Source organism: Mycobacterium sp. E3298, from assembly GCF_001666895.1.
Classification (GTDB): domain Bacteria; phylum Actinomycetota; class Actinomycetes; order Mycobacteriales; family Mycobacteriaceae; genus Mycobacterium.
Genome location: NZ_LZJB01000246.1, coordinates 1 through 53940 on the forward strand (window position 1 = coordinate 1; position 53940 = coordinate 53940).

53 protein-coding genes, 1 tRNA gene and 1 pseudogene are annotated in these 53940 nt (G+C 67.4%); 36 read left to right on the forward strand and 19 right to left on the reverse strand.

Features of this window, described 5'->3' with window-relative positions; translation table 11 throughout:
* Nucleotides 1-489: 489 nt before the first annotated feature.
* A tRNA-Phe gene (locus tag A9X05_RS31000) sits at nt 490-559 on the forward strand.
* Between the two features lie 79 nt (nt 560-638).
* On the opposite strand, the gene A9X05_RS11365 is transcribed toward A9X05_RS31000, so the two are convergent.
* The 3 genes from A9X05_RS11365 to A9X05_RS11370 form a co-directional block, all read right to left on the reverse strand.
* Complete coding sequence (locus tag A9X05_RS11365; protein ID WP_067781382.1) at nt 639-893, reverse strand: DUF2510 domain-containing protein; 255 nt, start codon at nt 891-893, stop codon at nt 639-641.
* A gap of 171 nt (nt 894-1064) precedes the next feature.
* Nucleotides 1065-1274 (reverse strand): hypothetical protein, encoded by a 210-nt coding sequence (locus tag A9X05_RS31005; protein WP_156736655.1) that lies wholly within the window; start codon nt 1272-1274, stop codon nt 1065-1067.
* Between the two features lie 296 nt (nt 1275-1570).
* Complete coding sequence (locus A9X05_RS11370) at nt 1571-3280, reverse strand: CocE/NonD family hydrolase (RefSeq protein ID WP_067781385.1); 1710 nt, start codon at nt 3278-3280, stop codon at nt 1571-1573.
* A 61-nt stretch (nt 3281-3341) separates the two neighbouring features.
* On the opposite strand from A9X05_RS11370, the gene A9X05_RS11375 reads away from it, so the two are divergent.
* The 7 genes from A9X05_RS11375 to A9X05_RS11405 all read left to right on the forward strand — a co-directional run bounded on the left by A9X05_RS11375 (nt 3342) and on the right by A9X05_RS11405 (nt 9593).
* A complete protein-coding gene (locus A9X05_RS11375) occupies nt 3342-3941 on the forward strand; it encodes a TetR family transcriptional regulator (RefSeq protein ID WP_231978331.1) in 600 nt (199 codons plus the stop codon).
* 42 nt (nt 3942-3983) lie between these two features.
* Complete coding sequence (locus A9X05_RS11380; protein WP_067751908.1) at nt 3984-4676, forward strand: M15 family metallopeptidase; 693 nt, start codon at nt 3984-3986, stop codon at nt 4674-4676.
* Between the two features lie 56 nt (nt 4677-4732).
* The gene (locus A9X05_RS11385) at nt 4733-5545 is read left to right on the forward strand and encodes a class I SAM-dependent methyltransferase (RefSeq protein WP_067781392.1); all 813 of its coding nucleotides are present in this window, start codon (nt 4733-4735) and stop codon (nt 5543-5545) included.
* Between the two features lie 73 nt (nt 5546-5618).
* Nucleotides 5619-7196: a methylmalonyl-CoA mutase family protein gene (locus A9X05_RS11390; RefSeq protein WP_067781394.1), complete on the forward strand. Its 1578-nt coding sequence runs from the start codon at nt 5619-5621 to the stop codon at nt 7194-7196.
* Nucleotides 7196-7621: a cobalamin B12-binding domain-containing protein gene (locus A9X05_RS11395; RefSeq protein ID WP_067781397.1), complete on the forward strand. Its 426-nt coding sequence runs from the start codon at nt 7196-7198 to the stop codon at nt 7619-7621. The genes A9X05_RS11390 and A9X05_RS11395 overlap by 1 nt, the downstream gene beginning before the upstream one ends.
* Nucleotides 7606-8562, forward strand: coding sequence for an LLM class F420-dependent oxidoreductase (locus tag A9X05_RS11400; protein ID WP_067781400.1), 957 nt, complete (start codon nt 7606-7608; stop codon nt 8560-8562). The genes A9X05_RS11395 and A9X05_RS11400 overlap by 16 nt, the downstream gene beginning before the upstream one ends.
* A complete protein-coding gene (locus A9X05_RS11405; RefSeq protein ID WP_067781403.1) occupies nt 8553-9593 on the forward strand; it encodes a CaiB/BaiF CoA-transferase family protein in 1041 nt (346 codons plus the stop codon). The genes A9X05_RS11400 and A9X05_RS11405 overlap by 10 nt, the downstream gene beginning before the upstream one ends.
* A gap of 41 nt (nt 9594-9634) precedes the next feature.
* Here A9X05_RS11405 and A9X05_RS11410 read toward each other — a convergent pair whose 3' ends face one another.
* Nucleotides 9635-10537: a LysR family transcriptional regulator gene (locus tag A9X05_RS11410; protein ID WP_067759826.1), complete on the reverse strand. Its 903-nt coding sequence runs from the start codon at nt 10535-10537 to the stop codon at nt 9635-9637.
* 165 nt (nt 10538-10702) lie between these two features.
* On the opposite strand from A9X05_RS11410, the gene A9X05_RS11415 reads away from it, so the two are divergent.
* On the forward strand, nt 10703-11596 hold the full coding sequence (locus tag A9X05_RS11415) for an SDR family oxidoreductase (RefSeq protein ID WP_067759819.1): 894 nt from the start codon (nt 10703-10705) through the stop codon (nt 11594-11596).
* A gap of 116 nt (nt 11597-11712) precedes the next feature.
* On the opposite strand, the gene A9X05_RS11420 is transcribed toward A9X05_RS11415, so the two are convergent.
* The 3 genes from A9X05_RS11420 to A9X05_RS11430 are packed head-to-tail and all read right to left on the reverse strand — an operon-like array spanning nt 11713 to nt 13656.
* Nucleotides 11713-12978 carry an amidohydrolase family protein gene (locus A9X05_RS11420; protein WP_067781405.1) on the reverse strand — a complete coding sequence of 422 codons (1266 nt, stop codon included), beginning with the start codon at nt 12976-12978 and terminating at the stop codon, nt 11713-11715.
* Nucleotides 12979-12983: 5 nt separating this feature from the next.
* Nucleotides 12984-13298: a DUF4286 family protein gene (locus A9X05_RS11425; protein ID WP_067781472.1), complete on the reverse strand. Its 315-nt coding sequence runs from the start codon at nt 13296-13298 to the stop codon at nt 12984-12986.
* A 22-nt stretch (nt 13299-13320) separates the two neighbouring features.
* Nucleotides 13321-13656: a 2Fe-2S iron-sulfur cluster-binding protein gene (locus A9X05_RS11430; RefSeq protein WP_067781475.1), complete on the reverse strand. Its 336-nt coding sequence runs from the start codon at nt 13654-13656 to the stop codon at nt 13321-13323.
* Nucleotides 13657-13778: 122 nt separating this feature from the next.
* Between A9X05_RS11430 and A9X05_RS11435 the strand changes: the two genes are divergently transcribed.
* The 4 genes from A9X05_RS11435 to A9X05_RS11455 all read left to right on the forward strand — a co-directional run bounded on the left by A9X05_RS11435 (nt 13779) and on the right by A9X05_RS11455 (nt 18121).
* Nucleotides 13779-15182, forward strand: coding sequence for a class I adenylate-forming enzyme family protein (locus A9X05_RS11435; protein WP_067781408.1), 1404 nt, complete (start codon nt 13779-13781; stop codon nt 15180-15182).
* Nucleotides 15160-16065 carry an acyl-CoA dehydrogenase family protein gene (locus A9X05_RS11440; RefSeq protein ID WP_067759810.1) on the forward strand — a complete coding sequence of 302 codons (906 nt, stop codon included), beginning with the start codon at nt 15160-15162 and terminating at the stop codon, nt 16063-16065. Before A9X05_RS11435 ends, A9X05_RS11440 begins: the two co-directional genes overlap by 23 nt.
* On the forward strand, nt 16052-17140 hold the full coding sequence (locus tag A9X05_RS11445; protein ID WP_067781411.1) for an acyl-CoA dehydrogenase family protein: 1089 nt from the start codon (nt 16052-16054) through the stop codon (nt 17138-17140). Before A9X05_RS11440 ends, A9X05_RS11445 begins: the two co-directional genes overlap by 14 nt.
* 219 nt (nt 17141-17359) lie before the next feature.
* On the forward strand, nt 17360-18121 hold the full coding sequence (locus A9X05_RS11455) for an enoyl-CoA hydratase/isomerase family protein (protein ID WP_067759793.1): 762 nt from the start codon (nt 17360-17362) through the stop codon (nt 18119-18121).
* A 12-nt stretch (nt 18122-18133) separates the two neighbouring features.
* Here the strand turns inward: A9X05_RS11455 and A9X05_RS11460 are convergent, their stop codons facing one another.
* The gene (locus A9X05_RS11460) at nt 18134-18988 is read right to left on the reverse strand and encodes a proline iminopeptidase-family hydrolase (protein WP_067781477.1); all 855 of its coding nucleotides are present in this window, start codon (nt 18986-18988) and stop codon (nt 18134-18136) included.
* 200 nt (nt 18989-19188) lie between these two features.
* On the opposite strand from A9X05_RS11460, the pseudogene A9X05_RS11465 reads away from it, so the two are divergent.
* The 3 genes and pseudogenes from A9X05_RS11465 to A9X05_RS11475 all read left to right on the forward strand — a co-directional run.
* Nucleotides 19189-19365, forward strand: a pseudogene (locus A9X05_RS11465) (acetyl-CoA C-acyltransferase); the annotation flags it as partial.
* Between the two features lie 39 nt (nt 19366-19404).
* Nucleotides 19405-20283, forward strand: a complete 879-nt coding sequence (gene meaB, locus A9X05_RS11470) for a methylmalonyl Co-A mutase-associated GTPase MeaB (RefSeq protein WP_067781419.1) — start codon at nt 19405-19407, stop codon at nt 20281-20283.
* A 200-nt stretch (nt 20284-20483) separates the two neighbouring features.
* Complete coding sequence (locus A9X05_RS11475; protein ID WP_067781422.1) at nt 20484-21395, forward strand: thiamine pyrophosphate-dependent enzyme; 912 nt, start codon at nt 20484-20486, stop codon at nt 21393-21395.
* Here A9X05_RS11475 and A9X05_RS11480 read toward each other — a convergent pair.
* The gene (locus A9X05_RS11480; protein ID WP_067759759.1) at nt 21388-22041 is read right to left on the reverse strand and encodes a response regulator transcription factor; all 654 of its coding nucleotides are present in this window, start codon (nt 22039-22041) and stop codon (nt 21388-21390) included. The genes A9X05_RS11475 and A9X05_RS11480 overlap by 8 nt on opposite strands.
* A gap of 107 nt (nt 22042-22148) precedes the next feature.
* On the opposite strand from A9X05_RS11480, the gene A9X05_RS11485 reads away from it, so the two are divergent.
* Nucleotides 22149-23369 (forward strand): sensor histidine kinase, encoded by a 1221-nt coding sequence (locus A9X05_RS11485; RefSeq protein WP_067781426.1) that lies wholly within the window; start codon nt 22149-22151, stop codon nt 23367-23369.
* Nucleotides 23370-23432: 63 nt separating this feature from the next.
* Entirely contained in the window at nt 23433-23807 is a 375-nt protein-coding gene (locus A9X05_RS11490) for a limonene-1,2-epoxide hydrolase family protein (protein WP_067759748.1), read from the forward strand.
* Here A9X05_RS11490 and A9X05_RS11495 read toward each other — a convergent pair.
* Nucleotides 23804-25423, reverse strand: a complete 1620-nt coding sequence (locus A9X05_RS11495) for an FAD-dependent oxidoreductase (RefSeq protein ID WP_067781429.1) — start codon at nt 25421-25423, stop codon at nt 23804-23806. The genes A9X05_RS11490 and A9X05_RS11495 overlap by 4 nt on opposite strands.
* A gap of 14 nt (nt 25424-25437) precedes the next feature.
* Entirely contained in the window at nt 25438-26115 is a 678-nt protein-coding gene (locus A9X05_RS11500) for an IclR family transcriptional regulator (protein WP_067759737.1), read from the reverse strand.
* 124 nt (nt 26116-26239) lie between these two features.
* On the opposite strand from A9X05_RS11500, the gene A9X05_RS11505 reads away from it, so the two are divergent.
* From A9X05_RS11505 to A9X05_RS11540, 8 genes are read left to right on the forward strand one after another with little or no spacing between them, the layout of a single operon-like run.
* Entirely contained in the window at nt 26240-27103 is an 864-nt protein-coding gene (locus A9X05_RS11505) for an alpha/beta fold hydrolase (protein WP_067781432.1), read from the forward strand.
* A complete protein-coding gene (locus A9X05_RS11510) occupies nt 27103-28812 on the forward strand; it encodes a bifunctional 3-(3-hydroxy-phenyl)propionate/3-hydroxycinnamic acid hydroxylase (RefSeq protein WP_067781435.1) in 1710 nt (569 codons plus the stop codon). The genes A9X05_RS11505 and A9X05_RS11510 overlap by 1 nt, the downstream gene beginning before the upstream one ends.
* Complete coding sequence (locus tag A9X05_RS11515; RefSeq protein WP_067759723.1) at nt 28760-29677, forward strand: 3-carboxyethylcatechol 2,3-dioxygenase; 918 nt, start codon at nt 28760-28762, stop codon at nt 29675-29677. Before A9X05_RS11510 ends, A9X05_RS11515 begins: the two co-directional genes overlap by 53 nt.
* Complete coding sequence (locus tag A9X05_RS11520; protein ID WP_067759718.1) at nt 29674-31410, forward strand: FAD-binding protein; 1737 nt, start codon at nt 29674-29676, stop codon at nt 31408-31410. Before A9X05_RS11515 ends, A9X05_RS11520 begins: the two co-directional genes overlap by 4 nt.
* A gap of 3 nt (nt 31411-31413) precedes the next feature.
* Nucleotides 31414-32721 carry an LLM class flavin-dependent oxidoreductase gene (locus A9X05_RS11525; RefSeq protein ID WP_067759710.1) on the forward strand — a complete coding sequence of 436 codons (1308 nt, stop codon included), beginning with the start codon at nt 31414-31416 and terminating at the stop codon, nt 32719-32721.
* Between the two features lie 31 nt (nt 32722-32752).
* Nucleotides 32753-33577 carry a coniferyl-alcohol dehydrogenase gene (locus A9X05_RS11530; RefSeq protein WP_067781438.1) on the forward strand — a complete coding sequence of 275 codons (825 nt, stop codon included), beginning with the start codon at nt 32753-32755 and terminating at the stop codon, nt 33575-33577.
* The gene (locus tag A9X05_RS11535; RefSeq protein ID WP_067759705.1) at nt 33574-34566 is read left to right on the forward strand and encodes a cyclase family protein; all 993 of its coding nucleotides are present in this window, start codon (nt 33574-33576) and stop codon (nt 34564-34566) included. The genes A9X05_RS11530 and A9X05_RS11535 overlap by 4 nt, the downstream gene beginning before the upstream one ends.
* Entirely contained in the window at nt 34566-35390 is an 825-nt protein-coding gene (locus tag A9X05_RS11540; RefSeq protein ID WP_067781441.1) for an alpha/beta fold hydrolase, read from the forward strand. Before A9X05_RS11535 ends, A9X05_RS11540 begins: the two co-directional genes overlap by 1 nt.
* Here A9X05_RS11540 and A9X05_RS11545 read toward each other — a convergent pair.
* The 4 genes from A9X05_RS11545 to A9X05_RS11560 all read right to left on the reverse strand — a co-directional run bounded on the left by A9X05_RS11545 (nt 35387) and on the right by A9X05_RS11560 (nt 39587).
* Entirely contained in the window at nt 35387-37021 is a 1635-nt protein-coding gene (locus A9X05_RS11545) for a multicopper oxidase family protein (protein ID WP_067781444.1), read from the reverse strand. The two genes, A9X05_RS11540 and A9X05_RS11545, sit on opposite strands and share 4 nt — an antisense overlap.
* Nucleotides 37022-37170: 149 nt before the next feature.
* The gene (locus A9X05_RS11550) at nt 37171-38037 is read right to left on the reverse strand and encodes an ABC transporter substrate-binding protein (protein WP_067781446.1); all 867 of its coding nucleotides are present in this window, start codon (nt 38035-38037) and stop codon (nt 37171-37173) included.
* Nucleotides 38038-38042: 5 nt separating this feature from the next.
* On the reverse strand, nt 38043-38786 hold the full coding sequence (locus A9X05_RS11555) for an SDR family NAD(P)-dependent oxidoreductase (protein WP_067781449.1): 744 nt from the start codon (nt 38784-38786) through the stop codon (nt 38043-38045).
* A 33-nt stretch (nt 38787-38819) separates the two neighbouring features.
* On the reverse strand, nt 38820-39587 hold the full coding sequence (locus A9X05_RS11560; RefSeq protein ID WP_067781451.1) for an SDR family oxidoreductase: 768 nt from the start codon (nt 39585-39587) through the stop codon (nt 38820-38822).
* A 148-nt stretch (nt 39588-39735) separates the two neighbouring features.
* On the opposite strand from A9X05_RS11560, the gene A9X05_RS11565 reads away from it, so the two are divergent.
* On the forward strand, nt 39736-40542 hold the full coding sequence (locus A9X05_RS11565) for an SDR family NAD(P)-dependent oxidoreductase (protein ID WP_067759673.1): 807 nt from the start codon (nt 39736-39738) through the stop codon (nt 40540-40542).
* Between the two features lie 10 nt (nt 40543-40552).
* On the opposite strand, the gene A9X05_RS11570 is transcribed toward A9X05_RS11565, so the two are convergent.
* Entirely contained in the window at nt 40553-41197 is a 645-nt protein-coding gene (locus A9X05_RS11570) for a PAS domain-containing protein (RefSeq protein ID WP_067781453.1), read from the reverse strand.
* Nucleotides 41198-41416: 219 nt separating this feature from the next.
* On the opposite strand from A9X05_RS11570, the gene A9X05_RS11575 reads away from it, so the two are divergent.
* The 8 genes from A9X05_RS11575 (at nt 41417) to A9X05_RS11610 (ending at nt 50594) form a co-directional block, all read left to right on the forward strand.
* Nucleotides 41417-42082 carry a TetR family transcriptional regulator gene (locus A9X05_RS11575; RefSeq protein WP_067759664.1) on the forward strand — a complete coding sequence of 222 codons (666 nt, stop codon included), beginning with the start codon at nt 41417-41419 and terminating at the stop codon, nt 42080-42082.
* An 11-nt stretch (nt 42083-42093) separates the two neighbouring features.
* The gene (locus tag A9X05_RS11580; protein WP_067759844.1) at nt 42094-42288 is read left to right on the forward strand and encodes a ferredoxin; all 195 of its coding nucleotides are present in this window, start codon (nt 42094-42096) and stop codon (nt 42286-42288) included.
* Nucleotide 42289: 1 nt separating this feature from the next.
* Nucleotides 42290-43537 (forward strand): cytochrome P450, encoded by a 1248-nt coding sequence (locus A9X05_RS11585; RefSeq protein ID WP_067781456.1) that lies wholly within the window; start codon nt 42290-42292, stop codon nt 43535-43537.
* 159 nt (nt 43538-43696) lie between these two features.
* On the forward strand, nt 43697-44758 hold the full coding sequence (locus A9X05_RS11590; RefSeq protein ID WP_197499027.1) for an amidohydrolase family protein: 1062 nt from the start codon (nt 43697-43699) through the stop codon (nt 44756-44758).
* A gap of 8 nt (nt 44759-44766) precedes the next feature.
* Nucleotides 44767-46017: a Xaa-Pro peptidase family protein gene (locus A9X05_RS11595; protein ID WP_067759648.1), complete on the forward strand. Its 1251-nt coding sequence runs from the start codon at nt 44767-44769 to the stop codon at nt 46015-46017.
* Nucleotides 46007-47125 (forward strand): Xaa-Pro peptidase family protein, encoded by a 1119-nt coding sequence (locus A9X05_RS11600; protein ID WP_067781462.1) that lies wholly within the window; start codon nt 46007-46009, stop codon nt 47123-47125. The genes A9X05_RS11595 and A9X05_RS11600 overlap by 11 nt, the downstream gene beginning before the upstream one ends.
* Nucleotides 47126-47359: 234 nt before the next feature.
* Nucleotides 47360-49777: a CaiB/BaiF CoA-transferase family protein gene (locus A9X05_RS11605; RefSeq protein ID WP_231978333.1), complete on the forward strand. Its 2418-nt coding sequence runs from the start codon at nt 47360-47362 to the stop codon at nt 49775-49777.
* Nucleotides 49778-49784: 7 nt separating this feature from the next.
* Nucleotides 49785-50594: an SDR family NAD(P)-dependent oxidoreductase gene (locus A9X05_RS11610; RefSeq protein ID WP_067781466.1), complete on the forward strand. Its 810-nt coding sequence runs from the start codon at nt 49785-49787 to the stop codon at nt 50592-50594.
* Here the strand turns inward: A9X05_RS11610 and A9X05_RS11615 are convergent.
* From A9X05_RS11615 to A9X05_RS11625, 3 genes are all read right to left on the reverse strand, one after another.
* Entirely contained in the window at nt 50591-51421 is an 831-nt protein-coding gene (locus tag A9X05_RS11615; protein WP_067759635.1) for an SDR family NAD(P)-dependent oxidoreductase, read from the reverse strand. The genes A9X05_RS11610 and A9X05_RS11615 overlap by 4 nt on opposite strands.
* An 11-nt stretch (nt 51422-51432) precedes the next feature.
* A complete protein-coding gene (locus A9X05_RS11620; RefSeq protein ID WP_067781469.1) occupies nt 51433-52281 on the reverse strand; it encodes a mycofactocin-coupled SDR family oxidoreductase in 849 nt (282 codons plus the stop codon).
* A 229-nt stretch (nt 52282-52510) separates the two neighbouring features.
* Nucleotides 52511-53161 (reverse strand): TetR/AcrR family transcriptional regulator, encoded by a 651-nt coding sequence (locus A9X05_RS11625; RefSeq protein WP_067759625.1) that lies wholly within the window; start codon nt 53159-53161, stop codon nt 52511-52513.
* A gap of 242 nt (nt 53162-53403) precedes the next feature.
* On the opposite strand from A9X05_RS11625, the gene A9X05_RS11630 reads away from it, so the two are divergent.
* Nucleotides 53404-53940, forward strand: a 537-nt coding sequence (locus A9X05_RS11630) for an acyl-CoA dehydrogenase family protein (protein WP_197499025.1), incomplete at its 3' end; no start/stop codon positions are given.

Below are 53940 nucleotides of genomic sequence, written 5' to 3' on the forward strand. Positions count from 1 at the left end.
GGGCTCGGGAACCGCAGCCCCAGGGCATCCGCAGCCGACAGCTCCGCATCAACACCGCCCTCGACGGCGTCGCGGACACTTTTGGCACATATAACAAGCCCGCTGGTCCCAGCCGGAACACGGTCTACGCCGCTCCCGTCGTCCGACCGACCGCTACCGCTCTCGCGCCCTGCGGCCTTAGCGACCTCGGGCACTCGCGGTCTACCGGCGTCCGCGGCTCCATCCGTGTTCCGGCTGGCCGTTCTGGTTGTGCCCGGCCCAAGGGTGGGTCGCTCCGCTCTCGTCGTCGTTGGACGCGCAGTCGACGCTGTGATGCTGGGCATCGGGTACCTGCTCCCCGGGAGCCCAGGCGCGCATCACTGAGGACGGGCGATGAAGGGTTCCCTGTCGGGAGTGCTGTCACCGTGTCCGGTTTATGTCCGATCGTCGGACGAGCGCCCTGCGTCAGACGCGCTCAGCGCGCCGCATTTGACGCATGAGCGCGGTCAAACCGCAGGTCGGCGGCTATTCTTCCCGCCTGAAAAGCGGAAGGTCGGCGGTTCGATCCCGCCCCTGGCCACCGTCAAAGCGTTTTAATGCGGTGTCAGTGCCCGCAACTCAACCTGTCTCGACGCAATCGGCGATCCCGAGAGATGCGGTCAAGCGCGAGGCTGAGTCTGCGCCGTCCACACTCGACCGTCGAAATAGCGCATCATTTGCATGTCTTGCTGGTCGGGGTACCAGCCAGGTGCCAAACCGCTGGTCGCAACGGGCTGTTGTTGTACCACCGGCCGCTCGACAACCGGCCGTTCCGCGCGCGGGGCCGACACTGCGCGGACTACCGTGATGATCACCGCGACAATCGCGATGAGCACCAATATCCAGACAAGGGAATTCACAGCGCCAGCGATCATGAGCCTGCACCCTCTTGTTGCGGCGGTTCCAGTGCATCCTCTAATACCCTCACCCTTTGCCACCGAAACTCGCCGCGCATGCGCTCGACAGTGGTCGCTCGGCACTCCGAGTCGCCCACCGATGTGACCGCGGCCAGCCGGGCCGGCTGGCCGGCCGAGCCGGGGGGCGAGCTATGCCGATTTACGCCGGGAATTAAAGCCGTAATCTCCAAGCCGCGAAGCGCCGCCGGTGCGCTCTAGGCGTTCATCCAGCAGAGCATCCGCCGCGTCGATCGGTGGCAACGGGCGGCCCAGTCGGCGAGCTGCATAGCGAAGAGTGGCAACTGATTGCAGCTCCGCGTCGATCGTGTCGATGTCGCGAATGGTGATGTCGCTGGGCATTGCGTCCTCCTGTCGGAGAAATCGTCGCCCCCCGGTTCCTTTCAGTTACCCAGATTCATGGGCAATATTCCTCACACGCCGGCAATGGTTCGTAACCCATCTGACCGGCACGGTGCCCATGCGGTGCTTGCGGCGGCCAACCGCGACCGGCGAGGGTTCGAGAATCCGCATCAGTTCGGCCGGACCGCAAGAACGTCCGCCGGCACGTCGCCTTCGTCCGTGGCATCGGCCTCCGCGCCGGCTTACCGAGTTGCCTGTCGAATTCACCCCGGCGGATTGACCGGCCGTCACCGGCGCTACCCGAGCACCGGCAGCAGCAACCGCGACGACGAGCGCACCGTGTTCCAGCTGGACGTGCCGACGCTGGCATGGCGGAAGTTCATGATGGCCGGCGTCGACGGGTCCTGGTCGTCACTGGTGAGCGTGAGACGGATGCGGTGGCCGGCCTTGAAGCGTCGGGCGTTGGGCACCAATGGGATTCGGTACTCGACGTCCTCGCCCAGCGGCACCGCTCGGGGGTTGCGGCAGGGCAGCGCCGGCGCGCCGGGGCGACTGGCCGCCTCGTCGACCTCGCGCAGGCTGGCGCGCAGCCAGCCCGCGGTCACGTCGATCGTTGCCCCGTCGGGTGCCACGTCGTGCAGCGTCGCGATCCACGCGGTGTCGATCGCCGTCGCCGAGGCGACCAGCCGCAGTTCGATGTCGCCCACCACGTCGACGTCCTCGGTCAACGGCGCGCCGGTCCAGGTCAGCACCGAAGGCGGATCGATCTCGCTGGGTTTGATGCGGCCCAAACCCGCGCCCAGAACCATGAATTCGCGGCTGCCCGGCTCACCTTCGTCGGCGGCCAAACCACCGTCCGCGCGCAGGGCCAGTTCACGATGCGGGGCGGGGGCCGGTGGCCAGGAGTCGGCGGTTCGCCACTCGTCGGCGCCGGGCAGGAAGTATCGAATGGGTGGCCCATCGGTGATTCCGGTGTCGCGGCCCTTCAACCATTGGTCGTACCAGGCCAGGGCCTCGGTGTGCATGCTTTCCCAGGGCCAGGTCAGACCGAACTCACCGAGCATGCCCATCCGCACGCAGGCGTTGTCCGACAATCCTTTCCATGCGGCGAAGGTCGACGGCAGGTGTAACGGCACGTTCTGCCAATCGCAGCCCAGGTAGACCGGGATGTCGATCTCCTTGAGCAGTGGCAACAGGTTTCGTTCTTCCCACCAATCGTCACGCGTCGGGTGCTTGACCACCGCCTCCTGCCACAACTCGTCCCACGGGTGGGGATTGTGCGGCAGCCTGAGCAGCTGGCGCAGCATGGTGACCGCCGCCTCGCCGTTCTTGGTCTCGAATTTCTTATGGATGCCAGGGCTGTTCAGCGCGCGCCGCGCCAGTCCCACCGGCTTGCTGCGCCACAGTTTGTCGCTACGGTCGGAGGTGAGGCCCATCATGGCGAGAAACGGTGTGATGAACGACGAACTCACCAGCCCGTGGTGGTTGGCGCCCTCGTACAGGTCGGCGGTCACGGCCAGGGGGAAGATCGCTTTGAGGTGCGGCGGACGCTCGACGGCCGCCTCGAGTTGGGTCATCGCGAAGTAGCTGATGCCGATCATGCCTACGTTGCCGTCGCACCACGGCTGCGCCGCGGTCCACTCGACGAGGTCGTACACATCCCGGCGTTCCTGCGCGTCGAAGAAGTTGAATGAGCCCTCGGAGCCGCAGGTGCCGCGGAGGTTGACGATGACGTGCGCGTAACCGCGCGGCACCCAGAAGTCCGTCCTGCCGGCCTCGACGAACCCCGCCGGGGCGCCGAGGTCCTGCATCTGCCGCGGGTACGGCGACGCCGCCAGCAGTGCCGGGAAGCGGCCGTCGGCATCGGGCCGGTGCACGTCGGCCAGAAGCGTTGTGCCGTCACGGACCGTGATCGCGGTATTGATGTCGGTGCGCGACGCGTACCGCGGCGCGCTGAGGTTTCGGTATTCGCGGCCGGTGGTCTGCGGGCCGTTGAGCGTGATCACAGTTTCACGCTATGTTGAAATTATTTTCAACGCAAGATGAAACTTCGGCTATGGTGGCATGGTGCCGGCGCGATCGACGACCCCCGGTCCGCGCGACGAGCGCGGCGTGCTGGCGGCGCGCATTCTGGCCGCCGCTCGCGACGAGTTCGCCGAACATGGCTGGGCCGGCACGGCCATCCGCGCCGTCGCTCGCACCGCCGACGTCGATCCGGCTCTGATCTACCACTACTTCGGCTCCAAGGAGGGCCTGCTCGACGCCGCCACCACGCCGCCGCAGAAGTGGCTCGACGCGGTATCCGCTACGTGGGCGACGCCCAAGGCGGACCTGGGCCGGCAGTTGATCCGCACCGTCTTGGACACCTGGACCGACGAGGAGGTCGGTCCCGTCCTGCGCGCCGTGGTGCTGACGGCCGCCCACGAGGACAAGACCCGGGAGAAGCTGCGGCTGATCGTTGAGCGGGGCCTGATCGGCGGTTCCACCCTTGGAGACGACGAGGGCGACCGACTGCGGCGCAGCGGGCTGATCGCCACCCAGCTGATCGGCTTCGCGTTGTTGCGCTTCGTCTGGAAGATCGAGCCGATCGCGTCGATGTCCGAGGAACAGGTGGTGGCCGCGGTCGCGCCGAACCTGCAGCGCTACGTCGAGGGCGACATCGCATAGGCGCTAACGCAACTCACGGCGACCAACGGCGACAATGACCGGATGCGTCTTTTGCGCCCGAACCTTGCACTCGCGGTCGCGGCGGGTCTGGTCCGTGTCGCGACCGCGCACGCCAGTCCCGACGTCCCGCCGGTGAGCGACGCGGCCCGCGCGGCCGGATTCGTCGACGTCCGCAGCGTGGTCCCCGACGCCATCATCGACCTGCGCTACGCGACCACCAACAACTTCACGCACACGCAGCTGTACCCGTCCGACGCCCGATGCCTGGTGCACCAGTCGATGGCGTCCGGACTGGCGACGGCCGCGACGGCGCTACGGCCGCAGGGACATCTCCTCGTGTTCTGGGATTGCTATCGGCCCCACGACGTGCAGGTCAAGATGTTCAACGTCGTCCCCAACCCCGCGTGGGTCGCGCGCCCCGGCCAGTATGCGCACAGCCACGAGTCGGGGCGCTCGGTCGACGTGACGTTCACGACGGCAGAGCAGCCGTGCGCATCCGGGCTACACGCGCAGGGGCTCTGCCTGGCCGACATGGGCACCGATTTCGACGACTTCTCCTCGCGCGCAAACGCTTTCGCCACCCAGGGGGTGAGCGCCGACGCCCAGGCGAACCGCGCCGCGCTGCGCGACGCGATGAAGTACGGGGGGTTGGCGCCCTACTCCGGGGAGTGGTGGCACTTCGACGGCCCGGGCGCCGCGGTCGACCGGCCGATCCTGAATGTGCCCGTGGACTGATCTCATATTTCGAGACGAATATTTCAATATATGAGTCACGCCCTTAGGCTTCGGGCATGAACGGCGAAGACGGGGCCACCTACACGCACGGGCACCACGAGTCGGTGCTGCGGAGTCACCAGCGGCGCACCGCGGAGGACTCCGCGGCCTATCTGCTGCCGCACCTGAACTCGGGGCTGTCGGTCCTGGATGTCGGGTGCGGGCCCGGAACCATCACCGCCGATCTCGCGGCCCGGGTGGCGCCGGGGCCGGTGACGGCGGTCGACCAGTCGACCGAAGTGCTCGATGTGGCCCGCGCCGAGGTCGAGCGACGCGGCCTGTCGAATGTTTCCTTCGCCACCGCCGACGTGCACCGGCTCGACTTCGCCGACGACGCCTTCGACGTCGTGCACGCGCATCAGGTGCTGCAACACGTCGCCGATCCGGTGGGGGCGCTGCGGGAGATGAGGAGAGTGTGCGCGCCCGGCGGCCTGGTGGCGGCCCGCGACGCCGACTACGCGGGATTCATCTGGTTCCCTCAACTGCCGGCGCTGGATCTGTGGCGCGACCTTTACGAGCGGGCCGCGCGGGCCAACCGCGGCGAACCCGATGCCGGGCGACGGCTGCTGTCGTGGGCGCGGCAGGCGGGCTTCGCCGACGTCACCCCGACGAGCAGCGTGTGGTGCTACGCGACGCCCGCGACGCGCGAATGGTGGGGCGGGATGTGGGCCGACCGGATCCTGCACTCGCGGATCGCGAGCGACCTGTTGGAGTTGGGTCTGGCCACCAGTGCGCAGCTGGAGGAGATCTCCGCCGCGTGGCGCGACTGGGCGGCCGCCCCCGACGGCTGGATCGCCATTCCCCACGGCGAGATCCTCTGCCGGGTGTAGTGCGCACACAGGTTTGACCAGGTCAAGCGCGTGGTATTGGCATTCTCTTTTTTTGCAAGTACGTTATTCACCGATGGATAATATGGCCCACACTCCGTCGGGTATTCCGCTGCAGCCGGTCTATGGGCCGGCGGACGTCGGCGCGGAGCCTCCGCAACCGGGGGAGTTTCCCTTCACCCGGGGCAACTTCGCGTCCGGCTACCGGGGCAAGCTGTGGACCTTCCGCCAGTACTCCGGGTTCGGCACCGCCGAGGAATCCAATCGCCGGTACCGCTACCTCCTGGAACAAGGCGGGACCGGGTTGTCGGTGGCGCTCGACCTGCCTACCCAGTGTGGCTACGACTCCGACGACCCGGAGTTCGGCGAGGAGGTCGGCCGGGTGGGCGTCGCGGTCGACACGCTGGCCGATTTCGAGGTCCTGTTCGACGGCATCCCGCTGGACAAGCTCAGCACCAGCATGACGATCAACGGAACGGCGGCGATCCTGCTGGCGTTCTACGTCGCCGCCGCCGAGAAGAAGGGGATACCGCGCGCGAAGCTCACCGGAACCATCCAGAACGACATCCTCAAGGAGTACGCCTCGCGCGGGACCTGGATCTGGCCGCCGGAGCCGTCCCTGCGGCTGATCGCCGACACGATCGAGTTCTGCGCGGCCGAGGTGCCGAGGTTCAACGCGATTTCGGTGGCCGGGGCGCACTTCCGCGACGCGGGGGCGAACGCGGTGCAAGAGATGGCGTTCACCCTGGCCGACGGGGTGACCTACTGCGACACCGTGGTTGAGCGCGGCCGCATGACGATCGATCAGTTCGCGCCGCAGATCTCGTTCTTCTTCTACACCCACGGCGATTTCTTCGAGGAGATCGCCAAATACCGTGCGGGGCGCCGACGTTGGGCCACCATAGTCAAGGAGCGGTACGGGGCGACGGCTGACAAGGCGGCGATGTTCCGCTTCGGCTGCGTCTGTGGTGGCGCCTCGCTGTACGCACCACAGGCCCACAACAACATCGTCCGGGTGGCCTACGAGGCGATGGCCGCCGTGCTGGGCGGTGTCCAGTCGATGTTCACCGCGGCCTGGGACGAGCCGTTCGCCCTGCCCACCGAGGAAACCACCACGCTGGCGCTGCGCACCCAGCAGATCCTCGCGCACGAAACCGGCGTGGCCAGCGTCGCCGACCCGTTGGGCGGCTCCTACTTCGTGGAGGCGCTGACCGACGCCACCGAGGCGCGCATCGTCGAGATCATGTCCGACCTCGAGCGGCACGGCGGCATGGTCCACGCCATCGAGGATGGCTATCTACAGGGTCTGATCGCCGACGAGGCGTTCAAGGTCCACCAGGACATCGAATCCGGCGCTCGCCCGGTCGTCGGCGTGAACCGGTTCGTGACCGAAGAGCCCGAACACGATGTCGTCACCTATGAGCTCGACGCCGAAGGGCGCGATCTCCAGCTCAAGCGGCTCGCTAAAGTGAAGGCCGAAAGGGATTCGGCCGCAGTCAAATCCAGTCTCGCAGCACTATCGCGCGCCGCCGAAGGGGACGACAATCTGATGCACAACCTCATCGAGTGCGCCAACGCATACTGCACGGTCGGTGAAATGGTCTCCGCGCTCAAGGCGGTATGGGGCGAGTTCCAGCAACCGGTGGTGTTCTAATGGCGCCCCGGATCCTCGTCGCCAAACCGGGTCTGGACGGACACGACCGGGGCGCCAAGATCGTCGCCCGCACCCTGCGCGACGCCGGCTTCGAGGTGATCTACACCGGCATCCGGCAGCGCATCGAGGACATCGCCTCGATCGCCGTCCAGGAAGACGTGGCGGTCGTGGGCTTGAGCATTCTGTCCGGTGCTCACCTCGCACTCACCGCCCGCACCATCGAGGCCCTGCGGGCCGCCGACGCTTCCGACATCGCCGTCGTGGTCGGCGGAACCATCCCGCATGCCGACGTGCCCAAGCTGCTCGCCGCCGGTGCCGCCGCCGTTTTCCCCACCGGCACATCGCTCGATGTGCTCGTGCGCGAGATACGCGCGCTGACCGGAACCCCCGAGCCCGTTGCGGAGGAACAGTGCGCGTCGGAGTGATGATCGGCGCCGAGCGTGGCGACATGGCCCGCAAGGTGCACAAGCTGGCCTCCGACATCGAGTGGGCCGAATCCGCGGGTCTGGACACCGCGTGGATGCCGCAGGTTCCCGACGATTTCGACTGCCTGACCATGGTATCGCTGATGGCCGCGCACAGCTCGCGCATCGAGCTCGGCACGGCGGTGGTGCCGCTGCAAGCCCAGCATCCGATCGCCCTTGCCCGCCAAGCGCTTTCGACTCACGCCGTGACCGGCGGGCGGTTGGCGCTGGGCGTCGGACCGTCGCACCACTGGATCATCCGGGACATGCTCGGCCTGCCCTACGAGAAGCCGGCCGCCTACACCCGCGACTACCTGCAGGTGCTGGGCGCCGCGATCGCCGGGCCGGGACCGGTCGACGTCGAGAACGATTCGTTCACGGTGCACAATCCGCTGGCGATCGGGGCCGACACCCCGATGCCGGTTTTGGTCGCCGCCCTGGGGCCGGTGATGTTGCAGATCGCCGGCGAACTCGCCGACGGCACCGTGTTGTGGATGGCCGACGAGCGCGCGATCGGCGACCACATCGCGCCGAAGATCACCAAGGCCGCCGCGGACGCCGGGCGGCCCGCGCCGCGGATCGTCGCCGGCATCCCGGTATGCCTCTGTGAGCCGGCACGAGTCGAGGAGGCCAAGGAGCGGGCCAATCGGATCCTGGGTGAGGCCGAGGTGTCGCCCAACTATCAGCGCCTGCTGGAACGCGGCGACGCCCGTGATGTCGGTGACCTCTGTGCGGCCGGTGACGAGCAGGCGATCCTGACCCGGATGCGCCGCTTTGCCGACGCCGGTGTCACGGACCTGTCCGTGCGGCTGCTGCCGATCGGTGACAACCGCGACGAGCTGATCGCCTCCAAACGCCGCACGCGCGAGATGATCGCCACGCTCGCAACGGAATTGCGGTGACGCCTACCGGGCCGCTCGCGGGGATACGCATCCTCGAGGTCGGCACCATGCTGGCGGGACCGTACGCCACCATGCTGCTGGCCGATCTGGGCGCCGAGGTCACCAAGATCGAGCCGCGCGGCGGCGAGATCTCCCGCGGCGTCGGGCCCAGCTACTTCGCCAGCCTCAACCGCAACAAGTCGAGCATCTGCCTTGACCTGAACTCCGACCCCGGACAGCAACGGCTGGGCGAGCTGGTGGCCGAATCCCATGCGCTGCTGGTGAATTTGAAGCCGTCGGCGATCCGCCGGCTGGGATTGACTTATGAGAGATTGCGGCGGCACAACGAGCGGATCGTGTGCGTCGCGATCACCGGATTCGGCCTGTACGGCGGCGACGATCCGGCCTTCGACTACGTCGTACAGGCGGGCGTCGGCACCGCCGCCCTGACCGGCGACCCGCAGGGCCCGCCGACGCTGCCCGGTTACTCGTCGGCCGACAACTCCACCGGGATGACCGCGGCGCTGGGGCTGTTGGCCAAGATCATCTCCGGAACCGGAGGGCAAGTCGACGTTTCGCTGCGCGACGTGATGCTGTCGCAGCTGAACTACCACGCGTCCGCCTACCTCAATGACGGTGTCGAGCCGCAGCGGCGTCCTTATGGCGCGCACTCGTATTACGTTCCGGCGCAGCTCTTTCCTACCGCCGAGGGGTATCTGGCGCTGTTCATCACGCACGACGGCTTCTGGAAGTCCTTCGCCACCGAGGCGGGCATCGGGGGGTTCGAGACGATGTCCGAACGGGTGTTCCGCCGCGACGAGGTGCTGGCCGTCGTCACGGCGATGCTGGCGACCGACACCGCCGCGGGGTGGGAACGCCGACTGCGTCCGCTCGGAGTGCCGGCGGCGGCCGTCAGGACCCTGCCGGAGGCGCTCGAAGCAACCCCCGAAATCATTGTCACGGCCGGCGATTTCCGGCTCGTCGGTAGCCCGATCCACGTCTCCGGCTACGACCCCGAATACCGTCCGCCGCCGGAGTTGCCCCAGGTCTAGCGCGCACCGCTCGCGAGCGCGACGGTGGTTTCACGCCGGCGTCAGGACACCGGACCCCTCAGGTGCGCCTCGGCGAGCTTACGGAAGGCCGCCACCAGCCGACTGCGGTCCCCGGCGCGCGTCGCCAACACCACGTGACAGGGCTCGACGCCTTGCAACGGGACGGTGGTGATGTCGGGCCGCAGGGCATTGCCGCGGAACCCGGCAGTGATTGCCACCGCCTGCCCGGAGGCGATGACTTCGAACTTGTCCTCGAGCGCGTCGATGAACGGTCCATCGGGCGCCCGGCGGCCATCGGGCCGGGGATCGATGCGCCAGAAGGCATTCCACGCCGGGTCGGAGTCACGGACTCGGGGCATCGGCTCGTCGGCGATGTCGTCCAGCGTGACGAAGTCCCGGCCCGCGAGGCGGTGGTCGACCGACATAGCCAGCACCCGGGGCTCGTCGTAGAGGATGGTCACGTGCAGGCCGTCTGTCGGGAACGGTAGCCGGGTCACCACGGCGTCCACTCGATGTCCGAGCAACGCGTCCAGGGCCTGGCCCCAATCCAAATGCGAGACTTGCACTTCGGCGTCGGGGTGTTCGCGGCGCATCTCGCGCACCGCGGGGGTGACGATCATCCCGGTCGTGTATCCGATCGCGATTCGGCTGGGCTGGGCGGCGGCTCGGGCCTGTGCCGCGGCTTGCGTGGCCGAGCGCAGCAGGGCCTTGGCCCGGGGCAGGAACACCTCTCCCGCCTCCGTCAGCCTGGTGCCTTGCGGCGTGCGATCCAGGAGTCGAACACCCAGTTGTTGCTCGAGCCGGCGGATCTGCCGGCTCAACGACGGCTGCGCTACGCGCAGCGCGGTCGCGGCGCGGCCGAAGTGCCGGTGTTCGGCCACCACGACGAAATATCCGACCAACCGCAGATCGAGGTCGATCACGGGCAATACGGAACGGGCCATGCGGAGAGTGTAACGGCGCCGGCAACTGACATCCGCACCGAAGGTGCCGGTGACATGCGGTGATGCCGATTCGGTATCACGCCATATGAAACAGGTCTTGGACAGTCGGTCTGCCGCGGTCATTGACTGGAAGCCGGCGAATACGGAACAGCGAAAGGGATTTCCATGCATGTCTTTGTCACTGGCGCCAGCGGGCACATCGGTTCGGCCGTCATCGACGAGCTTGTGCGTGCGGGTCATCAAGTCACCGGCCTCGCCCGCTCCGACGAGTCGGCCGCCGCGCTGACGGCGAAGGGCGTGCGGGTGCACCGCGGCGACCTCGACGACCTCGACGGGTTGCGGTCCGCCGCCGCGGCGTCCGACGGCGTCATCCACCTGGCTTTCAAACACGATTTCGACAACTTCGTGGCGGCGGCCGAGGCGGATCTGCGGGCCGTCGAGGCCATCGGGGAGGCGCTCGTCGGCTCCGACCGGCCCTTCGTCAGCACCTCGGGAACGCTGCTTCTGTCGTTGCTGGGGCATGACGGCCCCAGCACCGAACAGGACACATTGCCCGGGGGACCGCGGGTCGACTCGGAGAACGCGGTGATCGCGCTGGCCGAGCGCGGGGTGAGATCGTCGGTGATCCGGCTATCCCCGATCGTGCACAGCGATCTCGACCACCACGGCTTCACGCATCACCTCATCAACACGGCCCGCGACAGCGGGAAGTCCGCTTACATCGGCGAAGGGACCAACCGCTGGCCGGGGGTGCACACGCTAGACGCCGCCCACCTGTACCGGCTGGCGCTCGAAAATGCGCCCGCGGGTACGCGTTTGCACGGCGTGGCCGACGAAGGCGTGGCGTTCCGCGACATCGCCGCCGTAATCGGCCGCCACCTGGGTGTGCCGACGGTGAGCATTCCGGCCGAGGATGCCGGTCATTTCGGCTTCCTTGCACTCTTTGCGGCGCTGGACAATCCGACGTCGAGCGCGCTGACGCGCAAGGAACTTGACTGGAACCCCGAACGGGCCGGGCTGCTCGAGGATCTCGACGCCGGCCATTACTTCGGCGAGTGAGCGTCGCCGTGGCCGGCATCGCGGTCGAAGCTGCCAGGGAGGCGCCGGGGCGCGCTCGATGAGGCCAGCCGCCGCGCGAGTGTGAAGCAAGCCGCACATTCGGCGGCACTGCCGCGCTACGGCAGCTTGGCGAGTTGCTTCTCCCGATAGAGCCGCGCCCACTCGGCGCGCGACCGGATCGACACGTCGACGTCAAGGGCATTGGCGCGCAAGGCTTTCACGGTCGCCCGCTCCCGCGGCGTCCGCGCGAACGGATCCCAGCTGAAGAACCGGCAGGCGTTGGCCCAGGTGATCTTGTTGATGTCGGAGTCGTCGGCCCCGGCGGCGTTCAGCTCGGCCAACACCTGCTCGGGGGCGTCCGGCCAAAAGCAGTCCGAGTGCGGGTAGTCGCATTCCCAGGCGATGATGTCGATGCCGATCTCGTGGCGCAGCTTCAACGATGTCTTGTCGGTGACGTAACAGGCCAGCGAATGCTCGCGGAAGACCTCGCTGGGCAGCTTGTCCCCGAAGTCCCGGCGCAGCCACTTCTGGTTCGTGTAGTGGCGGTCGCTGCGGTCCAGGTAGAACGGGATCCACCCGATGCCGCCCTCGGAGAACGCGAACTTAAGTTCGGGGTAGTTGCGCATGGCAGGCCCCCACAGCAGATCCTGGGCGCACATCGCCGAGACCTGAGTGGCCAGGATGATCAGGTTGTCGATCGGCGCGTTGGGGGCCATGCTGATCGCCCCGAACCCGGTGCCGATGTGCAGGCACATCACCACGTTCTGCTCGCACAGCGTGCGGAACACCGGACCCCAATAGTCGTCGTCGTGGTAGCTCGGAAGCCCTTCCAAATGAGGCAATTCCGGCATCGTGACCGCCCGGCAGCCCTTGGCCGCGACCCGGCGGATCTCGGCGCACATGCCCTCGGGGGTCCAGGTCGGCAGGATGGCGATCGGGATGAAGCGCTCCGGGTAGGAGCCGGCCCACTCGTCGATGTGCCAGTCGTTGTAGGCCGACACCATCACCAGCGTGACGTCCTCACGCGTCATGTTGAGGTGCCGCGCGGAGAATCCGGTGAAGGTGGGGAAGCACATCGAGGCCAGGATGCCGTTGCGGTTCATGTCCCGCACGCGCTCGTGGACGTCGTAGACGCCCGGGCGCATTTCGGCGAAACCGGCCGGGTCGCGGCCCCATTCCTCGGCCGGCCACGACACCACCGCGTTGAGCCCGCTCACGCCCTGCGGCCTGCCCTGGTACATCCACTGGTCGACGCCGTGAGCGTCGGTCACGACGATCGGGGCCTCCTCCCTGTACTTGTCGGGCACGTGGCGCAGGAACATGTCCGGCGGCTCGACCACATGGTCGTCGATGCTCACCAGGATCAAGTCATCGACGTCCATCGGGCTCAGCGGCTCCGCTCGCTCGTCGTCTCGAGCAATCGAGGGATCGGCGCGGGATCCAATAGCAACGCATCGGACATGTGCAGCTGCCCGGCGTTGGCCATCATGTTGTCCAAGATGGCCTGCAGATCGTCGCCTTCGAGTTCGTAGATGGCGACATAGGGGCCCTGCCCGTCAAGAGGGCGCAGCCGTCGCGCCGCGACGATTCCGTCGAGCGCCAGCAGTTCGGGGATGTGCACCTCGTCGTACCAGGTGTTGTATTCCTGGTCGCGCGCAGGCGAACTGGGCCGACTTTCGACGTACATGATTCCCTTGGCCATCGCCGCCACCTCTCTTCGGGCGCTACTCGTAGCGCACCGTGACCGAATCCGTGTCCGGCACGCCCTGGCACGTCAGAATGTAGCCCTCGGCGACCTCGTCGTCGTCGAGAGCGTCGTTGACCCGCATGGTCACATGGCCTTCTTCGAGCCTGGCCATGCACGTGCCGCAATTGCCCGCCTCGCAACTGAACGGCGGCTCGAGGCCGGCCCGCCGCGCGCTCTCCAACAGCGTCTCGCCGGGAACCATCGACACCGAGACCTTCTTGCGGTCCATGTGAATGGTGACTGTGCCCGCAACGGAGCCGTTCGACGGATCTGTCACCCGTGGGGTCTCCTCGATGCTTCGGGTGACTGCCATCGTCACCACCCTCCCGTACTTGCATTCTTCACTATAGAGAATACTATTCTCACAGAGCGATAGGATCTTCTCAAGCTTGTGGGGATGTCAGGTCAGCCCGGCCTGTCAGGGAAGGACGGGACGTGACCGAGCCGGCCGCGGTCGTGTTCGAGGAACGGCGTTTCAGCCTGCCTCAGTTGGATGCATTGGCCGCCGGCTGGTCCGCAATCCTGGCCAAGAACGGTGTCGGCGCGGGTCAGCGCGTCGCGATGATGGCGTCCAATCGGCCGGAGTTCGTCGCCGTCTTGCTGGCGATCTGGCGCCTGGCGGCGACGGCCGTGCTGATCAGTCCGGCCTGGAAGGGTGACGAAGTCGACCACGCGCTCGCCTTGACCGAACCCGCTCACGCGGTCGGTGACCACCCGGTGCTGGCAGGCGCGATGCCGATGCTGCACCTGGACGAGCCGATCGCGCCCGGGGAGTCGACGCCCTCGGCGCCGTCGCCACGGTCCGACGCGGTGCTGGTGTTCAGTTCCGGCACCACCGGGCTGCCGAAGGCCGTCCGGCACACCCACGCGGCGCTGGACGAGGCCGTCCGGCATTGGCGCGGGGCGCTGCAGCTCACGGTGCGCGACCGCATTCAGGTTGCCACGCCGCCGTCGCACATCCTCGGGCTGCTCAACATCCTGACGGCGCTGCGCACCGGCGTCCGCGTGCGGCTGCACCCCCGGTTCGACGTCGACCGGATGCTGCATCACATCGAAACCGACCGCATCACAGTCGAAATGGCGGTCGCGCCCATCGCGCTGGCCATCGCCTCGCATCCCAGGCTCGAGTCCTACGACCTGTCCTCGTTGCGCTACATCATGTGGGGGGCGACGCCGGTCAGCGCCCACGTCGCCGAGGCGGTCACCCGGCGCACCGGCGTCGGTTGGGTACCGGCGTACGGAACCACGGAACTGCCTGTCATCGCCTGCAATCCGATCCAGGGAGCCCGGCTGGACGCCGTCGGTCGCCCGGTGCCGGGCGTGGACGTGCGGGTGGTCTCACTGGAGACGGGTGAGCCGGTCCGCCGCGGCGAGGTCGGTGAGATTCAGGCCCGCTCTTCATCGCTGATGGCCGGCTACCTGCCGGCCGAAGCAACCTCTGAGGTGATCCATGACGGCTGGTACCGGACCGGTGACGTCGGCTGGCTCGACGGCGAAGGCTGGTTGCGGATCACCGATCGCCTCAAGGAGATGATCAAGGTGCGCGGATTTCAGGTGGCGCCCGCCGAGATCGAGACGGTGCTACACGGCCATCCCGCCGTCAAGGACTGCGCGGTGTTCGGCGTGCCCGACGGAATCAACGGGGAGGCGGTGGTCGCCGCCGTCGCGACGTGCGCACCCGTCGATGCCGGCGAACTCACGGCCCGCGTCGATCAGCGGCTGGCTTCCTACAAACACCTGAGCCGTGTCGTGTTCGTGCCCGACATCCCTCGCCTGCCCTCGGGCAAGGTGCTGCGCCGAGTGCTGAAGGAGCGCTATGGATGTACGTCTGACGGCTGAACAACAGCAACTGCGTGACGCGGCCGCCAAGCTGGCCGACGACCTGGGGCCGTCGGCGGTGCAGGACCTCGACGACCAGAGCCGGATTACGCGTCTGGACAAGCAACTCGCGGGGACGGGGTGGCGGTCGCTGCGCTCCGACGGGGCGTCGGGTGTCGAAGTGGCCATCGTCGCCGAGGAATTCGGACGACGGCTGATCGACGCGCCGTTTCTCGGCCCGGTGCTCGCGGACGATCTCACCCGCCACGTCGGCGCCGACGCCGCGGGCGCGACCATCGCGGTCGACGGTCGCGCGATCGACGCGCGCGGCGCCCAGCGGGCCCTGAGCCTGGCCGGTGGCGAGGTCCTCGCCGCGGACGTAGGGGGCCCGACCGACGGTGCGGACCTGACCCGCGCCGACGCCAGGATCGCGGGAACTCCGGCGGCGCTGGGCGAGGTGTCCCCCGACATCGCCGCGCAATGGCGCGCGCTCGCGCTGGTCACCACGACGGCGGACCTGGTGGGGATCGCCCGCGGTGCGCACGCCGTCGCGTGCGACTACGCCAAGATCCGCGAACAGTACGGCAAGCAGATCGGGTCCTACCAAGCGATCGCCCACCTGCTGGCCGAAAGCCGTGCGCTGATTGAGGGTTCGATCAGCGTGTCGCGGCATGCCGCGTGGGCTGTCGACGAGCTGCCGCCCGCCGACGCCATCCGCGCCGCCCAGGTCGCGAAGGTCTACTGCGCGCGAGCCGCCCGAACCGTCTGTGAGACGGCCATCCAGGTACACGGCGGCATCGGTAACACCTGGGACTGCGTGGTGCACGTCTACCTGCGGCGCGCCCTGCTATCGACGGAACTGTGGCCCGTCGCGTTGAAGGAGATCGATCTTGGACTTTCGTGACTCACCAGAGGAGGCAGCGTTCCGGGAGCGGCTGCGGTCCTGGCTTTCCGTGCACGCGGGAGAGTTCTCCGGGTCGGGCGACGAATACTGGGCCCGTCAGGCCGAATGGCACCAGGCCCTGTATCGAGAGGGATTCTTCGGGCTGTCGTTCCCCCGCGAGTACGGCGGGCGGGAGCTGCCGCCCGTCTACGACGTCATCGTCGACGAGGAACTCGCCCGGGCCGGCGCCCCGCCGCGTCCCAGCGTCGGCTACCTGATCTACGGAATCGGCCGGCACGCCAATGACGCAGTGCGCCAACGCTTCCTGCCCGGCATCATCGACGGCACCGAGCGATGGTGCCAAGGTTTCAGCGAACCCGGCGCCGGCTCCGACCTGGCCTCGTTGACCACCACCGCTCGCCTCGAGGGCGACGCCTACGTGGTGAACGGGCACAAGATCTGGACCAGCTACTCCGACGTTGCGGACTGGTGCCTGTTGCTGGCGCGCACCGACCCGCAGGCCAAACGCCACCGTGGCCTGTCGGCGTTCGTGCTGGAAATGAAACAGCCTGGTGTGCAACAACGTCCGTTGCGCATGATCAACGGTGTGACCAACGAATTCGGCCAGGTGTTCTTCGACGACGCGAAGGTTCCGGCCGACAGGATGGTCGGCGCCCCGGGTGATGGCTGGGCGGTGGCCATGACCGTCGTCGGCCATGAGCGCGAACCGTCCACGCTCGGCTACGCGGCCCGCTACGGCAAACTCGTGCGAAGCCTGTACGCGCGCACCGAAGGACCGGTGTCCGAGGAGCTGGCGTGGGCGGCGGTCCAGTCGGAGATGCTGACGCATCATGTGCGGCGGCGGCTGTCCGAACAGCTCGACGGTGTCTCGCACGGGCCCGAGGGATCGCTGGACAAGCTGCTGATGACCTGGGTCGAGCAGTCCGTCGGACACGCTGCGCTGGCGGTCAGCGGGACGCGAGATCCGGACCTGCTCAGCGCCTACCTGTACAGCCGCGCGCAGAGTGTGATGGGCGGGACATCGCAGATACAAAAGAACATCATCGCTTCACGCATCTTGGGATTGTCCGAGTGATCGCGAGCGCGGGCGGAGCCCGGGTGAAGCGGGTCACGACTATAGACGGAGTGATCGCGAGCGCGGGCGGAGCCCGGGTGAAGCGGGTGACGACCATAGACGGAGTGATCGCGAGCGCGGGCGGAGCCCGGGTGAAGCGGGTCACGACCATAGACGGAGTGATCGCGAGCGCGGGCGGAGCCCGGGTGAAGCGGGTCACGACCATAAAAGGAGTCTGACGTGTACGACATGCCTGCCGAAATCGACGTCCAAGCCGACGGCCCGCTGCGGATCATCACCTTGAACCGGCCGGAGTCGCTCAATTCGGTCAACGACGATCTGCACGTCGGACTCGCGCGACTGTGGCAGCGACTGACCGATGACCCGACGGCCCGCGCGGCGGTCATCACCGGGGCCGGCAGGGCGTTCTCGGCGGGCGGGGATTTCTCCTACCTCAAGGAGCTGTCGACCGATGCCGACTTGCGCGCCAAAACCATTCGGGACGGCCGCGAGATCGTTTTGGGTATGGCGCGGTGCCGAATTCCGGTGGTCGCCGCGGTCAACGGCCCGGCCGTAGGGCTGGGCTGCAGCCTGGTAGCCCTGAGCGACATCGTCTACATCGCCGAAGAGGCCTACCTCGCGGATCCGCACGTGCAGGTGGGATTGGTGGCCGCCGACGGCGGTCCGCTGACCTGGCCGCTGCATATCAGCCTGCTGCTGGCCAAGGAGTTCGCCTTGACGGGCACCCGCATCAGTGCCCAGCGCGCCGTCGAGCTGGGGTTGGCCAACCACGTGTCCGCCGACCCCGTCGCGGACGCAACCGCTTGTGCGAAAAAGATTTTGGAGCTGCCTCAGCAGGCGGTCGAAAGCACCAAACGGGTGCTCAACATTCATCTGGAGCGCGCGGTCCTCGCCAGTCTGGACTATGCCCTGTCGGCCGAGCACCAGTCCTTCACGACCGACGACTTCCGCTCGATCGTCACCAAGCTGGCGAAGAACTGATGTGACAGCCGCTCACGCGGAATCGTGATGCCGCAGAAAGTCTCGCATCACCCGATCGAACTTCGCCGGCTCCTCGATGAAGGGCATGTGAGCGCTCGACTCGAACAGTTCGTAGCGCGAGCCAGCGATGCGCCGGTGCATCTCCCACATGTGTTCGGGCACGCATTCGTCGAACCTGCCGGCAAGGACGAGGGTCGGCAAGGTGATTTCCGGCAATCGGTCGAACACGTCCCAGTCGCGGATCGTCCCGACGATGTGGAAGTCGCTCGGCCCGAACATCGTCTCGAAGATGTCGGTTCCCATGTTGGCGAAGGCCGCCAAAAGCTCTGGGGGCCAGGGCCGCACGCGGCAAAGGTAGGTTTCGTTCCAGGTGCGGATGGCGTCCTGATATTCGGCCGTGTACGTCGTCCCCGCGGCTTCGTGGCGGTCGATCGCGGACTGCGTCGCCGGATCGAGCTCGGTCTTCAACCGGGCCACCATCTGGGAGAACTGCGGTATGGAGGCAATGCTGTTCGAGATGGTGAGGCTGACGGCGCCCGACGGGACGTCGAGCGCGTACTGCTGCGCCATCATCCCGCCCCACGAGTTGCCGAAGAGGTGAAAACTCTTGAGGCCGAGTCCTCTTACCACAGCATCCATTTCGGCCACCGACCGCGACATGGTCCACAGATCCGGGTTCGACGGGCGGTCGGAGTTGCCGCAACCGAGCTGATCCCAATAGACGACTTCGCGCTCGTCGGCCAACCGCTCCAGCGAACGCAGGTAGGTATGCGGCAATCCGGGCCCGCCGTGCACGACGAGCAGGGGAAGGCCCGGTCCGCCACCGATGCGCTCGAACCACACGTTGCCGCCCGGGACCGCGATCATTCCGTCCATTGCCGACAATGCCTCCTGATTTGCGAGCAGACGCAGAATCGCACCCAGCGATGCTGGTATATGCGATTTTGCGACTGGTCGCGAGCCGATCTCTCCTTGCAACGCCGACTCGCAATGAGAGAATAGTGTTCTCACAATCTTGCGGGGGCTCTCGGGCACTCGCGACGCGCTCGTCGAACTGGAGAAGACCCGTGCCTGACGCCGTCATCATGTCCGCCCTGCGCACACCCATCGGCACCGCCCGAAAGGGCACGCTGCGCGACACCAGCGCCTTCGACCTCGGGCACCACGTCGTCGCCCAGGCGGCGAAGTATTGGGACCCCGCGCAAGTCGACGACGTGATCCTGGGGGAGGGGCTATACGGCGGCATCGGGTCCGCCACCGTCATCGAGGTCCCCGCCCCCTAAATGGAGATCACCGACCTGATCATCAGCGCGCGCAACGGATCTCCGCGCGCGGCCGGTCGGCTCCTTTCGCTGGTCGAGGGCGAGCGCCGTGACGAGGTGCTGGCCAGCCTCGAACCGTCATCGGTGAACGTCGTTGGCATCACCGGGCCCCCGGGCGCGGGCAAGTCCACGACGATCGCCGCCCTGGTCGGCGGCTACCGGGAGCGGGGGTCCCGGGTGGCGGTGCTGGCCGTGGACCCGTCGTCGCCGTTCAGTGGTGGTGCACTGCTGGGCGATCGAATACGGATGGCCGCGCATATCAACGACTCCGACGTGTTGATCAGGTCGGTGGCGACCCGTGGTCACCTCGGGGGATTGGCCGCCGCGGTACCGGCGGCCATTCGGCTGCTCGGAGCGATCGGTTACCACGTCGTGCTGCTGGAGACCGTGGGGGTGGGGCAGTCCGAAATCGAGATCGCCGCGGTCGCCGACCCCACCGTCGTCATCCTCAATCCCGGTGCGGGCGACGCGATTCAGGCGGCCAAGGCAGGGGTGCTCGAAGTCGCCGACATCGTGGTCGTCAACAAGGCCGACCGGGACGGCGCCGAACAGACCGTGCGGGACCTGCGGGCCGAGACCGACGCACCCATCGTCAGCCTCGTCGCCGCGCGCGGCGAGGGCATCGCGGAATTGATGGCGGTCATTGAGGATCACCACCGCACCGACACTCGCGCCCGCCGGCTGGCCCGCGCCCGCGCCCAGATCCTGTCGCTGGCGCAGACCCGGCTGCGAGGTCGGCCGGACCTCGACCGGCTCGCCGAGACGGTCGTCGACGGCGACCGGGACCCCTACTCGGCGGCTGAGCAGTTGCTGTCACCGACCCCTCGCGACCAGGACTGAGCCGCCGCGCTGTCCCCCGATTGGGGGAACGGAGATTCATCCCCTTTGCGGACCGATCGGCGGAGTTCCGGCCCGCCCTGCCGCCCTACGTTGATCGTGTGTACAACGGCAGTCACCTCAGCCACCGACCGGACCCCCGTCCGTCGCAGTGCTCCGGCCGACGCCGCCACGATCCCGCGACGAGTTAGGAGACCCGGCACATGGCTCGCACACCCGAACTGTCGGCCGCACGCGTTGAAGAGCAGCTGGAGCTGTACCGCCAATTGTGGGTACTGCGCCTCCTTGACATGGCGTTGGAAGAGCGGCGCATCGACGGGCTGCTCAACGGGCCCATGGAGGCCGCCTTCGGCCAGGAGGCCGTGGCCGTCGGCACCATCGCGGCGCTTCGGCCGGGCGACATCCTGAACACCGCGATCCGCCACTTCCAGCACGCCCAGGAGGTCGGCCTCGCCCGACCGTTAGGTCCGGCCATCGCCGAGATGACCGCCCCGACGAGGCCTGCGGCCGGCGGTGCGAAGGAAAGCGTCTTCGCCGCCGAATGGAAGCAGATCTTCGGCACGTCGAGCCCGGTCAGGCAATCCATTCTGTTCGCGATCGGCGACGCCTACGGGCAGCAGGTGGCGGGCGCAGGCGGGGTCACCGTGTGCGTCATCGGGGACGACGCCGCCAAGTCCGCCGAGTTCCAATCGGCCGCGCGGATCGCGGTGTCGTGGCGGCTTCCGCTCGTGTTCGTCATCGAGAGCATCCGCGACGGGTCCGGTGTGCGCCGCGGGCCACGCGACTGCTACGGGTTACCCGTCTCGTCGGTCGACGGCAAAGACGTTGCGGCAGTGCGTGCTTCGGTCGGCGAAGCGGTGCAGCGAGCCGGCGCCGGCGGAGGTCCCGCCATGGTCGAGGCGGTTACCTACCGAACCAACCATCCCGCAGGAGTCGATCCGTTGGTCTACGCCCGCCGACGGCTGACCAACATCGGAGTCGGCGCCGGCCACCTCTACGAGGTGGAACGGCGGGCCCGCCACCTGGTGGGCGAGGCCGCCGCGGTCGCGAACTCACTTCTGCGGGCGGACGGTCCGACGATCAGCGAATCGGACCACTGGCCGGCCACTAGCTGAGCAGGCCTTGCCGCATCGCCTCGGCAACGGCGGCCGCACGATCGCTGACGCCAAGTTTCTCGTACAGGCGCTGCACGTGCGTCTTGACCGTCGACGGGGCCACGAACAGCTCGGCGGCGATCACGGGAATGCTTTGGCCACGCGCAATTCGGTTGAGCACCTCGCGCTCTCGCGCGCTGAGCACGGGTCCTGTCGGTTGCGCCCGATGACGGATCTCCGCGGTAAGGCCCCCGACGAGCGACGGCGCCACCACGTCGCGGCCCTGCGCGCAGTCGAGCACGGCCTTGACGATGTCGCTGCGCGTCGAGTCCTTGAGCACGAACCCCGCGGCGCCCTGCTGCAATGCCTGGTACACGATGGCCGGCTCGTCGTGCGCCGAAATCAGCAGCACGCGGGTCGGCAATTCCTGACTCCGCACCGCCGCGGCGACCTGCCCGCCATCCATGCCGGGCATGCGGAAGTCGAGCAGGGCGACGTCGGGCCGATGTTCTTTGATCAGTTCCAGTGCCGCCGAACCGTCGTCGGCCTCGCCGACCACGTTCACCGAACCGCTCGACGACAGGGCGCGCACGACGCCCTCACGAAACAGGGGGTGATCGTCGCCGACAACCACCCGCACCTTGTCGGGCGCTGCTGGGCCGGCCATGGCGATGAGTCTAGCCCGCAAAGCGTCCGCGGCAATCAGCGAAAACTCTGATGCACGCCTGGGCGCTTTGCCCCGAGAGAGCCGCCACGGATGAGTACTGTGTTCGCGTGGCGGTCGCGAGCGACGCGGAACTGGGTCGGGTGCGCAGGCTTCATCAGCTGCGTTCGTATCGGCTTGCGTCGGTCCTCCGGGTCGGCGTGGTGGGCTTGATGATCGCTGCGATGCTCAGCGGCACCCGCCGGTCCGAGTGGACCCAGCAAACCGTGCTGATCGTGGTGTACGGCGTGGTGGCGCTCTTTGCTCTGACGCTGGCTTTCTCGCCGAGCCGGCGATGGCTCACCCGGGGGCGGCTGGCCCGCGTCGGCCGCCAGGAACCGTTTGCGTTCACGGTCATCGATGTGGTCCTGCTGACCGTCTTCCAGGTGTTGTCGACCAACGGGCTCCATCCGCTGCTCATCATGACGGCGCTGCCGGTCCTGATCGGGCTCGACGTCTCGTCTCGGCGGGCGGCCGTGGTGCTGCTCTTCTCGATGGTGGGGTTCGCGATCGCGGTGCTCGAGGACCCGGAAATGGTCGGATCGATCGGCGTGACCGAAGCCACGTTCCGGTTCCTGCTCTACGGATTCCTTTGTGTCACGGCGTTTGTCGCCGTCCGGGTGGAAGAACGGCACACCCGCTCGGTGGCCGGGCTCAGCACCCTGCGCGAGGAGCTGCTCGCCCAGACGATGACCGCTTCCGACGTCGAGCAGCGACGGATCTCGGAATCCATCCACGACGGACCGCTGCAGGACATCTTGGCGGTGCGCCAAGAGCTGGTCGAATTGGACTCGGCGCTACCGGGCGATGACCGGGTGGCGCGCGCGATGGCCGGTCTGCAGATGGCATCGGAGCGATTGCGGCAGGCCACGTTCGAGCTGCACCCCGCCGTCCTCGAGCAGGTCGGGTTGGCCGCGGCGGTCCAGCAGTTGGCGACGTTGACCACCCAGCGATCGAACATCGACATCTCGACCGACATCGATTACCCGATCCGCACTGAGATCGACGCGATAGTGTTCGGCGTGGTACGCGAGTTGCTGTCCAACATCGTGCAGCATTCGCGGGCCCGTAGCGCTTCGGTGTCGCTCGGCTTCACGGACGGAACGTGCGTGTTGCACGTGGTCGACGACGGCGTGGGGTTCGACGACCAGACGGTGGCGCGCCGGCTCGGCGAGGGGCACATCGGATTGGCGTCGCACCGCGCCCGCGTGGAGGCCGCCGGGGGAACGTTCGTCTTCCTCGACACTCCGGTGGGCACCCACATCTGCGTCGAGGTGCCGGTGCCAGACTGAACCGCGAGCCGCTCAGCGTCTTCGGTCTTGATTTGCTCCGCGGCGATGTGTTGCATGAGGGGCATGACACGTTCTGCCGATGAATTGGTGACGGAATTCTGCGAGCGTTGGGCATCGCCGGACCCGGACGAGATTGCCGCGTATTTCACCGAAGACGCGGTCTACCACAACATCCCGATGGATCCTGTGCATGGCCGCGAGGCGATACGCGAATTCATCGCGGGATTCCTGGCCGCGTTCGACGGAATCGACTTCAACGTGCACCGGCAGGTCGCCGACGGGTCGTTGGTGATGAACGAGCGCACCGATGTCATGCGCCGCAAGGACGGTGGATCGATCCCGTTGCCGGTGATGGGCGTTTTCGAAGTGCACGACGACCGGATAGCCGCGTGGCGCGACTATTTCGACATGGCAGCCATCACGAACGCTTTCAGTTAGCGCGACTCGAGGTCGACGGACTTCCCGGTAGCGGCCGCGTGACCGGCGCGGTATCCGAAAACCATTGCCGGGCCCAATGTCCCGCCGGCGCCACCGTAGGCGCGTCCCGTGACCCCACCCATCGCATTCCCGGCGGCGAACAGGCCCGGGATCGGCTCGCCGGCGACATGCAGCACCCGCCCGTCGCGGTCGGTGCGCGGACCGCCCTTCGTGCCCATCGCGCCGATGCACACCGGCACCGCATAGAACGGGGCGGTGTCGATCGGGCCGAGGGTCTTGCCCGCGGCTGTGGTCGCGCTGTCGTCGCCCCAGTAGCCGTCGTAGGCGCTGGAGCCGCGCCCGAAGTCGGGGTCGGCCCCCGCGGCCACGTGGCGGTTCCAGTCGTCGATGGTGCGGATCAAGCCGTCCGCGTCGATGCCGGTCTTCGCGGCCAGCTCGGTGAGGTCTGCGGACTCGCAAAACCAGTCCGGGACGGGCTGTCCCGGCTCGACGCCCAGGAATCCATAGCGCTGCAAATGAATTGAATCGAACACCATCCATCCGCGGTCGTTGACGTACCCGCCGCGGGGATCGAGGTAGTGAAAGGCGCCGGCCATGGAGTTGTAGTCGCACGCCTCGTTGACGAAGCGCCGCCCCGCCGAGTTGACGATGATGCTCCGCGGCCGAGTCCGCTCCAGGCGCACGCTGCGGCTGCGTTGCCTGCCGTCGATCGTGTCGCCCGGGATCTGGACGATCGGCACCCACCAGGCCTCGGCCATGTTGGCCAGGTCGGCGCCGTGCGCCATCGCCATGCGCAGGCCGTCCCCGGTGTTATGGGGCGGGGACACCGCGCCGTGCATCGGGCCGCGCAGGAATGCCCGCACCAAACCCGGATCCCATTCGAAGCCTCCGACGCCCAGGACGACTCCGCGGCGCGCGCGCACCCGAATGGTTCGCCCGGGCAACGCGATGCGCGCCCCGACGATTTCGCCGTCCTCGGCGATGAGCTCCTCGGCCCGGGCGTCGGTCCGGGGCGTGACCCCGGCGTCCAGCAATCCCTTGAGCAGACCCGCAATCAACGCCGTGCCTGCGACGCACAGGTCGCTGCATTCGCCGACCGTCACGTGCAGGCGGGCCCTCGTTTCGGCATCGATACCGACGTTGGACCAGTCGGCGGGGAAGGCGGTGATCCGGTCGCCCCACTCGCCGAGCCGGTTCAGATCGAAGGGCCCCGCGCTCAGCGACCGCCCGCCGCCGGGACGGCCCCCCGGCAGCTCGGGCCGGTAGTCCGGGAAGCCGGTGGCGACCTCGAAGCGCAGGCCGCTGTGCGCCTCGATGAAGTCGAGCATCGCGGCACCGGTGTGCACGAAAGTCTCGACCAGCTCGTCGTCCATCGAACCCAGGGACTGCGCGCGCAGGTATCGCAGCGCGTCGACCGGGGTCAATTCGCCTTCGGGAGAACGGTTGTGGGCGGGGATCCACACCACACCGCCCGACACGGCGGTCGTTCCGCCGACCGTCGACGCCTTTTCGAAAACCTCCACCGACGCGCCGGACGCGGCGGCGGTGAGTGCGGCGGTGAGCCCGGCGCCCCCGCTGCCGAGCACGACGACATCGACTTGCATGTCCCACGGCATGTATCGCTACCCCTTCAGCTCAGCAGGTCCGACAACTGTTGCGCGGCTTTGACGACCGCGTCCTTACCGCGCATCACGACGTCTTCCCGGTGCGAGATGAGGTTGATGCAGGTTGGCGGGGACGGCGGCGGGCGGCGCACCGCGACGGCGAGGCCATAAGTGTTGGGCTCGATCTCCCCGTACGTGCTCACCCAGCCGCGCTCACGCGCGCGGGTCACCAGGTCGCGCTCTCCCGGACGCGGCGGCATGCTCGCGAGCAACGCGATCCCGGCGGCGCCGCGGTCCAGCGGATATCGGCTGCCCTCGTGGAAGGACAGCTGATAGGCCACGTGGCTCGGCACGATTACCGCGATGGCCACCTGCTGGTCGCCTTCCGCGATGAGCAACGAGACCGTGGTGCCGAGCTCGTCGGCCAGGGCCCGCAGCGTCGGAAGGCTGACTTGGCGAACGTTGCGGTCGAACGCGGCGCCGAGTACTGCGAGGCCGGCTGCGGGACGGTAGCGGCCGTCCTCGCCCTTGGCCACCAACCGAAAGTCCGCCAGCGTCGTCAGCAATCGATAGGCGATGGTGCGGTGCACCCCGACCTGGTCGGCGAGCTGTTGCACGGTGAGGCCGCCGGGGGAATCCGCCACCAGTTGCAGCGCGGTCAGTCCCCTGGCCAGCGTCTGCGAACCCGTTCCCGAACCCGTCACAGCCTTGACAGACCCAGACGGGAGAGCGAAGCTCTATATATAACGCACATTAGTGTGCGATATTAGCACACGCGATACGCCGAAAACGAGAACGAGATTCCCACTCATCGGCCAGAGAGGAACCGTGGCGGAGTTCGAGAGCATCTGGAGCGATCTGCAGGGCGTCGCGTTTGAGCAGGGCTACCTCGACGCCGGCGGAGTGCGGACGCGCTACCTGCGCGCCGGCGACCCCGGCAAGCCGGTGCTGGTGTTGTTACACGGATCGGGCGGCCACGCCGAGGCATACGTCCGCAACCTCGCAGCGCACGCCGAGCACTTCTGGACCTGGTCGATCGACATGCTGGGGCACGGCTACACGGATAAGCCGGGCCACCCGCTGGAGGTCCGCCACTACGTCGAACACCTGATGGCCGTCCTGCGCACGGTCGGCGTCGATCGCGCCTGCATCAGCGGTGAATCGCTGGGCGGCTGGGTGGCCGCCCGCGCCGCCATCGACCATCCGGACGTGGTGGACCGGCTCGTCCTGAACACCGCGGGCGGCTCGCAGGCCGACCCGGTCGTGATGAAGCGGATCATCACGCTGTCCATGGCCGCCGCCGAAGACCCGACCTGGGAGACGGTGCAGGCGCGGATCAAGTGGCTGATGGCCGACAAATCCAAGGACTACGACGACCTGGTCGCCAGCCGCCAACGCGTCTACCGTCAGCCGGGATTCGTCGACGCCATGCGCGACATCATGGCATTGCAGGACCCCGAGATTCGGGCGCGCAACATCATCGGCCCGGACGAATACGGTGCGATCACCGCGCCGACCCTGGTGTTGTGGACCAGTGACGACCCGACCGCCGACGTGACCGAGGGCCGCCGGATTGCGTCGATGATCCCCAACGCACGCTTCGAGGTGATGCCCGGCTGCGGTCACTGGCCGCAGTACGAGGACGCCAAGACCTTCAACCGTTTGCACCTCGACTTCCTGCTGGGGCGGTGATGAGCGGCGACGGGCAGCAACCCGACTTCGACGTCGTGGTCGTCGGCGCCGGACCGGTCGGCCTGACGCTGGCCAACATCCTTGGCCTGCAAGGCATCCGAACGGTGCTGGTCGAAGAACGCGACACGCTGATCGACTATCCGCGCGGAGTGGGGCTCGACGACGAGGCGTTGCGGACGTTTCAGTCGATCGGGCTGGCCGACCGGGTCGTGCCCCACACGGTGCCCAACCAGATCCTACGTTTCGTCGACGCGAAACGGCGCGTGCTCGCCGAAATGGCCCCGCCCGACGCGCGTTTCGGGTGGCCGAAGCGCAACGGCTTCGTGCAACCCCTCGTCGACGCCGAATTGCTCACCGGCCTGGACCGGTTCGAGCACGTCGAGGTGTGGTGGGGGCGACCGATGACGGGGTGCCGTGAAGACGCCGGCGGGGTGACCGTCGAGCTCAGCGGCGGGCACGACCACGAAACGTCCAGCCTGCGAGCGCGTTACGTCGTCGGTTGCGACGGGGGCCGAAGCATGACTCGCCGCATGATGGACGTGTCGTTCGACGGGACGACATCGTCGACGCGCTGGCTGGTGGTCGACATCGCCAACGACCCGCTCGGGCACCCCAACAGCGAGGTCGGCGCCGATCCCGAACGGCCGTACGCGTCGATCTCGATCGCACACGGAATCCGGCGGTTCGAGTTCATGATCCACGCCCACGAGACCGACGAGCAGGCCGAAGATCCGGCGTTCCTGACGCAGATGCTGGCCCGGATGGTGCCGCACCCGGAGCGGGTCGACGTGATCCGGCGGCACGTCTACACCCATCACTCGCGGATCGCCGGGGCCTTCCGCAAGGGTCGGCTGCTGCTGGCCGGCGACGCCGCGCACCTGATGCCGGTCTGGCAGGGTCAGGGCTACAACAGCGGAATCCGCGACGCGGCCAACCTGGGTTGGAAGCTGGCGGCGGTGGTGAGCGGTCGGGCCGGTGACAAGCTGCTGGACACCTATGACGTGGAGCGCCGCAAGCACGCGCGGGCGATGATCGACCTGTCCACGATGGTGGGTCGAGTGATCTCGCCGACCAACCGGCGCGTGGCCGGTGCGCGAGACCTGCTGGTGCGGTCGGCGTCGATCGTGCCGTCGCTCAAGCGATATGTGCTGGAGATGCGGTTCAAGCCGATGCCGCGCTACGAACAAGGAGCCGTCGTACACGCCGCCCCGGGGCGGGCGGATTCGCCGGTGGGCACGCTGTTCATCCAGCCGCGGGTCGATACCCGCGAGAACGACAACGTGCTGTTGGACGACGTCATCGGTGACTGGTTCGCCGTGCTGTGCTGGAACAACGACCCCCGCCAGATCCTCGGCGACGTCGCCTTCGCGAACTGGAAAGCGCTGGGCGCGAGGTTCATTGCGCTGCGGCCCGTGACCCAGCTGCACTGGACCGGTCACGACCATCCCGACGTGGTGGTCGTTGGGGACCCCACCGGTGCCGTCAAGTCCTGGTTCGACACCCACCAGGAGTCGGTGCTGTTCCTGCGTCCGGACCGCTGTATCGCCGGCGCCTGCATCGCCCAGCGCGCCCCCGACCTGAGCGCCGCACTCCTCGCCGCGCTCACCCTCACGCCACGAGGGGGTGATCCGCAAAGTGGCACTGGCTCTGTGCTGTATGTCGCACAGCCCGCTCCTGAATCTTCCGGGGCCGTCGCAGGACCTGCTTGACGACATCGAGGGAGCGATCGCCGACGCGCGCCGCTTCGTCGACGACTACGATCCCGAACTCGTCGTCAGCTTCTCCCCGGACCACTACAACGGGTTCTTCTACAAGATGATGCCGCCCTTCTGCATCGGCACGGGCGCCAACGGGATTGGGGACTACGGCACCCATGCCGGTCCGCTCGACGTTCCCGAGAAGCTCGCGACCGACTGCGCGAAAGCCGTGCTCGACGCCGGGGTCGACGTCGCGGTCTCGGCCTGCATGGACGTGGACCACGGCACCGTCCAGCCGCTGGAAAAGCTGTTCGGCGCGGCGACCGCGCGCCCGGTGATACCCATCTTCATCAATGCGATCGGCGTGCCGCTGGGGCCGTTACATCGTTGCCGGGCACTCGGTACCGCCGTCGGCAGCTACCTGGCCACGCTGGACAAGCGGGTATTGGTGCTGGGGTCGGGTGGGCTCTCGCACAGCCCGCCGGTGCCCACGCTGGCGACCGCGCCGGCACCCGTGCGGGAGCGCATCGTGCACGGTCGGCCGATGACACCCGAACAGCGCCAGGCCCGGCAGTCTGCCGTGATCGATGCGGCCAAGAGTTTCGCCGCCGGCGACAGCGACCTGCAACCGCTGAACCCGATGTGGGATCAGCGGTTCCTCGAGATCATCGACGGCGGATGGCTCACCGAACTCGACCAGTGGTCCAATTCGTTCGTGACCCACGAGGGCGGCAGCTCCGCCCAGGAGATCAGAACGTGGGTCGCCGCATTCGGGGCGCTGGCGAGCGCGGGCCCCTACGAAACCGTCGGGCGCTACTACAAGCCCGCCCCCGAACTGATCGCCGGATTCGCCATCAGGACGGCGGTACCGAAATGACGGCCACGACAGACGGTTTCGACCATGTCGTCGACGTTCTCGTCGTCGGGTCGGGTGGCGGCGGCATGACGGCCGCGCTCACCGCCCAGGCCGCGGGTCTGGACGCGCTGGTGGTGGAGAAGTCACCGTGCTTCGGCGGCTCCACCGCCCTGTCCGGGGGTGGCATCTGGGTGCCGGGGGCGCCCGCGCAGCGCAGGGAGGGCTACGTCCCGGAACCCGATCGCGTCATCGAATACCTGCGGCTGATCACCGAAGGACTGGTGAGCGAGTCGCGAATCCGGCAGTACGTCGAGTCCGCACCGAAAATGCTCGGGTTCCTGGAGCGGCTCTCCGGATGGTGCGAGTTCGTCTGGAAGCCGGGCTACGCCGACTACTATCCGGAGCTGCCCGGCGGATCGGACCTCGGCAGCACCATCAACGTCCCGCCCATAGACCTGCGGGAGCTGGGGCCCGACGAACAACTGCTGCTGAAGCCGCTGGCATTCGCGCCCAGAGGAATCTGGCTGGGGCCCAAGGAGCTTCGGACCTTTTACCGCATCCGGCAATCGTGGGCCGGCAAGGGCGTGTTGCTGAAGCTGATCGGGCGGATGGTCCGGGCACGGGTGTTCGGTGAGCGGATGGCGGCGATCGGGCAGTCCTTGGCCGCTCGGCTCAGATTGACCATGCGGGAGCGCGGCATCCCGCTGTGGCTCGACTCGCCGATGACCGAGCTGCTCGCCGACGCCGACGGATCGGTGACCGGTGTGGTGGTGGAAAGGGACGGCGAAGCGCGGCGCATCGGCGCGCGTCTCGGCGTCATCCTGGCCTCCGGTGGCTTCGACCATGACCTGGCCTGGCGCAAGGAACTGCTACCCGTGGTGGATCAGGACTGGAGCTTCGGCAACCCCGCCGCCATGGGCGACGGCATCCGCGCGGCCCAGAAGCTGGGTGCCGCAGTCGAGTTGCTCGACGAGGCGTGGTGGTTTCCCGCCATCCAATGGCCGGACGGCCGGATGCAGTTCATGCTCAACGAGCGCATGATGCCGGCGCAGTTCATCGTCAACGGCGACGGCAAGCGCTTCGTCAACGAGGCGGCGCCCTACATGGACTTCGGCCACGCCATGATCGACGGACAAAGGACCGGGGTCACCCACATCCCCTGTTGGCTGATCACCGACCACAGGTCGTGGAATCGCTACGTCATCGGAGGCCACCTCCCGATACCCAAGATCCCGGGTGCACCGGTGCCCACCGGCCGCAAGGTCCCCGCGGCGTGGCTGGAATCGGGCGTGGTCAAGGCCGCGATGAGCTGGGACGAGATGGCGGACCGCATCGGCGTGCCTGTCGACCATCTTTCCCAAACCGCCCGCCGTTTCAACGAACTCGCCCGCAATGGTCACGACGACGATTTCCACCGCGGCGACAGCGTCTACGACAACTACTATGGCGATCCCACACTGCCCAATCCCAACCTCCATCCGCTGGGCGACCCGCCGTATTACGCGTTCCGGATCGTCCTCGGTGACCTCGGGACGTCCGGGGGCCTGAGCACCGACGAATACGCGCGGGTGCTGCGGGACGACGCCTCGGTGGTGCCGGGACTGTACGCGGTGGGTAACACCTCCGCGCCGGTGATGGGCCGTAGCTACGCCGGCGCGGGGGCGACCATCGGCCCCGCCATGACGTTCGGCTTCGTCGCAGCGAATCACATTGCCGCACATGCCGCCAAAACCCTTAATTCTCATAGGAGGTAACAAATGAAGGTCTCGCTGTTCTACGAGTTCGCCCTGCCACGGCCCTGGGCACCCGACGACGAACACGTCATGATGCAGGAGTGCCTCGACGAGGTCGAGGCGGCCGACAAGGCCGGCTTCTCCACCGTCTGGCTCACCGAGCACCACTTCCTCGAGGAGTACTGCCACTCGACGGCGCCGGAGATCTTCCTGGCCGCGGCCAGCCAGCGGACCAAGAGCATCCGGCTCGGATTCGGCATCATGCACCTGCCGCCGGTGGTCAATCACCCTGCCCGGGTCGCCGAACGCATCGCCACCCTCGACCTGCTCTCCAACGGCCGAGTCGAGTTCGGCACCGGGGAATCGTCCTCCGTGGGCGAACTCGGCGGGTTCAACATCGATCCCGCCGACAAGCGGGCCCAGTGGGAAGAGGCCCTCGAGGTCTCGATCCGCTGCATGATCGAGGAGCCGTTCTCCGGCTTCGACGGCGAGCACGTCCAGATGCCGGCGCGCAACGTCGTTCCCAAGCCGCTGCAAAAGCCCCACCCGCCGGTCTGGGTGGCCTGCACGCGGCCGGCGAGCGTGCAAATGGCAGCCCAAAAGGCAATCGGCGCCTTGAGTTTCGCCTACACCGGTCCCGGCCCGCTGACCGAGCGGGTGAACGGGTACTACAAGGAGTTCGAAGAGAACGGCGTGCCCGTCACGCCGCGCATCAATCCGAACATCCTGGCCATCGGGGGCGACCTGTCGATGATGGTCGCCAAGACCGACGAGCAGGCGCTGCAACGGCTGGGACAGGGCGGCGGCTTCTTCTCGTTCGGCATCATGCACTACTACATGACGGGCGTTCACACCCCCGGGCGGACCGGGGTATGGAAGCGGTACCTGGAAGAGGTCGAGAAGGATCCGACGCTGGCCTATGGCCCCGGGCGTGGCGCGATCGGATCGCCCGCCACCGTGCGTGAATTCCTGCGCGGCTACGAGGAAAGCGGTGTCGACGAGATCATCCTGCTGCTCAACCCGCGCAGCCACGAGGGCACGATGGAATCCATCGAGTTGATGGGCTCCGACGTGCTGCCCGAATTCATCGAGCGCGACGCCAAGGCGGTAATCGAGAAGGCCAAGCGGTTGGAGCCCGTCATCGAGAAGGTGGAGGCGCGGCGGCCGCAATCCAGCGCGCCGCAGTTCGACGAGAAGTACTCATTCGGTGGGCTGCCCACCGGCCGGGGCGGTAAGTTCACCGCCAGCGAAATCCCCGAAGCGATGGCGGAGATCAACGAGGGCCGGGTGCAGGCGGCCCAGCGGTTGAAGGAACAACAGCAGAACAAGTGACTCCGGGAGGTCGCTGAAACAGGAGACGGCCTTGGGATCGATCGACGAGCTCTGGCGCTACGACGGCCGCCGTGCGGTGGTGACCGGGTGCGCCTCGGGCATCGGGGGGCAGCTGGTTCGCCAACTCACCGAACTCGGTGCCGACGTCGTCGGGCTGGACAGGCTGCGACCGGACGTGCAGCTCAACGACTTTCGTGAGGTGGACCTGGCTGTCCAGGGTTCGATCGATGACGCCGTCGCCTCGATCGGCGGGCCGGTCGACGCGCTTTTCAACGTCGCCGGCGTCTCGTCCGGGATCGGCGACCCCGCCCTCGTTGCCACGGTGAACTTCCTGGGCCTGCGCCATTTCACCGAGGCGCTGGTTCCCAAGATGGTCGCGGGATCGTCGATCGTGAGCGTGTCCTCGCTCGCGGCGGCCGCCTATCGCGAACACGTGGCGCTGGTCGCGCCCCTGCTGAACACCGCGACGATGCGGGAGGGCATCGAGTGGTGCCACGCCAATCCCGAGGGCCTCGGCAACGGCTACCAACTGTCCAAAGAGGCGATCATCTTCTACACCATGCGAAGCGCTACACCGCTGGGTGCCAGGGGCATTCGCATCAACTGCACCGGCCCCGGGGTCACCGAGACCCCGATCCTCGACCAGCTCCGGACGGCGTACGGGCAGGGATTCCTCGACGACATCCCCAAGCCGTTGGGCCGGGTCTCCGACCCCGAAGAGCAGGCCGCGGTATTGCTCTTCTTGAATAGTGGTGCAGCCAGCTACATCACGGGCCAGGTCATCTGGGTCGACGGCGGAAACGTGGGCGCCGCGATTGCGCGTGACCTCTTACCAAGGCAGGAAGGAGCCCGGTGACCGACTTGACCGACTTCCGTCGGGCCGCGCGCGACGTCTCCAACTGGGGACGGTGGGGCGACGACGACGAGCTAGGCACCCTCAACTTCATCACCGCGGACAAGGTAGCCCAGGCCGCGAGTCTGGTGCGGCACGGCAAGGTGTTCCCGCTCGGCGTGGACTTCGGCGCCTCGGGTCCGCAGGGCGCGTTCGAGTTCCGGCACAACCCGGTCCACATCATGACCGTCGACGGCGGCGACGTGCACACGCTGGCCAAGTATGGGCCGAACTGGCCGCGTAACCCGTTGGCCCACCAGCTGAGTGGCTACATGACGGCCGACAACCCGTTCCGGTTCAACGACGACATCATCATCATGCCGTTGCAGGCGGCGAGCCAGTGGGATGCGCTGTCCCACGTCTACTACGACGACCACCTCTACAACGGTTTCGCGGCGGATTCGGTGACCAGCATGGGCGCCTACCACTGCGGTATCGACAAGGTCGACGTCAAGGGCATCACCTCCCGCGGCGTGCTGCTGGACCTGGTTCGCCACCGCGGGGCGGAGGTCTTCCTCGAAGCCGGGAATCCGATCTCGCCGGAGGAACTCGACGACGTGGTTCGCGCCCAGGGCGTGACCATCGGCCGGGGCGACATCGTGCTCATCCGGACCGGCTGGTGGACAAGGTTTCTCATGACCGGAAACAAGACGGAAGGCTACTCCGGGCTCGACTGGCGGTGCGCCCACTGGCTGCACGATCACGAGATCGCGGCCGTCGCCGCCGACAACCTTCAGGTTGAAGACCTGGTGTCCGGCATCGACGGAATCACCTTCCCCCTGCACCTGCTCTGCCTGCGCGACATGGGGATGATCTTCGGCGAATACTGGGACCTCACCGCGCTCGCCGAGGACTGCGCCGCCGACGGCGTGTACGAGTTCCAGCTCGTCGCGCCGCCCCTGCGGGTGGTCGGGGCGGTCGGCTCTCCGGTCAACCCGATCGCGATCAAGTGATGGCCTTCGCGCGCAAGAGCATGCTGGTGGACGGCCTGACGACCGGCTACCTTGAGGCGGGCGACGGCGAGCCGGTGGTGCTGCTGCACGGGGGTGAATTCGGTGCGAGCGCCGAGCTGGGCTGGGAACGCAACATCGCGGCGCTGGCCGGCCGATACCGGGTGCTCGCACCGGACCAGCTGGGCTTCGGGGCCTCGGCGAAGGTCATCGATTTCGTCGACGGGCGCGGGATGCGGATCCGGCACGTGGCGAGGTTCTGTGAACTGCTCGGCGTCGACTCGGCGCACTTCGTCGGCAACTCGATGGGCGCCATCAACCTGCTCACCGACGCCACGGCGGACACGTCGCTGCTACCGGTCCGCAGCCTGGCGATCATCTGCGGGGGCGGAGACATCCAGCAGAACAAACACTTTGCGGCGCTGCAGGAGTACGACGCGACGCTCCCGGCCATGCGGCGCATCGTCGAAGCCCTGTTCCACGACCCCGGCTATCCGGACGACGAGCAATACGTGGGACGCCGCTACGAGTCGAGTACCGCGCCGGGTGCGTGGGAGGCGGTGGCGGCGGCGCGTTTTCGCCGCCCGGGCTCGTCACGTCCCCCCACCCCGTCGAGCGCGCGGGTCTACCAGCGCATCAGCGTGCCGACGTTGGTCGTCGAAGGGGGAGAGGACAAGCTGCTGCCGGCCGGCTGGTCCGCCGAGATCGCCAAGCAGATCGACGGTGCCCGCTCCGTCGTGGTCGACAGGGCCGGCCACTGCCCACAGATCGAGCAGTCGGCAGCGGTGAACGGTCTGCTGCTCGATTTCCTCGCCGCGAACGTTTAGAACACGTAGTCCAGCCGGGTCTGCATGCCTGCCTCTTGGTGATAGGTGTTGTGGCAGTGCAACATCCACAAACCCGGATTGTCGGCCACCAGCACGGCGAGCAGTTTCTGGTTGGGCAGCACCATCAGGGTGTCCTTGCGGGGTCCGGGGCTTCCGTCGGCCTTGATCAGTTGGAACGTGTGGCCGTGCAGGTGAATCGGGTGATACATCATCGTGGTGTTGTCGAACGTGATCGTGGGGCGTTCACCCTGCCGGACGTGCAACGGTTCGGTGTCGCTGTAGGGCTTTCCATTGATAGTCCAGTTGTACTGGACCATGTTGCCGCCCAACACCACCGGGAGGTTCAGGCCCGGCTGCGGCCGGCCCAGGTTCACCGGCGTTGTGGCCGTGAACATCTCGACCGTGCCCACCCGTCGATTGAGCTCCGGCGGTTGGAATCCGGGGTCGGGCGGGCTGCCCGCGCCGGTGGACAGCAGCGCGCGGGCCAGAGCGTTCTTTCCCTCCGCGAGTGCGACCAAGGGGAATACGCCGTCGGCGGCGGTCACGATGACGTCGTAGCGCTCGGCCATCCCGATCAGCAGCGCGTCGACCTGGGTGGGGACCACGGGGTAACCGTCGGTGTGGGTGACCGTCATCGAATGACCGGCCAGCGCGACGCGGAACGTGGTGTCGGAGCCGGTGTTGATGAAGCGGATCCGGATGCGCTGCCCCGGCTTGGCGCTGAAGCTCATGGGAGCGGCGGGGATTCGGCCGTTGATCAGGTAGTAGGGGTAAGCGATGTCGCCGGCGTCGCCGCCGAGCAGATCGCTTCTGCCCACGCTGCCGCCAGAGGTCGCGGCCGTCGGGGGCGGCGGGCTTGTCGAGCTGGTCGGGCTGGTCGACGTTGCCGAGGTCTCACTCGTCGACGTCGTCGTGGGCGTCTCACTCGTGGTGGAAGTGGTGGTCGTCGTCGGGGGCGCGCTTGGCGGGGCGGGCTTGTTCGGGCTGGTCAGTTCGGTGTAGAGCTGCTGAGGCGACTTTCCGATGCCGTCGGTCCAGTCATCAAGTACCACAATCCATTCGGCATCGTAATTGCCCTCCGTCGGGTCGTCGACGATGACCGGCAGGTAGAGACCCGTGTCGGCGTCCAGGCCGCCGGTATGCGGATGGGCCCAGTAGGTGCCCGCATTCGGGACGGAGAAGCGGTAGGTGAAGTCCTGGCCGGCCGGGATGTTCGGGCTGGCGGGCGCGGCGCCGTCCATGTCGTTGCGCAGCGCGATGCCGTGCCAGTGCACCGACGTCGGGTGGTCGAGCCGGTTCGACACGTTCACCACCAGCTCGTCGCCGATTCGCGCCCGAATCGGCGCTCCGGGGATCGAGTTCCCGTAGGCCAGCGTGCGGACAACGGGACCGCCGAGGTCGATCTGGACCGATTGAGCGGTCAGGCTGGCGGTGACGGTGCGGCCGCTGTGCGGCCGGGCGGCCTCGGCGGCGTCAATGGCGGCTGCCATCTGGGCGTCGCCCGACAGCGCGGGCTTGGATTGACTGCACGCCGTCAGCGCGAACCCCCCGGCGATGCCGGCGGCGATGAATCCTCGCCTGGTGAGGAGCGTTTGCTCGAAGGGGGCACCACTTGCGGGTTGCACACGCATCGATCGCTCCTCGTTTGCTCGACTCGTCCCCCTGTCTTATACCGCGTCCGGGCGGCCCGCGGAGCGCAACGGGCAGCACCGATCGTGGGCGGCGAGCAGCGCCGCGCGGCCGAAGCGAACATGAACCGACCTCGTTTTTCAGTGCCCGGCTAGACGGCAGGCTGGTAGATCCGCTGGGCCGGCAGCGGCGTGACGCCGAGTTCGGCGGCGACCGCGTCGAGCGCGCGCTGGGCGGTATCGAGGTCCACCCGGCCGTCGGCGGTGAAGTACGGACCGATGTAGCGCTCGTAGTGGCGTTGCAGTTCGGCGACCGTCAGCCGGTTCAAGAATGACGCCATGTGGCCGATCGCCAAATCGGGCCGTTCCGCCATGGTCTTCAGGGCACGTCGGTTGGCCCGCACCACCGCTTGGACAGCCGGGCTGTCGATCGGAAGCCGGGTCGGATCCACAGCGACTCCGACGGTGGGAATCTGGAAGTGATCTCCCACCCAGGCCAGCGCGTGGAAGCCTTCCTCCTCGGCGACCTGCTCGGGATCAAGAGTGCTCCCGACATACGCGGCGTCGATCGACTTATCCCGCAGCTTCCTCAAATCCATCTGGTAGTCACCGGGCGCGCGCACCACACACTCGAGGTCGTGATCGGGATCAAGGCCGTGCCGACGCAGCACGATTCGGGCGAAGCAGCCCGGCGCGGTGTGCGGTGCGTGCACCGCAAGCCGGCGCCCGCGAAGATCCGCCATGGATCTCACCCCGGCGCCGCCCAGGAACCAGAACAGCGGACGGTGCGTGTTGACGCTCAGGACCGTCCATTCGATGCCGTGCGTCAGTCGCGACAACACGGCACGTCCGAGGCCGATCGTCGCGCAGGAGCGCAGACGCTCTGTGTCCCAGCCTATTCCGTCCCGCACCGCCACGTGCACCCCCTCATCGTGGAAGTAACCCTCCTGATCGGCCACATACGCGACCAGTTCTTCGTGAATGCCGCGCCCGACGTAGGCCAAATCGATGGTGTGCACGGTGTTCAGTCCATCGCCAGGCCGCCGTTGACCGGCAGATAGTGCCCGGTGGTGAAACCCGAGTCCGCACTGGCCAAGAACGCGATCGTGTGGGCGACCTCCTCGGGGGTGACGAGCCTACCCATCGGCGCGGCCTCTCCGAGCTGACGCACCCGCTCGGAGGAGAGCTGCCCGGTCACCGTCGTGCCGCCTACGGTGGCGGGCGCGACGAGATTCGCGGTGATCCCGTGCGGCGCCAGCTCGAGTGCGACGTATCGGACGAACTGGTCCAGCGCCGCCTTCGCCGTGCCCAGCGCGATCATCCCTTCGCGCGGACGACGCGAAAGTCCGGTGCTCAGATAGATCAACCGGCCATATTCGCGGGAAATCATGTGCGGTACAACAGATTTGGTCAACAGGTATGCGGCGTGCAGCTCGGTGTTCACCTTGCCACCCAGTTGTTCCCAGGTCAGGTCGGCGAACGAGGTGACGACGAACGGGATCAGCGCATTGTGGACCAGCACGTCGGCCCCGCCCCAGCGCTGCGCGATTTCGTCGACCATCGCCGACACGTCGCCGGGCACGGTGACATCGGCTTGAATCGCGATGGCTTCGCCGCCGGCCGCGGTGATGCCGGCCACCACCTCCTCCGCTTCCGGCGCGCTCGCGCGGTGGTTGACCACCACCCGCATGCCCGCCTCGGCCAGGACCCGCGCGGTCGCCGCCCCGATTCCCCGGCTTGCTCCGGTGATCAATGCGACTCGTGGCATCGGTCTCACCCCCCGGTGGCTTTCCGCGGCCGGCTAGCGCGCACCGCTGGGAGTTTGACTGGCCTTCCAGTCGCTGTAGCGGGTGGAGTAGATCGTCGGGTCTTCCCCGTCGATGGGAACGATGCTGTGGTCATCGAGTTCGGCGCCGTAGTAGCGCGCCGTCGGATCGGTCACGACCTGGCGTGCATCGCCGTCCGCGGCCAGGCTGGCGCGGGCGAAGTCGTCCATGCCCAGCTTTTCGGGACCCGCGATGTTGGTGACCCCATTGGTCGGTTCACCGGCCGCTGCGCGGCTTACGGCCGCGGCGACGTCCTTGGCGGCGATGGGCTGGAACGCCGCATGCGGCAGGCGAACAGTGTCGCCGTCGGTCGCCGAATCGGCGATGCCGCTGACGAATTCGAAGAACTGCGTCGCCCGCACGATCGAGTACGGCTGTCCCGATTCCTTGATCAGCTTCTCCTGGGCGACCTTGGCCCGCATGTAGCCGCTCTCCTGGGTGCGATCGGCGCCCACGATCGAGAGGGCTACATGGTGCTGCACGCCGGCGGCCCGCTCCGCCTCCAGCAGGTTGCGGGTGGAGGCGGTGAAGAAGTTCAGCACATCGTCGTCGGCCCACGACGGCGAATTCGACACGTCTACCACCGTGTGCACGCCCGCCACGGCCTCGGCGAGACCTTCGCCGGTCACGGAGTCGACCCCCGACCGCGGCGAGGCTGACACCGCCTCGTGCCCCAACTCCGTCAGATTGGCGATGACCTGCGACCCGATGAGTCCGCTGCCCCCGATGACCAATACCTTCATGTCGAGCCCTCCCGAGTTTCCCGATGAACTGGTCCCCTCAGCATGGCCGGTGCGCGGGACAAGGGGAACCCTCGGGCCGTACCCTCTCCCTCCGACCGCTTAAATCAACTGCTTGACTTAACCTGGTCGACGCGGATTAACTCGTCGGGTGGTCAACGAACTGGCTGGCAAGGTTGCCATCGTTACCGGCGGCGCGTCGGGAATCGGTCGCGGGATAGCGGAACGGTTCGTTGCCGAGGGGTCGCGGGTGGTCATCGCCGACGTCGAGGCGGACCGGGGCGAGGAGCTGTCCGCCACGTTGGGCGCCGGGGCGTTGTTCCGGCGCACGGACGTCTCCGATCCCGAACAGGTCGGGGCTTTGGTCGCCACCACCGTCGAGAGATTCGGCGGCCTGCACGTGATGGTGAACAACGCCGGGATTTCCAGCCCCCTGCGCCGGCTGCTCGACGACGATCTCGCCGACTTCCACCGGGTGATGGGGGTCAACGTCCTGGGGGTGATGGCCGGCACCCGGGATGCCGCTCGCCACATGGCCGAAAACGGCGGCGGATCGATCATCAACCTGACGTCGATCGGCGGAATCCAGGCGGGCGGCGGGGTGATGATCTACCGTGCTTCGAAGGCCGCGGTCGTCCAGTTCACCAAGTCGGCGGCAATCGAGTTGGCGCGCCATGAGATTCGGGTCAACGCGATTGCCCCCGGCAGCATCCCCACCCCTATCCTGGCGTCGTCGGCGGTCGACGTGGATCCGGATGAGCTGGCGCGGTTCGAGGCGAAAATTCGGCAGGGGATGCGCGACGACCGGCCACTGAAGCGGGAGGGCACGCCCGAGGACGTCGCCGAGGCGGCGTTGTACTTCGCCACCGACCGGTCGCGCTATGTCACCGGTACGGTGCTGCCGGTAGACGGGGGGACGTCCGCCGGCAAGGTGATCCGCCCCCGCAAGGGCGAGTGAGGGCGCCGCGTCAGGGCTCTTGCGCTGGATGTCCGGCGTGGGTTTCCAGCCGTAGCTTCGCGAGTGCCTGCGCGCGCTCAAGGTCCTCGGCGCCAGCGCTTTCCGTGATCACGCTGTGCGAGTGCGTCAGCACGCCGAGCACCGCTTCGCTGGGGAGATCGGGAAATTGGCGCCCGAGCACCTCGGCCGCGCGCCTCAACTCGAAAAGTTTCGGATACGCGCGCTCCTCCGGCGTCGGGGGTACGACGCGGGTGACGTCCTGGGCGTGCTGCAGGACGGCGACGGTCTTCTTGCCGTCCTTGATCGGGTCGTTCATCGGTGTCCAGACCCGGTAGACGAACGCGCCCGGGTTCCGCCGGTCGGGAAGGTCGTAGCGCTGGACCCCCATCCAGTGCCGAACCCCACGGCGGAAGACCCACTCCAGCGACGCGGAGACGTTGGCCACCCCGTCCGCTTCGGGATCAGCCGGGTTGTCCGGAAAGACGTCGAACAGCTGGTGGCCCAGCAGCTCTTCGCGCGGATGCCCCGACACGCGTTCGCAGGCGGAATTCACTGCGCGGATGCGCAAGTCGGCGTCGGCCAACAGGTACGGCGACCACTTCGATTGGAACCACGCGGATTCCTCGATCGCCGCTACCCGGCTGGCTGACAACATGCCTACCCCCGCAATGGTTCACCGTCCTGACACCGCCACGTCGCCGCCGCGCAAGAAGCCATCGTGACCCAGTGGGGCCGACCCGGGCGAGGGACCTTTGTCACCCGCTGTCCGCCATGTGGCACCGAAGCGACGCCGTCGCACGGCGAACGGCGAATGGCGAATGGCGAATTAAATCAATCGCTTGACTTAATCGCGCGGCCGCGGTTGACTGTCCGGGTGACCACCATCGGCCGGACCGTGCGAACCGAGCGGGCCAGTTCCACGCAGGAAGCGATCTTGGTCGCGGCCGAGCGGTTGTACGCCGAGCACGGCATGTTCGCGGTGTCGAACCGTCAGGTGAGCGAGGCCGCCGGCCAGGGCAATAACGCCGCGGTGGGCTACCACTTCGGCACCAAGGCCGATCTGGTCCGGGCGATCGAACACAAGCACCGCCGGCCGGTCGAGCAGTTGCGCGAGCAGATGGTGGCCGAGTTGCTCGACTCGAAGAAATCCCCGGGGATGAGGGATTGGGTCGCCTGCCTGGTGCGCCCGCTGACCGATCACCTGGAGGAGCTCGGCAATCCCACTTGGTATGCGCGGTTCGCGGCGCAGGCGATGACCGATCCCGCGTACTACAACATCATCGTCAAGGGCGCGCTGAGCTCACCGTCGCTGGTCCAGGTCGTCGACGGCATCAACCGCTGCCTGCCCGACCTGCCGGCCGAAGTGCACTTCGAACGAAACATCATGGCCCGCAACCTGTTGATGCACACGTGCGCCGATCGGGAACGAGCGCTGGCCGCGGGTGCTTCACCGTCCCAGCGGTCCTGGCGGGCCGCGGCATCGGGCCTCATCGACGCCATCGTGGGCTTGTGGCTTGCGCCCGTCACGCCGTACGAGTGAAAGGTCTGCGGATGAAAGTGGCTGTCGACCAAGACGTCTGCGCGTCATCGGGGAACTGCGTGTTGAACGCGCCCGAGGTGTTCGACCAGCGCGACGATGACGGCGTCGTGGTTCTGCTCAACCCCAGTCCATCGCCCGAACAGGCCGACGGCGCCCGGCGGGCAGCCGCGGCCTGCCCCGCGCTCGCCATCCACATCGAGGAATGACATGTCGGAAACGCTGACCAACACTTCCGCGGCCGAGGCGGCATCCGGGATCCCGGATTATCCGATGCCGAGGCAGGTGGGCTGCCCGTTCGCGCCGCCGCCTGGTGTGATGGCGCTGGCCAAGATGCGACCGCTGTCCCGGGTCCGGATCTGGGACGGCAGCACACCGTGGCTCATCACCGGGTACGAGCAGGTGCGGGAGCTGTTCTCGGATTCCCGGGTCAGCGTCGACGACCGGCTGGCCGGTTTTCCGCACTGGAACGCGGGCATGTTGTCCACGGTGCACAAGCGGCCGCGTTCGGTCTTCACCGCCGACGGGGAAGAGCACACCCGGTTTCGGCGCATGCTGTCGAAACCCTTCACGTTCAAGCGCGTTGAGGGTCTGCGCCCGGCCATCCAGCAGATCACCGACGATCACATCGATGCGATGCTGGCCGGCCCGCGGCCCGCCGACGTGATCACCGCGCTGGCGTTGCCGGTTCCGTCGTTGGTGATCAGCCAGTTGCTCGGGGTCCCGTACGAGGACGCCGACATGTTCCAGCACCACGCGAATGTCGGGCTCGCGCGGTACGCGACGGGCGAAGACACCGTCAAGGGCGCCATGAGCCTGAACAGGTATCTCGCGCAGCTCGTCGAGGCCAAGATGGAGGATCCGGGCGAGGATGCGGTGTCCGATCTCGCCGAGCGGGTGAAGGCCGGCGAGCTGAGCGTGAAAGAGGCGGCGCAGCTGGGTACCGGGTTGCTGATCGCCGGGCACGAGACCACCTCGAACATGATCGGCCTCGGGGTGCTCGCGCTGCTGATGAACCCGGACCAGTTGGTGGTGTTGCGCGACGCCGAGGACCCCAAGGTCGTTGCCAGCGCGGTCGAGGAATTGTTGCGCTACCTCAGCATCATTCAGAACGGTCAGCGTCGCGTCGCGCTCGAAGACATCCACATCGCCGGCGAGACGATCCGCGCCGGCGAAGGGATCATCATCGACCTGGCCCCGGCCAACTGGGATCCGCACGCATTCCCCGAGCCCGACCGGTTGTACCTGCACCGCTCGGGGGCCGACCGCAACGTCGCTTTCGGCTACGGCCGGCATCAGTGCGTGGGACAGCAGCTCGCCCGCGCCGAGCTGCAAATCGTGTACCGCACCCTGCTCCGCCGCATCCCGACGCTCGAACTGGCCGTCCCGGTCGAGGACGTGCCCCTCAAAGACGACCGACTCGCCTACGGCGTCTATGAACTTCCGGTGACCTGGTAGTCCCCGGGTCGCTACGCTCACAACGCCGATCCGAATGGAGGGTCAACGATGACGACTCAAACAAGCACCGTTTCGCTCTATCCGCCCGGCGGCTTCGGCGCCCCCAAGGATCGCCGCGGCCACGCCTCGGGCGCGGACGTCGGCCTGCCGCCGGGAACCGTGGTGTTCTCCGCGGACAACCACATCTCGCTGGCGGATGACATTTTCTACCAACGCTTTCCCGACGACCTCAAGGACAAAGCGCCGCGGATCTGGTACGAGGACGGCGCCTACCAAGTCGGCCGCAAGGGTCAGTCGTTCCTGCCGGGTGACTTCAGTGCGGTGCTGATGCAATACGACGACCTTCCGGGCGCGGCAAGCACCAACATCGAGGCGCGCATCCAGGAGCTGCACGACGACGGCGTCGAAAAGGAACTGGCGTTCCCCAACGCGATCCTGGCGCTGTTCCATTACCCGGACAAGAAACTTCGCGAACTGGCCTTCCGCATCTACAACGAGTACATCGCCGAGCTCCAGGAACGCTCGGATGGCCACTTCTACGGCGCCGGCCTGATCAACTGGTGGGACCCCCTAGGAACCCGACGGACGCTGGACGAGCTGAAGTCATTGGGGCTCAAGACTTTTTTGATGCCACTGAACCCGGGCAAGGATGACGACGGCAACCCGATCGACTACTCCAGCACGTCGATGAGCCCGGTGTGGGATGAGATCGAAGCCGCCGGCCTTCCGGTCACCCACCACATCGGGGAGACGCCGCCGAAGAGCCCGACCGAGTTCAACAGCGTCGTGGTCGGGATGATGATCAACATCGACGGCTTCCGGGAGACGTTCGCCAAGTACATCTTTGGCGGCATCCTCGACGATCATCCCGGCCTGCGGATCGGCTGGTTCGAGGGCGGCATCGCCTGGGTTCCGTGGGCGTTGCAGGACGCCGAGCACCTGGTCGCCTCCTACCAGCACATGTTCAACCGCCCGTTGCAGCACGACGTGCGGTACTACTGGGACAACCATATGAGCGCGTCGTTCATGGTCGACCCGCTCGGCCTGCAGCTGATCGACAAGATCGGTGTGGACAAGGTGATGTGGTCCAGCGACTACCCGCACAACGAAAGCACCTACGGGTATTCCGAGAAGTCGCTGGCCGCCGTCGTGGACGCGGTCGGCCCCGCCGACGCCGCGAAGATCGTGAGCGGCAACGTCACCACATTTCTGGGCCTGTAGGAGACCCGATGACGACGTTCGCGCAAGCGGGCGCGGGCACCAGCAGCCTGGTGATCCCCGAGACGCCAGACCTGGGCCGCATGCGCCGCGAAACAGGGGACCGGCTCCGCTCGGCGATGGCCGAACGCGGCGTCGACGCGCTGATCCTGCTGGGCAACAGCGCGGTGGTCTATGCCACCGGGACGAGTTGGCCGCTCGGCGACGCCGGGCTGTCCTATGTGGAGCGGCCGGTCGCCGTCGTGCTCGCCGGGGACGAGTGGCCGCACCTGTTCCTGCCGTTCCGTGAGGGCGCGTCGCAGGAGTCGGACCTGCCCACCGATCATGTGCACGGCCCGGTCTATCTCGAATTCGACGAGGGCGTCCAAGAATTCGCGCGCCTGCTGGCCGGCTTGATCCCGGCCCAGGCGGTGATCGCGGTCGACGAGTGCACCGGCGCCATGTCGCGCGCCGCGAAGTCGCTGTTTCCCGGCGGTCCGCCCGTCGATGCCGCGGCCGTCGTGAGCGCCGCCAAGTCGGTGAAGACGCCGGACGAGTTGTCGTGCATGCGCACCGCCATCCGCATCACCGACGAGGCGATGGTGGAGGTGCACAAGCGACTGGCTCCGGGGATTCGCCAGATCGAGTTGTCGGCGAGCTTTTTGCGGCGGGCCTTCGAGTTGGGTGCCACCGCCAGCATGCTCGAACCGATCTGGCAGGTGATGCCGCCGAGCAAGGCCGACGGCGTATGGACCACGCACGGCGACCTGGCGTTGCCGCTGCTGACCACCGAGCGGGTGCTCGCCGAGGGCGACGTGCTGTGGACCGACGTCAGCATCACCTACCGGGGCTACTGCTCGGATTTCGGCCGCACGTGGATCGTCGGCAGGGACCCGTCGCCACGCCAGCGGGCGCAGTTCGACCGGTGGTTCGAGATCATGACCGCCGTTCTCGGTGTCGCCAAAGCCGGCGTCACGGCGGCCGATCTGGGCCGGGCCGCCATCGAAGCCAATGGCGGGAGCAAGCCGTGGCTGCCGCACTTCTACCTGGGCCACGGGATCGGTGTGAACGCCGCCGAAATGCCCATGATCGGAACCGATCTCGGCGCCGACTTCGACGAGAGCTTCGTCCTGCGGCCCGGCATGGTGCTGGTCTTGGAGCCGGTCGTGTGGGAGGACGGCACCGGCGGTTACCGCAGCGAAGAGGTCTTGGTAATCACCGAGGAGGGCTGGATCCGCTTGACCGACTACCCCTATGACCCTTATGGCTCCCATGTCAGTTGAAGTTTGCCCCGACGACCGTGCGCTGCGCTCGGGTCGCCGCCGGCGTGTGCTGGATCAGATGGCGGCGCACGACCTCGACGTCCTGGTTCTCGGCCGCCAAGCCAACGTCCGATACGTCACCGGCGCGCCGCAGTTGTGGGTCGCCGGCACCCGGCCGTTCGGCCCGACGTGTGTGCTGGTGCGCGACACCGGCGCGATCCATCTGCTCAGCACCTGGGATGAGGGCGTCCCCGACGACATCCCGCACGAAAACCTCTACGGGATCACGTGGAACCCGATGAACACCGTGTCGGCGCTGCAGCGCATCGACGGGGCCGCCGCCGCCCGGCGCGTCGGAACCGACGCGATCTCACCTGTGTTCGCGCAGTTGTTGCCGACGGCGTTCCCCAACGCGGAACTCGTGGACGGCGAACTGGCGATGCGCGCCGCCCGGCGCATCAAGACGGCCGAGGAACTGGTCCCGTTGCGCGAGGCAATCGCGGTCGCCGAGTCGGGCTTGGCCGCTGCCGTGTCCGAATTGCGGCCCGGGGTAACCGAACAGGCGCTCGCCGGCGTCCTGCTGGAGGCCGTCGCGGCCGGCGGGGTGAGCACGCCGTCGAACCAGGATGTCGCATGGGTGACCTCGCCAGACCACCCGTGGCGGCTAGCCACCAGCGACGGCCGGGTGAAAGATGGCGACCTGGTGGCGTTCTCGGCCGGTGTGCTGGCCGGTGGCTACGTCGGCGAGGTTGGACGCACCTGGCCGGCCGGCGCGGCCCGCGGTGCGGCGGCGCTGTATCGGCGCTGGAACAGCCTGTGGGACAGGCTGCTAGCCGCATGCCAACCCGGAACCGGAGCAGGTGAGTTGTTGTCCGCCTACGAGGCCGCGGGGGAGGCCGCGCCGCCGATGCCGGTCGCCCGCGGGCTGGGCATGGGCTTTGACCCACCCGTCATCTCCAATCGCCTGCCGGCGACCGCCGCGGGGGAACGGCTCGAGGCCGGCATGGTGTTGGCCGTGACTGGCTACGTGTGGGAGCAGGGAACCGGTGCCGTCTTCGGGCGGGAGGCGGTACTCATCTCCGCCGACGGACCCGAGGTGCTGACTTGCAGCCCGTCGTGGCACGAATAGTCATGTCCGGCAACTCGGAACCCTCCGCCGAGGAGATCGTCAGGTACCACAAGGATGGCGAGACCCGCATCGCCCCATCACGTTCGATCGGCCGGATCAGCTGAATGCGCCCACGATCGCCGGGCTGGGCGGGGCGGTGAGAGACAACGACGGTAAGTTGCCACCGGAATGGCGGCCGAGCAAGAAGGGGCGCAAGGGCGCCAAGAAAGACACCGACCGAAAGCGGAAGCGGTAGTGGCGGAACCGACCCCCGAACCACCGTTGGCCGGCTATGCCGTGGTCGACCTGTCCACCGGGATAGCGGGCGCCTACTGCACCAAGTTGCTCGCCGACGGCGGGGCCGACGTCGTCAAAGTCGAGCCGCCGAAGGGCGATCCACTGCGTTCATGGTCCGCCTCCGGCACCCGCATACCACCCGGCGGTGACGGCGCGCTGTTCAGCTTTCTGGCCGGAGCAAAGCACAGCGTCGTCGCGGATCCGGGCATCGAAGACGACGTCGAGCTGGTCGACAGGCTGCTCTCGGCCGCCGATGCGGTGGTGTGGTCGGGCGGCTCGAAAGTCGCCGAACACGACGATTTTTCGCCTACGGCAATGCACCGCCGCTACCCGCATCTCACCGTCATGTCGATCACGCCCTTCGGCCTCCAGGGGCCGTGGCGTGACCGTGCGGCCACCGAATTCACGCTGCAGGCATGGTCGGGCGGCATCATCGGCCTCGGCCGTGGCGAACCGGGCCGGGCGCCGGTGTTCGTCGGCGGACAGGTCGGCGAGTACATGGCCGGCGTCCACGCGAGCGCGGCGATGCTGGCATCGCGCTACGGCCGAACCTGCGGCGGCGCCGGCGAACTCCTGGACCTGTCGATGCTGGAAACCCAGATCTTGTCGCTGACCTATTATCCCGTCACCTATTTCGAGATGCTCGGGCGGCCGTGGCGCGACACGCGGCGCCTTACCGTTCCGGGCGTCGCCCGCGCCAAGGACGGACTCGTCGACGTCGGCTGCGGGACCGCGCAACAGTGGTTCGACCTGTGCGCGATGATCGGCCGTCCGGAATGGATCGACGAACACCTCGAACTGACGATCACCGAGCGGGCCAACCTCAACGCCGACGAGATCTACGCGTGGTTCGAAGACCACACCGTGGAGGAGATCCGAGAACTCGCGACGGCGTTCCGGATACCCAACGCTCCGGTTGCCAACGGCGCCAACGTCGCATCCCTTGACCACTTCGTCGAACGCGGCTCGTTCGTGCGCAGCCCCGACGACCGGTTTGTCCAACCGGGCCATCCTTATCGACTGCATCCCCCACTGCTGTGCCGGCCCCAACCGGCGCCGCGGCTGGGGGAGCATACGGCGCATTATCGGACCGCAAACCTGACCCTCCGCCCCGGGCCGAGCCGGCCGGCAAACCCGCTGCCCCTGAACGGGGTTCGCGTGCTCGACTTGACGACGTTCTGGGCCGGCCCATGCTGCACGCATTTCCTGGCGATGCTGGGCGCCGACGTCATCCACGTCGAGTCCGTCCGCCGCCCCGACGGGACCCGGCTGATCGCCGGCGTTCCCGTCACCGAAACCCAGTGGTGGGAGCGGTCGCCGATTTTCGCGGCGCTCAACACCAACAAGAAAGACTTGACGCTGGACCTGCAGACCCCCCGCGGGCGGGAGCTACTGCGCCGGTTCATCGCGACCTGCGACGTGGTCGTCGAGAATTTCACGCCCCGCGTCCTCGAGCAGATCGGGCTGGATTTCGCTGCCGTGCAGGCCATCAAGCCCGACGCGGTGCTGGTGCGGATGCCGGGGTTCGGCCTGGACGGGCCGTGGCGCGACAACCCGGCCTTCGCCTATGTCATCGAGGCGGCGTCCGGACTGACGTGGCTGACGGGATACGCCGACCGCACGCCCTACGATCCCTACTCGATCGGTGACCCCAATGCGGGCATGCACGCCGCGAATGCGGTGCTGCTGGCGCTCTCGCACAGGCGGCGCACCGGCCGGGGCGTGTTCGTCGAAGCGGCGATGGTCGACGCCGCGCTCAGCATCGCCGCCGAGCAGCTCATTGAATACTCCGCCTACGGGGCGCTGCTGGCACGCGACGGCAACCGGGGGCCCAGGGCGGCACCGCAAAACCTCTACCGCAGCGCCGATATCGATGAGTTCGGCCGGGCCGACAGCTGGGTAGCGATCGCGGTGAACACCGACGAGCAGTGGGAGGCCCTGGGCGCGGCGATCGGGTCGCCCGCCTGGGCAACGGATCCCAAGCTGGCCACCGCAAGCGGGCGCAAGGAGCGGCACACCGACATCGACGCGCGGTTGTCGGCGTGGTGCGGGCGCCGCGGCGGTGACGAGATCGTCGCAACCCTGTGGGACGCCGGCGTTCCGGTGGCCAAGGTCATGCAACCGCACCGTCAGACCGAACTCGATCAGCTGACATTCCGCGGGTTCTTCGAGGAAGTCGACCACCCGGTCAACGGTCCGGCTAGGCTCAGCACCGTGCCGATCAGGTCGTCCGGTGGGCCCTCGACGTTCCACACCCAGCACGCGCCGCTGCTCGGGCAGCACAACCACGAATTGCTGGCCGAACTCGGATTGAGCGACGCGGAGATCGCCCAGTTGGAGGCCGACGGCGTCATCGGCCACGAACCGGCGATGTGACACGGCGATGGCGATCGATCCCTCGGACATCATGCTCACCGGCCGCGTGGCGGTGGTCACCGGCGGGGGAGCGGGCATCGGCCGTGGCGTCGCGGCCGGGCTTACCGCGTTCGGCGCGTCGGTCGCGATCTGGGAACGTGACCCGCAGACCTGCGCTGACTCCGCGGAATCCATTGGTGCCCTTGGCATCTCGATTGACGTACGGGACAGCGCCCAGGTCGACGACGCGCTGCGGCGCACGAACGCCGAGCTCGGCGTCCCTTCCATCCTGGTGAACAACGCCGGAGGGGTGTTTTCCGCACCGCTGCTGGAAACGAGTGAGAACGGCTGGGATGCGCTGTACCGGGCCAACCTGCGCCACGTGCTGCTGTGCACCCAGCGCGTCGCGAGACAGCTGGTGTCCGCGGGCCAGGGCGGCAGCATCATCTCGGTGACGTCAATCGAGGGGGTGCGCGCCGCGCCGGGCTACGCGGCCTACGCGGCGGCCAAGGCGGGGGTCATCAACTACACCCAGACCGCGGCGCTGGAACTGGCGCCACACGGCATCCGGGTCAATGCGATCGCGCCCGACATCACGCTCACCGAGGGGCTGGCACAGCTGGGCGGCGAGGCGGCCCTGGCCGGAATCGGCCACGTCGTGCCGCTGGGGCGTGCCGGCCATGTCGACGAGATCGCCAGTGTCGCAGTGTTCCTGGCCTCCGACATGTCGGCCTACCTGACCGGGCAGACCCTGCACGTCGACGGCGGCACCCACGCGGCGAGCGGCTGGTACCACGACCCGCAGACGGGGAATTACCGGCTCGGTCCGTCCGGTTAGTGGTTCCACCCTTCGGCGGCTTGGTCTTCGAAGGTGCGGTCGATGCGCTCGAACCTGCGGCGGACCGACGCGCGGGCGGCCTCGTGCGGCAGCACATACAGGCGGTTGGCCAGGATCGCGTCGGCCGTCAGTCGGGCGACGTCTTCAACGCCGACGCCCTCGTCCTGAGTTGGTAACGTCCCGTCCGCGGCCTTCGGCGAAGACGACAGCCCGTAATCCGCGCCGCGGATCCGTTCGGAGTTGGAGACCAGCTTCGTCTCCACGACCATCGGGCAGAGCACCGATACGCCGATGCCACTGTCTTTTACTTCGCGGGCGAGCGTCTCGGCCAGGCCGACCACCCCGTATTTGGCGACGCCGTACGCCCCGAGGCCGGCGTTGGGAACCAGGCCGGCGAAGGATGCGGTGAAGGCGATGTGTCCGCCCGTGCCCTGTTCGAGCAGCCTCGGCAAGAACGCCTCGACGGCGTGGATGTTGCCCCACAGGTCGATGTCGATGACCCATCGCCAGTCGTCGTGGGTCATCTGCGCGATCGGACCGGCAACCACGATGCCGGCGTTGCTGAAGACGACGTCGACGCGGCCGAGCAGTCGGAAAGATTCTTTCGCGAGGTGAACCATCTCATGGAGATGCCGGACGTCGCACACCACGCCGTGCGCGTCGAATCCCTGGGCGCGCAGGTGGTTTACCGCCTGCTCCAGGCCTGGTTTATCGACATCGGAGAGCACCACGCGGGCGCCCCGGCGGGCGAATTCGGTGGCGGTGGCCAAGCCGATACCACTCGCCCCGCCGGTGACGACCGTTCCGCGACCTTCAAACCCGTCCATGGGACGGAACTCTATTTCAAGCAGCTACCCGCATCGATGGGCAGGGTCACGCCGGTGATGTACCGGGATTCGTCGGAGGCGAAGAACAGCACCGCATTGCTGACGTCGACCGGCTCCACCCACGGAATCGGCAGGATGTGGAACATCTGGCAGATCGGCGCCATGTCGTCGGGACCGGGGTTCTCCAGGTCCGGGCGGAACATCTTGAAGGTGCCATCGTTGTGCAACATCGGCGTCTTGACGTGGGTCGGGTGCACCGAGTTGACCCGAATCATGTGTTGCCCCAACTCGACTCCGAAGGCACGCATCAACCCGACGACACCGTGCTTGGCGGCGACGTAGTGGCCGGTATGAGGGTAGGCCTTCAGCCCGCCGACCGAGCTGGTCAGGATGATCGAACCACCTCTGCCGCCCGACAATAGATGCGGCACACCGGCTTTCACGGTCTTCCACACGCCGGCCAAGTTGATGTCGATCATCTCGGTCCAGTCTTCTTCGCTGGTCTTGTCCAAAGTGTCGCCACCGTTACCGATTCCGGCGTTGGCCACGATGATGTCCAGCCGGCCGAGTTGTTCCACACCGCTGTCCACCGCTGCTTTCAGCGCGCCGAAGTCACGGACGTCGACTTCGGCGGTGAAAATCCTGCGGTTGTGTCCCTTGACCAGGTCCGCCGTCTCTGCGAGGTCCTCGGGCGTCGAGGCCGGGATCGCGGTGTCCGTCACGCCCTCGCGGATGGGCTTACAGATGTCGATGGCGATGATGTCGGCACCCTCTTGCGCCAACCGCACCGCGTGGCTGCGGCCCTGACCGCGTGCCGCTCCAGTGACGAAAGCGACCTTGCCCTCAACACGTCCGGTCATGGCTATCTCAACTCCTGACTATTGATCGCACGCCTCGGCGCAGAGCAACCGGGACCGCGTCCCCCGGGCTCGCGGGTCTCGCCGCCTTTTGCACTCTGTCACCACCGGTCATAGGTGTCAACGCCGAATCCGTTTTGGCTATTTGTGGTTCTAAATATTAGAGAATCCGATTCTCGAAGCAAATGAGGTGCGGTATTTGATCAGTTCTCGCGGGAAGGCGGGGCCGCTGCTAGCCGACGAAGCCGCGCGAGCAGAAATCCCATACCTCTTCGCTGGTGATGGGGTGGATGGTCGCGTCGTCGGAGCCCCCGCTGGATTGCGCGATGAACATGACCGTTTGCATGGTCATAGCGGCCATGCGCTTCGCGTTCACGCCCGCCCGCAGCTCTCCGGCGTCGTAGGCCGCTTCCATCAGCTCGGTCAGCAAAGCCAGCAGGGGGGCATGGGCCACCTTCACCTCGGCCGGATGTGTGACCAGCAACCGCGGAGCAAAATCGGTGAACAGCGGCCGCTTGGCCGTCGGATCCGGGCGAGAGGCCTCGTAGAGGAGTTGGACGGCGACCTTGAGTCGTTCCAGGGGATCGGCCTGGCTCTCGGTGGCGGCGCGAATCTGGTCGGCGGACCGACTCAAGGCGTCTTCGAACAGCGCCAGCAGCAGTTCATGCTTGCCATCGAACTGCAGGTAGAAGCTGCGCAACGACTGGCGGGACCGGTCGACGACCTCCTGCACGGTAAAGTCCGTGGAGCCCTTTTCGATGATGATCGCCTGCGCCGCGTCCAGGAAGCGCTGAACGCGTTGCGCGGCACGCAGTTTGGCCGTCTTGATCGACCTCTCGACGGCGCGCTGCTTCCAGGCCGGCTCTTCGCTCGGACTGGTCACGGCCGGCTCAGCTGATTGCCGCGAGGGGAGAACATGATTGGACTCTACCGGAGAACGCCGTGACATCGCTGCGCTCGACCCCCTCACGGATCATGTGTCGGAGATTGTAACTTTCTCGTCACGAGAATACTATTCTCTTAGACGTGTGTATGGAAGCGTAATCATAAGAGCGAACCGCGCCGTCGGCGGAAATCGTGATCTACCGACGCGGGGGAGTGCTCACGACCGTTGCGGGGAGTCGCGTGCAGCTCACCTTTGACTCGGACGTGGAGGCGTTCCGCTCCGAATTCATCGCCTTCCTGGACGCGCATCTGCCCTCCGACGCCGAGGCGTTCGAACGGCCACGCTCCAGCTCGCACGTGCCGGACTGGGCCCGCCGCTGGCAGCGGCTGCTGTTCGACAGCGGGTGGCTGCTCCCCGGAAATCCGCCCGAGTTCGGCGGACGCAACGCCACGCTGCTGCAGCAATACGTGTACTTGGAGGAACTCGGGCGGCGACGCATCTATCAAAGCTTCAACCCGCAGGGCGTGGGCATCATCGCGGCCTCGCTGTTGACCTTCGGCACGCCCGAACAGCAGCACAGGTGGGCGGCGCCGATATTGCGGGCCGAGATCACCGCGTCGCTGGGAATGAGCGAACCGGGGGCGGGCTCGGACCTCGCGTCGCTGAAAACGCGCGCGGTGCTTGACGGCGACCACTTCGTCGTCAACGGGCAGAAGGTGTGGACTTCTGGCGCCCACGACGCCGACGTGTTGCTGACCTTCGTGCGAACCGACCCA

What these genes read in the sequence shown, in the direction of transcription:
- A9X05_RS11365 (WP_067781382.1), bottom strand. Translation starts at nt 893, where the DNA reads ATGATCGCTGGCGCTGTGAATTCCCTTGTCTGGATATTGGTGCTCATC.
- A9X05_RS31005 (WP_156736655.1), bottom strand. Translation starts at nt 1,274, where the DNA reads ATGCCCAGCGACATCACCATTCGCGACATCGACACGATCGACGCGGAG.
- A9X05_RS11380 (WP_067751908.1), top strand. Translation starts at nt 3,984, where the DNA reads ATGCGTCTTTTGCGCCCGAACCTTGCACTCGCGGTCGCGGCGGGTCTG.
- A9X05_RS11385 (WP_067781392.1), top strand. Translation starts at nt 4,733, where the DNA reads ATGAACGGCGAAGACGGGGCCACCTACACGCACGGGCACCACGAGTCG.
- A9X05_RS11390 (WP_067781394.1), top strand. Translation starts at nt 5,619, where the DNA reads ATGGATAATATGGCCCACACTCCGTCGGGTATTCCGCTGCAGCCGGTC.
- A9X05_RS11395 (WP_067781397.1), top strand. Translation starts at nt 7,196, where the DNA reads ATGGCGCCCCGGATCCTCGTCGCCAAACCGGGTCTGGACGGACACGAC.
- A9X05_RS11410 (WP_067759826.1), bottom strand. Translation starts at nt 10,537, where the DNA reads ATGGCCCGTTCCGTATTGCCCGTGATCGACCTCGATCTGCGGTTGGTC.
- A9X05_RS11415 (WP_067759819.1), top strand. Translation starts at nt 10,703, where the DNA reads ATGCATGTCTTTGTCACTGGCGCCAGCGGGCACATCGGTTCGGCCGTC.
- A9X05_RS11420 (WP_067781405.1), bottom strand. Translation starts at nt 12,978, where the DNA reads ATGGACGTCGATGACTTGATCCTGGTGAGCATCGACGACCATGTGGTC.
- A9X05_RS11425 (WP_067781472.1), bottom strand. Translation starts at nt 13,298, where the DNA reads ATGGCCAAGGGAATCATGTACGTCGAAAGTCGGCCCAGTTCGCCTGCG.
- A9X05_RS11430 (WP_067781475.1), bottom strand. Translation starts at nt 13,656, where the DNA reads ATGGCAGTCACCCGAAGCATCGAGGAGACCCCACGGGTGACAGATCCG.
- A9X05_RS11440 (WP_067759810.1), top strand. Translation starts at nt 15,160, where the DNA reads ATGGATGTACGTCTGACGGCTGAACAACAGCAACTGCGTGACGCGGCC.
- A9X05_RS11460 (WP_067781477.1), bottom strand. Translation starts at nt 18,988, where the DNA reads ATGATCGCGGTCCCGGGCGGCAACGTGTGGTTCGAGCGCATCGGTGGC.
- meaB (WP_067781419.1), top strand. Translation starts at nt 19,405, where the DNA reads ATGGAGATCACCGACCTGATCATCAGCGCGCGCAACGGATCTCCGCGC.
- A9X05_RS11475 (WP_067781422.1), top strand. Translation starts at nt 20,484, where the DNA reads ATGGCTCGCACACCCGAACTGTCGGCCGCACGCGTTGAAGAGCAGCTG.
- A9X05_RS11480 (WP_067759759.1), bottom strand. Translation starts at nt 22,041, where the DNA reads ATGGCCGGCCCAGCAGCGCCCGACAAGGTGCGGGTGGTTGTCGGCGAC.
- A9X05_RS11490 (WP_067759748.1), top strand. Translation starts at nt 23,433, where the DNA reads ATGACACGTTCTGCCGATGAATTGGTGACGGAATTCTGCGAGCGTTGG.
- A9X05_RS11495 (WP_067781429.1), bottom strand. Translation starts at nt 25,423, where the DNA reads ATGCCGTGGGACATGCAAGTCGATGTCGTCGTGCTCGGCAGCGGGGGC.
- A9X05_RS11510 (WP_067781435.1), top strand. Translation starts at nt 27,103, where the DNA reads ATGAGCGGCGACGGGCAGCAACCCGACTTCGACGTCGTGGTCGTCGGC.
- A9X05_RS11515 (WP_067759723.1), top strand. Translation starts at nt 28,760, where the DNA reads ATGTCGCACAGCCCGCTCCTGAATCTTCCGGGGCCGTCGCAGGACCTG.
- A9X05_RS11520 (WP_067759718.1), top strand. Translation starts at nt 29,674, where the DNA reads ATGACGGCCACGACAGACGGTTTCGACCATGTCGTCGACGTTCTCGTC.
- A9X05_RS11525 (WP_067759710.1), top strand. Translation starts at nt 31,414, where the DNA reads ATGAAGGTCTCGCTGTTCTACGAGTTCGCCCTGCCACGGCCCTGGGCA.
- A9X05_RS11540 (WP_067781441.1), top strand. Translation starts at nt 34,566, where the DNA reads ATGGCCTTCGCGCGCAAGAGCATGCTGGTGGACGGCCTGACGACCGGC.
- A9X05_RS11545 (WP_067781444.1), bottom strand. Translation starts at nt 37,021, where the DNA reads ATGCGTGTGCAACCCGCAAGTGGTGCCCCCTTCGAGCAAACGCTCCTC.
- A9X05_RS11555 (WP_067781449.1), bottom strand. Translation starts at nt 38,786, where the DNA reads ATGCCACGAGTCGCATTGATCACCGGAGCAAGCCGGGGAATCGGGGCG.
- A9X05_RS11560 (WP_067781451.1), bottom strand. Translation starts at nt 39,587, where the DNA reads ATGAAGGTATTGGTCATCGGGGGCAGCGGACTCATCGGGTCGCAGGTC.
- A9X05_RS11570 (WP_067781453.1), bottom strand. Translation starts at nt 41,197, where the DNA reads ATGTTGTCAGCCAGCCGGGTAGCGGCGATCGAGGAATCCGCGTGGTTC.
- A9X05_RS11580 (WP_067759844.1), top strand. Translation starts at nt 42,094, where the DNA reads ATGAAAGTGGCTGTCGACCAAGACGTCTGCGCGTCATCGGGGAACTGC.
- A9X05_RS11585 (WP_067781456.1), top strand. Translation starts at nt 42,290, where the DNA reads ATGTCGGAAACGCTGACCAACACTTCCGCGGCCGAGGCGGCATCCGGG.
- A9X05_RS11595 (WP_067759648.1), top strand. Translation starts at nt 44,767, where the DNA reads ATGACGACGTTCGCGCAAGCGGGCGCGGGCACCAGCAGCCTGGTGATC.
- A9X05_RS11600 (WP_067781462.1), top strand. Translation starts at nt 46,007, where the DNA reads ATGTCAGTTGAAGTTTGCCCCGACGACCGTGCGCTGCGCTCGGGTCGC.
- A9X05_RS11610 (WP_067781466.1), top strand. Translation starts at nt 49,785, where the DNA reads ATGGCGATCGATCCCTCGGACATCATGCTCACCGGCCGCGTGGCGGTG.
- A9X05_RS11615 (WP_067759635.1), bottom strand. Translation starts at nt 51,421, where the DNA reads ATGGACGGGTTTGAAGGTCGCGGAACGGTCGTCACCGGCGGGGCGAGT.
- A9X05_RS11620 (WP_067781469.1), bottom strand. Translation starts at nt 52,281, where the DNA reads ATGACCGGACGTGTTGAGGGCAAGGTCGCTTTCGTCACTGGAGCGGCA.